Raw genomic sequence first — 56,288 nt, 5'->3', positions numbered from 1 at the left:
TCGACGAGGTGAAGTGCGTGGCCGAGTTCGCCCAGACGACCGCCGATCTCGAAATGGCGTCCTGGACCATCCCCGCAGGATGCGTGGCGGGCGTCTACATCAGCTGGCAGGGCATAGTCGGTGACACCACCCTGATCGACCTGAACGTGCGGTGGCGCAAGGGACAGACGCTCGAACCCGACTGGAAGATCGAACAGGACGGCTGGGTCATCCAGATCGACGGGCAGCCGACGGTGACCACCAAGGTCGGCTTTCTGCCGCCGCCGTACTTCGAGGCGACGACGATCGAGGAGTTCATGGACCTCGGCCACATCATGACCGCGATGCCAGCGATCAACGCGATCCCGGCCGTCGTCGCGGCCGCGCCGGGCATCGTCACCTACACCGATCTTCCGCTGACGCTGCCGCGTGGGAACGCCTATGTCAGCATGGGGCGGTGATTGCGAAGCGCATCGTCGTCGGTGTTGCGATCGCGGTGACCTCGGTGGGATCGGGCGGCGCGCTCAACAGCCCTGGCGCGCATGCTGATCCGTGTCCCGCCGTCGAGGTGGGGTGTCTACCCGGTGAACTACCCCGCGACTGAGGCTTTTGCGGCGAGCGCCCAGAACAGTGCTGATGACCTGGTTGCTCACGTGCAGGACATGATCGGACGCTGCCCCAACACCCGAATGGTGCTCGGGGGATTTTCGCAGGGTGCGGGTGTGATCGATTTGGCCACGCCGGCCATGCCGCCCCAGGCCGCTGATCATGTCGCGGCGGTCGCCGTCTTCGGCAATCCGACGAGCGCACTCGCGAATCATCTGTCGGGCACCGCGTTTCCCCCGATCCGTCCGCCGTACGCCGCGAAGACCATCGACAGGTGCGCCGCCGGTGACCCGGCATGCTCCGACGGCTCCACCATCAAACTCTTCGCGCACGCCTCGTATGTGCAGTCCGGGATGACGGCGCAGGCCGCAACCTTGGTCGCCGCCCGGCTATAGGACCGCCTTGCGCCGCGCGGGCTTGGCGTAGGTGGCGCCGAGCTGCGGTACCCGCAGCGGGCCCTGGTCGCGGGCCGCCAAGATGGCGTTGCGCAACGGACGGGCCAGGCCCGCAAAGGATCCCATGTCGAACAGCAAGGGCGTCAGCAACCGGTTGTGGACGAAGCCGAACGAGCTGCCGGCTTCGGGGTCGGCCCAGCCGAGCGTGCCACCGAGACCGACGTGGCCGAAACCGCGCAGCAAACCGGGCACCGGCGATTCGTGGTAGCCGAGGTGAAATGGCATGGGCACCACCATGTTCGCGTCGGGCCACTTGCGCCGCGCCTGCCCGGCCAGGCCGCGCGCCAGCTCCTCGGACAGGTACTTCTTGCCGTCGATGCGGCCGTCGTTGGCCAGCACGGCATACATCTTCGCCAGCCCGCGGCCGGTCACCACACCGTTGGCAGCGGGGACCTCCCCGTCGAGGAAGGGTGTCTCCCCCTTGATCAGAGAGACGACGCCGGGAAAGTACATCGCGCCCAGCGCGCCGGAGAACGGCAGGCCGGCCATCTTGGGTGCGATGAAGTTGAACACCGGGGCGCGCAGCCTGCCCTGCGGTATCAGGATTTCCGCGGGCTTGGTCGGCGAGCCTCCCGGAGGGCGGCCGAGGTGCAAGCCGTCGGTGTTGAGGGGACGCGCGACCTCCTGGCGGATCAGGTCCCGCATGCCCTTGCCCGTCACCGCCCTGGCCAGCCCGGATAACAGCCATCCGTAGGTAAGGGCGTGATAGGCCTGCACGCCGCGCAAGTGGTCGACCGGCGCGGCGGCGAGACGTTCCTCCATCAGGACGTGGTCCATCAACTGCGCCTTGGTGACGCCGCGCAGGTGCGACAACCCGGAGCGGTGCCGCAAGACGTCGCGGACCGTGATTTCCGCCTTGCCGTTCGCCGCGAACTCGGGCCAGTATTCGGCGACGGGCTCGTCATAGGACAGCAGGCCGCGGTCGGCCAGCCGATGGATCACCGTCGACGCGACACCCTTGGTCGCCGAGAACACCATCGCGCCGGTGTCGGCCGTCCAGAGCTGGGTGCCGGCCCGATCCGACCAGCCCGTCCAGACGTCGACGACGGGCACGCCGTCGATGTAGACGCTCAACGCTCCGCCACCGAACCGGCGCCCGGGAAACAGCTGCGCGAACAGCTTGACGACGTTGCCGAAATGGGGGTCGGCCGCACCGGAGACACCGCGTGGCAGGCCATCGCCGGCGACCAGAAGGGCCGGCGGTTTCACGGTGCCGCGCCGCCCCGCTACCACGAGGTCGAAGCTATCAGCCGCCCCCAGCGAATTCGGGCGATTCGGCTAGCCGGGCGGCTCCGGGGGCTCCGGGGCGGGCGGTGGACCGGTCGGCGAGTCGTTCAGATACCTGCGCAGCCGAAGCAACTGGTTGACCACCATGCCGATGCCCAGCAGCATCAGCCCCACCACTATTGCGACCACGATTGCGGCGCTCACACCCTCCATGATGGCAGGACGGGGTTTCAACATCTCCCATTGCTGGGTAGCCACAGCGGCATGAGTAACGAGGACAAGCTGAAGAACAAGATCGAAGACCTGGGCGGGCGGGCCAAAGAGGCCGTCGGCAAGGCGACCGGGGACCACGACACCAGGGACGAGGGCCGGGCCGACCAGGCGAAGTCCAGCCTCAAGGACGCGGGCGAGAAGGTGAAAGACGCGTTCAAGAAGTGAGCGGGCTTTCCGCGCTGCGCCGGCTGCCGGCGCTCGTTGGACTGGCGGCGCTGGTAGCCGGCGCCCTGGTATCCAGCGCGCCCAGCCCGTCGGCGTCCGCGGAACCGTGTCCCGATGTCGAGGTGGTGTTCGCCCGCGGGTCGGGCGAGCCGCCCGGCATCGGTGGTATCGGCGGGTCGTTCGTGGACGCGCTGCGCTCGCAGATCGGCTCGCGCTCGCTCGGCGTGTACGCGGTGAATTACCCTGCCAGCACGGATTTTTCGGATCCCAGCTTCCCGCAGACGGTGGTCGACGGCATCCGTGATGCCAGTTCGCACGTAGAGGCCACGGCCAAGAACTGCCCTAACACCCGCGAGGTGCTCGGCGGGTATTCGCAGGGCGCGGCCCTGGCCGGTTATGTCACCTCGGCGGCCGTGCCGCCGGGCGTGCCCGCGTCGGCCGTGCCCCCGCCCATGCCGCCCGACGTTGCCAACCATGTCGCCGCGGTCACCCTGTTCGGAACGCCGTCGGGCGACTTCCTGCAGAAGTATCACGCGCCCCCGCTGGCCATCGGCCCGCTGTATCAGCCGAAGACCATCGAGCTGTGCGCCCAGGGCGACCCGGTGTGCGGCAGCGGCAACGGCGGCGACTTCGCCGCGCACGTCTCCTACGGCGTGAACGGCATGACGGGCCAGGCGGCCAACTTCGCCTCCAGTCACCTGTAGCCCGGAAGGCCCTGCAAAGATCGCAGCATGCGCGTTCTGATCACAGGCGGTACGGGATTCGTCGGCGGCTGGACGGCCAAAGCCATCGCAGACGCGGGGCACTCGATCCGATTTCTGGTGCGCAACCCCGGCAAGCTGGAGACTACGGTGGCCAAGCTGGGCGTCGACGTGTCCGACTTCGCCGTCGCCGACATCACCGATCGGATCGCGGTGCGCGAGGCGCTGGACGGCTGCGAAGCCGTCGTGCACAGCGCCGCCCTGGTCGCCACCGACCCGCGCCAGACGACGGAAATGCTTACCACCAACATGCAGGGCGCCCAGAATGTCCTCGGCCAGTCGGTCGAGCTGGGCTTGGACCCGATCGTCCACGTGTCCAGTTTCAGCGCGCTCTTTCATGCCGGCCTGGAAGAGCTGTCGGCGGACCTGCCGGTCGTCGGCGGGGCGGACGGCTACGGGACTTCCAAGGCGCAGGTCGAGATTTATGCCCGCGGTCTGCAGGATGCGGGCGCGCCGGTGAACATCACCTACCCGGGCATGGTCATCGGTCCGCCGGTGGGTGACCAGTTCGGGGAGGCCGGCGAAGGCGTCAAGGCCGCCCTGCAGATGCATGTGATCCCGGGGCGGAGCGGGGCCTGGTTGATCGTCGACGTGCGCGATTTGGCCGCGTTGCATGTGGCGCTGCTGGAGCCCGGCCGCGGCCCGCGCCGGTACATGGCGGGCGGCCATCGCGTTCCGGCGGCGGAGTTGGCAAAGATGCTCGGCGAGGTGTCCGGGTCGGCGATGGTCTCGGTTCCGATTCCCGACACCGCCCTGCGCGTCGCTGGCGCGGTAATGGATCGCGCCAGCCGGTTCGTACCCTTCGATACGCCCTTCACGTGGGCCGGGATGCAGTACTACACGCAGATGCCGGCGGCCGACGATTCGCCCAGCGAGCGCGAACTCGGCATTACCTACCGGGATCCCCAAGAGACTCTGGCTGACACGTTCGAAGCCCTTCGCGCCGTGAGCTGAGCGGTGCGGGGCGCTCAGCTGAAGGACCAACGACTGCCGTAAACGGGGTCCTAATGCCCTCGCCGGCCGTGGTCGGCGGAGAGACCATCGCCGTATCGATTCGAGTCATGCGCGCCCAGGCAGGGTCGGACTTCGGATTGGAGGTACGGCATGACCAAACCCATTCCACCCCTGGATCTTTCATGGCTGTTGATCGAGTCGTCGGCCGGTACGACGCATGTCGGCGCCATGCTGTTGTTCAAGAAGCCGGCCGGCCGCGCGCCCATAGTGCGCGAGATCGTAAAGGCGTATCGGGCGTGCACGCCGGCCCCGCCCTTCAACTACGTTCCGGAGCTGCTCGGTCGGGGGGCGCCCCATTTCCGAGAGGTGACGCACTGGGACCCCAACTACCACGTCGGACACCTGGCCCTCCCCGCTCGCTCCTCCTACGACGATCTGCTGCGGCTCGTGGCGGATCTGCACGAGCCACAACTCGACCGTAACCGGCCGCTGTTTCGGTGCTGGGTGATCGACGGGGTGCCGGACGGTATGTTTGCGATCTACACGAAGACCCATCACTCGATCATCGACGGCGAATCCGGCCTCAAGCTTCTGTACGCCGGGCTGAGCACGACCGGGGAGCGCACCGTCCCGACACCCGCCTTCGCGCAGGGCGCGCCGGAACCCGCGCCGCACCCTCCGACACCCCTCACGTCGCGGATCGCCGACTCGATTCGCGCGACCCTCACGCAGGTCGAGGCGCTCAGCCAGATTTCGGTCGGCGCGCTGCGCAAGCTCTTCGCGACTATCGTCCAATCGCATCTGGAGGGCAGTCTGCCGTTCGGGGCGCAACACGCCCCGACCAACGCCCCGCTGCAGATCGGGCGAAGCTTCGCGACGCTTTCCTTGCCGCTCGAAGAAATGCATGAGGTCGGGCGGCGCCTCGGGGCCACCCTGAACGACGTGGCTGTCACGGTCATCGACGCCGGACTACACGCCTACCTACGCGAGACGGGCCAAGCCTTCGCGCACCCTTTCATTGCGATGTGTCCGGTGTCGCTGCGCGGCGGCCGGGACACGACGATCGGCACGCGAGTGTCGGCGGTGTTTCCGCGACTCGGAGAGCCCGGAGCGAGCATGACGGAACGGATCCATCAGGTGGTGGACTCGGTCGCCGCGTGCAAGAAGGAGCTCAGCCGCATGTCCAGCGAGGCGGCACTCACCTATGCGGCCGGGCTCGTGGCGCTCGCCGGCCTGGGTTCATCCACGCACCTGGACCGCGTCGTGCACCCGGCGTGCAACCTCGTGATCTCCAACGTGGCGGGCGCAGCGGAGATCAAATACCTCAACGGTGCGCGCCTCCTCGGCATCTACCCGGTTTCCGCCCTCGCGGCCTCGATCGGACTCAACGCCACCTTCGCGTCCTACCACGACAGCATGGACTTCGGTTTCGTCGCCAACGCCGCGGCACTCGATGACCTACCGCGCCTCGCCCGGTGCACCCGACGGGCCTATGGAGAGCTGAAAGAGGCGGCAGGACTGCAACCTTCGAGTCCCAAGTCGGCCACCGTGTAGGAGGATCGACTGATGAAGAGCGTAACGTGCACCAACGCGAAGCTGGACGTCGTCGATCTACCCACACCGACGCCGGCCAAAGGCCAGTTGCTGATCGACGTCCTCCGATGTGGCATCTGCGGATCGGACCTGCACGCGCGGCGGCACTGCGACGAACTCGCCGACGTGATGGCCGAGTCGGGATATGACGCGTTCATGCGATCGGATCAGCAGGTGGTGTTCGGCCATGAGTTCTGCGGCGAGGTACTCGATTACGGTCCTGGCACCCGCAAGGCCCCGCGGCCCGGGACCCCTGTCGTCGCCCTGCCGCTACTGCGGCGCGGCAAGGAGGTGCACGGGATCGGGTTGTCGACCATGGCGCCGGGCGCCTACGCCGAGCAGCTTCTGGTCGAGCAGTCGCTGACGTTCGCCGTTCCGAACGGACTGTCCCCCGACGTCGCCGCGTTGACCGAGCCGATGGCCGTCGGGTGGCACGCCGTTCGGCGCGGCGAGGTGGGCAATGGTGACGTCGCCATCGTCATCGGCTGCGGGCCAATCGGTCTCGCGGTTATTTGCATGCTCAAGTCGCATGGGGTGCGCACCGTCGTCGCGAGCGACTTCTCGGCGGGCCGCCGTGCGCTCGCGACGGCCTGCGGCGCCGATATCGTCGTCGACCCCGCACAGGACTCGGCGTACGCAACCCAGGCCGGACGCAAACATCTGCAAGGCATCCTCGAGGCATTCGACCTCGCGGTCGGCACGATCGAGAAGCTACAAAGGCTGCGGCTGCCGTGGTGGCACGTCTGGCGCGCCGCCGAAGCCGCCGGCGCGGCAACGCCCAAGCATCCCGTCATCTTCGAATGCGTCGGCGTCCCGGGCATCATCGACGACATCATCTCCAGCGCGCCGCTGTTCTCGCGGGTCGTCGTCGTCGGCGTCTGCATGGGTGCCGACCGCATTCGACCGGCCATGGCGATCAACAAAGAAATCGACCTGCGGTTCGTGCTCGGCTACACGCCACTTGAGTTCCGTGACACCCTGCATATGCTCGCCGACGGCAAGGTCGACGTCGCGCCGCTGATCACCGGGACGGTCGGGTTGTCCGGCGTCGAAGCCGCTTTCGAGGCACTCGGTGACCCCGAGGCGCACGCGAAAATCCTGATCGATCCGAAGAGCGACGCTAAGCGGCCGGCTTGATCTCCAGCCCCACGTGCACCTTGTCGACGCCGCCGCGCACGATCGAGTGCGCGTAAAACCACCACGCGTGGTACCAGTACCGCTTGAGCACGGCGTTGTACACCCGCCGCGTCTCCGACTTCGGCAGGACCCGCGCGATCGCTTCGACCGGCTCGCTCTTCGGCTTGCCCAGGGCGCCGCTCTTGGCGATCGTCACCCGGGGCGTGTTGTTGATCCGCTTTGTTTTCCACGACCCGTCGTCGGTGATGACCAGGAGCTTCTCCCCGTCGGGCACACCCCAGATCGCCGTCGGTTTCGGGCGGCCGTCCTTGGTGAATGTGGTCAGAAGCAGGTATTTGGATGCGATGACGTCTTCGAAGCTTGGAGCCACGGTTTTTTTCCTTCACTTTTTGAACTGTTCGGAGCAATTCCCCGGTCGTCGATTCCCTAATCATGAACTTGGCCTGCGCTTGTCTCACACGCCGTGTTGATTTTTAGCGATCGCCCAAATTAGGGTCCGTTGATGGCCAGGGACTCCACGACGCGCGACATGCTCATCGACGCGACGATCCAGATCATGGTCGACGAGGGTTACGCCGCGGCGACGTCACGCCGGGTGGCGGCCGAAGCCGGCGTCAAGCCCGCCTTGGTGCACTACTACTTCCCCACCATGGACGAGCTCTACCTGAATGTCTTCCGGCGCGGCGCTGCCGCGTACCTGGAGCGCCAACAGCGGGCGTTGGCATCCGACCGCCCCCTGCACGCCTTCTGGGAAACGCTCATCGAGCCGAAGGACACCCGCCTGCTGCTGGAGTTCATGGGCCTGGCCAACCACCGCAAGGACATCAGGGCCGAGATCGCCGCCTGGTTCGAGCGGTGGCGCGAAATGCAGATTACCGCGCTGAATTTCATTGTCCGCGAAAATGACCTGAACACCGAGGAGTTTCCACCCGCCGGCATCGCGGTCATCATCGCCGCGGTCGGCCGCATGCTGATCCTGGAGCAGGCGCTGGGCGCGACGACCGGCCACCAGGAGGCCATCTCGCTGATGAACCGAATGGTCGACCGATTCGAGATGCCGAGTTAACCCGAATCAGGGCAACACGACTCGCAGCCGCTCCCAGCCCCGCACCGTCGACGTCGAGGCCAATTGCGCCGTGTCGTAGTCGATACCCCATTCGGGCCAGCGGTTCAGGATCTCGTCCAGCGCGATGCGGCCCTCCAGGCGGGCCAGGTTGGCGCCGAGGCAGTAGTGCACACCCTTCCCGAACGTGATGTGCGAGATGTTGTCGCGACGGACGTTGTAGGTGTCGGGATCGGTGTAGCGGCGGTGGTCGCGGTTGGCGGCGCCGAACAGCAGCAGCATGGCGCTGCCGGCCGGAACCGTCGAGCCGTAACACTCGAAATCCCTTGCCATCCAACGCGCGACGTGGGGCCCCGTCGGCTCGAATCGCAGCGTCTCGTCGACGGTACGGGTCAACAGTGACCGATCCTCATCGACGGCGCGCCGCTGGTCGGGATGCTCGGCGAGCACCTTGGCCAGCCAGCCGATCAGCCGGCCGGTCGTTTCGTTGCCCGCCCCGGCCACCACCTGCGTGTAGTGCAGCACCTCCTTGCGCGTCAGTTTTCGGTGCACCCCGTGCTCATCGTCGAACTCGACGTTGAGCAGCGTCGTCATCAGGTCGTCGGAAGGGTTCTTGGCCCGCCATTCCACGTAGTCGGCGTAGATCCGGCCGTCGGCGATCGACTCGGCGTCGGCAACCTTCAGCGGTGCGCCCGGCTTGGTGCGCAGGTTGGCATCATTGGCGTCGCGCACCGAGACTTGTTCGGACTCAGGGATTCCCAACAGCATCCCGATCACCCGCATCGGCATCATCGAGGCAAGCTCCGCGATGATGTCGAAGCCTTGCGAGCCGACGAGCGGGTCCAGGCACCGCACGCAGTATTGCCGAATCTGGTCCTCGAGGGCGGCCATCCGGCGCGGCGTGAACACTCGCGCCATCAGGCCGCGCAGCCTGGTGTGCTCGGGCGGATCTTGGAACATCATGACGCCACCGGGCATGTCGAATTTCGACTGGATGAGCTCGAGGATGTCACTGCGCTTGCTGGAGAACGTCTCCCAGTTGGCCAGCGCCCGCTCGACGTCGGAATGCCGGGACAGCGCCCAGAAGTCATAGCGCTCGTTGTAGTAGATCGGTGCCTCTTCGCGCAGCCGCGCGTACGTCGGATACGGGTCGGCGTTGATGTCGACGTCGTAGGGGTCGTAGTAGACGTCCGTGTCGCTGCTGACGGTCATCGATGCTTCACCTCCACGCCGTTTGGGCGATCGCCCAAATTCGCGGCGCACCCATGTCTAGCAGCAGGTAGACCGGGCAGTCAAGATGCCGGAGAGGGATGATGTCGGCGTGACATTTGACAAGGACACCACCGGGCTGGTGGTGATCGATCCGTACAACGACTTCATCTCCCCCGGCGGCAAGGTGTGGGAGCGCCTGAAGAACGTCATCGAGAGCAACGACTGCGTCACGCACATGAGGCAGGTGCTCGACGCCGCGCGGTCCGCGCATATCCGCGTGTTCTACGCGCTGCATCGCCGATACCGCCCCGGCGATTACGAGACGTGGAAATACATCGCCCCCGTTCAGAAGGCGGCGTGGTCACGCAAGACCTTCGAGTTCGGCACCTGGGGTGGCGAGCTACGCGACGGGTTCGAACCGCAGCCCGGCGACGTCGTCGCCCATGAGCATTGGTGTTCAAGTGGTTTCGCCAATACGGATTTGGACCTGCAGCTCAAACGGCACGGCATTCATCGGCTCATCGTCATGGGGCTGATCGCCCACACCTGCCTCGAGGCCACGGTGCGGTACGGCGCGGAGCTTGGTTACGAGGTCACCGTGGTGCGCGACGCAACGGCGGACTATTCGGACGTGGAGATGCGCGCCGCGCTCGAGGTGAACATCCCGAACTACGCGACCGCGATCCTGCCGGCGAACGAGGTGATCGCCTCGATCGCGGCCAGTGTTCCGGATCTGTGAAGATTTACCGCCCGGGTGTGAAGGCTTCGTTAAGACGGCGGCACGCCCGCGGCCGGACCGGCACCGTGGAGGTATGACGCTCTTCGAGCTGCTTCCGTCGGTGAGGCACGGGTTGAACCCGCACCTCGATCGCGCGGTCTGGCCGCTCAGTGCGTACGTCGACGACCTGGGCCGATTGTGCGTCGGAGACGTCGCCGCCGACGATATCGCCGCCGAGTACGGCACCCCCATCCACGTGGTGGACGAGGAGGATTTTCGCGCCCGCATCCGCTGCTATCGCGCGACGCTCCCCGATGCCGAGCTGATTTACGGCGGCAAGGCGTTGTTCAGCGTGGACGTGGCCCGCTGGGCCGCGGACGAAGGGGCCGGCGTGAAGGTCTGCTCGGCCGCCGAGCTGGCCACCGCGCTGGCTGCCGACGTCCCGCCCTCGCGGATCGTCCTGGCCGGCGCGAAGACCGCGACTGAGCTCGGTGACGCGATCGAGGCCGGGGTCGGGCGGATCGTGATCGACTCACCCAGCGAGATCTCGCTGCTCGCCTGCCGGGTGCGTCACCGGCAGCGCGTCCTGGTGCGGGTCATTCCCGACGTCGGGGCGCCCGACCAAAAATTCGGCTTCGCCCTGTCGGGGGGCCAGGCGGCACTCAGGCGTGTCGTGGACCAGCCGTCGCTCGACTTGGTGGGGCTGCACTGCCAACTCGGGGCGCACCTCACCGACGCCTCGCTCTACGGTGCGGCTATCCGGCAGATGATCGGCGTGATGGCCGAGGTCCGCGAACACCATCAGGTCGTGCTCACTGAGCTCAATCTCGGCGGCGGTCACGCGATCCCATACCGTTCGGGCGACCCGGAACTCAACCTGCGGTCGCTCGGGGCCACCGTCGATGCCGCGTTGGAATCCGCTTGCGCGGAGCGCGGATTCCCGCGGCCGAAGATCGTGATCGAGCCAGGCCGGGCGATCGCCGCACGCGCCGGGGTGACCCTGTGCCGGGTCACAGCTGTCAAGCGGCAGCCGGGCGGGCATACCTTCGTCGCGGTGGACGGCGGACCGGCCGACAACCCGCGGCGTATGGGCGCGAAATACACGGTGGCACTGGCGAACCGCCACCGCCCGACCGCCAGTACACCCGTCACCGTCGTGGGCCGGAATGGACACGGTGACGAGATCGCGCGCGACATCGAGCTGCCCGCGGACATCCACCCCGGAGATCTGCTGGCGGTGGCCTGCACCGGCGCCTATCAGCACTCGACGGTATCGAGCCTCAGCCTGGTGGGTCGGCCGCCGCTGGTCGCGGTCTCCGGCGGCCGCGCTCGAGAACTGGTGCGCCGGGAGACCGTGGCCGACCTGCTGGCCCGCGACCGCGGTTGGAACGGCCAATGACGTCTTCCAGCACGAACGTTCGCGCACGCGCCGACCGCTTGCGTGTCACTGTGGCGTACGCCGTCCTGTTGCTCGCGGTCTCCGTCACCCTGACCGCTATGGGTGCGCGCACCCGCGCCTCGGTCGTCAGCGAAATGAGCACCAACCTGCACAACCTGGCGCACGGCCACCTGGCCGCCCTGGTCGGTAGCGCATTCGTCAGCGACGGGGGCAACGTCTATCTCTGGTTGCCCGGGCTGGTGTGCCTGCTGGCGCTGGGCGAACTCATCTGGCGCGGTAGGGGCTTGCTGATCACCTTTGCCGTCGGCCACATCGGCGCCACCTTGATCCTCGCGGTAGGGCTGGTCGCCGCGGTGGAGACGGGATGGTTGCCGTTCTCGGTCGCGCGGGCCACCGATGTCGGGATCAGCTACGGCGCGGTGTGCGTGCTGGGCGCCCTGACCGCATCGATACCGTTGCGCTGGCGTCCGGCCTGGATCGGTTGGTGGCTTGGCATCGGGTTGGTGGCCACGTCTGACGCGGACTTCACCGCGTTCGGTCACGTTCTGGCGCTGCTCCTTGGCATGGGCTTGTCGTTCCGGTTGCCGTCGATGGCGCGCTGGACGCCCGTGCACGCGACCTTGCTGACCGTCGGCGCCGCGTTCGGGTTCTTCGTGCTGTCGGGATGCTCGTCGTTGATGGCTCCCGTCGGCGGGTTGACGGGCGTCGTGGTGGCCCTGCTCGCCAATCGGGTGGTGCGGTCGGCCGCGGTCTAATCGGTTGAACCGGTCAGCGTCTCGATCTCATAGCGACTGGCCGTCCACGGCGGGGAGTCGGGTACGGGCGTGAGGGTGATCGTCAGCTGCGCTTTGCCCGCGGTTACCGATTGCGGCAAGAGGTACGTGTCGTCGAGCCAGCGATGAAAGCTGTTGTTGCGGGGCTGCAGCCAATTCCCGACGGGGACGCCATCGATGGTGATGTCCGCCGACTGGAAGCCGTCCGCCTGATCCGACGTGCGGCGCAGCAGGATGCCGCGGTTGTCCGGGTTGGTCTCGAGGTGGAACGTGACCGCGGCGTTAGTGGCGCGGACCGATCCGATCACCGGACGGGTGTCGTCGGCGCCTTCATATTCGCTGACCAGCAGCTGATCGGCGCCGTCAGTGTCGGCGTATCCGTGCAGGAGTCGGCTGACCGGGTCGCCCGGGCGAACGTTGTCGCCAGGCGTAAGGGTGTCATTCGGCTGCGTGTAGAGGAAAGCTGTTGAGCTGTAGTCGGGTTGAACCATGTTCCGTTTACCGTGCTCGATGCCGAAGCGGATCGCGGAGTGGTAATCGATGGCGTCGGCGAGCATGAGCCGATAGACGGCGACACAGTAGTCGGCGCAGCCGGCGGTGGCCGTGCGCCGGTCCGGTTGTCCGGTGAGCGGGTCGCTGAAGCGGGTGCCGTCCTTGAAATACCAGCCACCCTCGTAGAGGTCCTCGGTACCGGTGCCATACCACTGGGGCGACCCGGCGCCGTCCGTGTAGACGCGTTCGGCCCCTTCGAGAAAGTAAGGGGCGGCGTCACTGAACGCGGTCCTTATTCGAGAACCGCGGATGGTGTGGCTGACGCCGACGAATTTCCCGTGGCCCTGTTCGTCGGCGAACAACCAGTCTTGGCCGGGGACCGTCGGCCCGGCATGCGAGCGAGCGGTGAAGTAGCCGGCGCGACCGCTGGCCAGTGCGGGCGCCCATTGGGCGTCGGGGACGGTGGTCACGTCGCTGTCGATTCCGGCTACCGGGTCGTCGGTGGTGTTCACAAGCGTGATGCGGGCCGCCTGGGCGAAAGGCATGGGCCACCATGCGGACAGCGACAGCGGTCCTCCGGGCTGCTGGACTACGGCGAACATCAGGGACCGCACGGTATTGGCACCCAGCCCGGCGCCGAAGAACTCCCCGAGCGGGGAGTCGACCATGGTGCGGCCGTCGAAGTCCATTTGCAGCCGCAAGCCGCTCAGCAGTTGGTCCGCCGGTTCGGGCAGTTGCAGCCGTAACGCCGAGATGGTGCCCGGGCCGGTCGATTCCGCGATGGTCGTCTCGGCCCGGGCCGGGACCTCGACAACCCGGTTGTCGTGAACCGCCGCAGCCGCAGATGGTTTGGGGTCAACGGTGCCCGCGGCGCGCATCGTGGCGAGCACGTCGAGCGCGCGGTCGGCGGGCGAGAAAGTGGAGACGCCCACGGCGCTCGAGAATTGGCGATAGTCGACGTGGTAGTACTCGAGATTCGATGCGACGCTGATCCGCATCGACTGTCGGTAGGGCATCGGCACCTTGATGTACACACCGCCGGGCGACTGTGCCGCATTCGCAACGAGCGGCCATTCGAACGGCGCACCCAATGCACCGTCGACCACCGATTGCAGGGGAGCGTCGAGCACGGTTCGTCCGTCCAGTTCGACGCGGATATTCCCGATCCGGGTCACCTTGCCGCCGTCGCGGGTGAGCCAGATCGAATCCACCTCGCCGGCACCGCGGTCCTCCGCGATGACGCAGCCGGCACCGCCGGAGGTCAAGCATCCTCCGGTGCCATTGCGGTTACCGGTGGAGAGGTCGAAATCTCCGCCGCTGCGGTCGAAACTGGAGAGCTGCAGGGCCTGCGTGTCGGTGCGCAGATACGGCAACCGGTCCAGCCGTCGATAGGTGTCCCAGCCGACCAGCCGGTCGCCGGTGTCGTCGCCGATCGGCGCCGCGAGCGCCGCGGCAACACTGGCCGGCACCGAGAGCGCAAAAGCTAACGTTGCGCACCACGCACGAAGAGCCACCGGCATAGCGAATAAGCTTACTTTTCTCGGTCGGGTTGACCGGATTTGGAATCTAACGACGGTCCGGCCCAACAAGGCGCGATGATCCTTCTGGGTGAAATGCATTCATGATGCCGGTAGTTCGGGGAGGAGCGGACCAAAATTGGCACGAGCGGATACGCCGGCGCGGTCAGTGTGGTCGTGCAGATAGCCTACCGAGTTCACCGGCAGGATTGCAATGGGGCACGGCAGATGCCGAGATCGCCGACAATAGTCGGCGGTGCAAAGCCCGTATCTCCGTTCCCCCGAACATGTTTCGCATCGCCCTGCATTGTTGGAAATGTAGGTCGGATCGTGCGCTGCTGCCCATATTATCCCCCCACCCGCCCATGCGGAAGATTTCGAAAATGAATGCAAATCAGGCTCTCGGTCGCCATCAAGGACGCATCCGCCGGCCGTGCTGCCGGCGACTATGCCCTATGTCGCGCTTTCAATCAGTTGAAGTTGACGGCCGCAAATTTAGTGAATCCCATAGCATTCCGCATTGCACTCACGTAATATAACTCCCCTCGGGCGTACATCTCTCCTCTAACGGATGGAGTGGTTCATGTCTCGTATGAAATACAAGGTTGTCCTCGGGCTGATTCTGGCCGCCACCGCGCTGACATCCTCGGGTTGCACGGTGCCGCTAGTCATCGACTGCAGCACTGCAGCCACCGGAGTTACCTGCACGCCATAGGGGGTCGTTCGGCCTTCGAGGGGTTGCGCTGCTGGCACGCTTTCCTTGGTACGACCGCTTTGAAGCTACCGAGTACTTGGGCGTGCCAGTTAGCGCACCGACTCTCGTCGTCCTGCTCGAGATGAGACTGCTTGCAAGTCAAGCACTTATCTGAGCAGCGAGTCGCACGCTTTGCGTGGTGCGCGCACAGGCGATGAAAGTGAATCGCGCTATCCGGGCGCTCACAGTGCGCTTTGGCGCGCATCGGCACAATCGTGTCGAAATCCGTTGCCGCCGAATGCCGGTTCGGGCGCGCTGCCGTCTGTGGCCGCTCCAGTAAACCAGTGCGGACATCACTGTGACCGATCTCCTTGAGTCGCTGCGGCACAGGGAAATCCGGTACGGAATTCTCGGCCGTGGTCGTTACGCCTGCAGACGTTGACGCACCGGATCGTCGCAATTTTGTTTAATCCAATAGCATTTCGGATTGTACTCACGTAATATAACTTGTCTCGGGCGTAACATTTCTCCTCAGATGGATGGAGTGGTTCATGTCTCGTATGAAGTACAGAGTTGTCCTCGGCTTGGTCTTGGCCTTCACCGCGTTGTCGAGTTCCGGATGCACGTTGCCGACTATCTCGTGCACCAGTGGGGCCACCGGGATCACCTGCACGCCATAGGCGGTCTTATCGCCGTCGGGGTTGCGCTACTGGCACGCTCTACTTTGCAGGCTTGCCTTCGGCCGTGGGGCGTGCCAGTCAGTGCACCGACACTTCGTCGGATGATCTTTGAAGCGCCTGTCTACCAAGCGTTTCGCACAGCTAGCGGGTTAGCGCGCCAAGCCGACTAGGCGCAGCGCCAACGTCACTGTGACAAATCTCCGCACGTCCTGTGGCACAACGCAATCGCAGCTGTGCAGTCCCCGGCACCCATGGGCCGAAGCTCTATTACTTCGCCTTTCCGTTCTTCTTCAAGTCCGTATCCCGGCTGGGCTGAACGCGTTTCGGTTCTCCCGGCATTTTCGGGTAGTTCGGCGGATACGGCATATCGCCGAGGCCGCGCTCTTCGTCGGCGTCGGCGATCTCCAGTAGGGGCGCGATCGACTGCGTCACGTCATTCATTGCGGCCCAGGGGTCTTGGCGGCCCTTCACCAGATCGGGAACGGTTGCGATGGTGTAGTCGTCCGGTTCCGCGCCGGCCAGTTGGTCCCATGTCAGCGGCGTCGACACTGTCGCGATCGGGGTGGGGCGTACCGAGTACGCCGATGCCATGGTGCGGTCCCGGGCGTTCTGATTGAAGTCGATGAAGATGCGCTCGCCGCGTTGTTCTTTCCACCACGCAGTGGTGACGGCCTCGGGCGCGCGTCGCTCTACTTCACGGGCCAGCGCGATGCCGGCTCGGCGTACCTCGATGAAATCCCAGTCGGTGGCGATCCGAAGGAAGACGTGGATCCCGCGCCCACCGGATGTCTTCGGATATCCCACCAGACCGAGCTCGTCGAGCAGCGGGCGCAGCACGTCGACCGCGACCTCGCGCGCCTGCTCGAAGGCGACGCCGGGCTGCGGATCCAGGTCGATGCGCAACTCGTCGGGATGGTCGGTATCCGGGCAGCGCACCTGCCACGGGTGCAAGGTGATGGTGCCCATCTGTGCCGCCCACACGATGGCGGAGGGGTGCGTCACCTTCAGCGCGTCGGCGGTGCGTCCGGAGGGGAACGTCACCCGGCACGTCTGCAGATAGTCGGGGTGGTGCTGCGGGACCCGCTTCTGGTAAATCTCCTCACCGTCGATGCCATCCGGGAAGCGCTGAAGATGGGTGGGCCGGTCACGGAGCGCGTCGAGCATCGGACCACCAGCCACGGCGAGGTAGTACTCGACGAGCCGCCGCTTCGTGCCTTTCGAACCCAACTTGGGGAAATAGACCTTGTCCGGACTGGTCAGGCGAACCGCAACACCGTCGACGTCGAGCTCTTCTGCAGCGGCCATACCAAAGATTCCAGCACAATCGGCCTATGGACTTACCCGTCATGCCCCCGGTGTCGCCGATGCTTGCCAAATCGGTGCGGTCGATCCCGCCCAATGCGTCATACGAACCGAAATGGGACGGATTCAGGTCCATCTGCTTCCGTGACCGCGACGAAGTGGAGCTGGGCAGCCGCAACGAGCGGCCCATGACGCGCTATTTCCCCGATTTGGTGGCCGCGGTCCGCGCGGAGCTGCCCGAGCGTTGCGTGATCGACGGGGAGATCGTCATCGCAACCAACCACGGCCTGGACTTCGAGGCGCTACAACAGCGCATCCACCCGGCAGATTCGCGGGTGCGGATGCTCGCCGAGGCGACACCTGCGTCCTTCATCGCATTCGACTTGCTCGCCCTGGGCGACGAAGACTACCTGCGGCGACCATTCAGCGAGCGGCGCGCCGCCCTCGTCGATGCCCTGGCGGACTCGGGGCCTTCGTTCCATGTCACGCCTGCCACCACCGATGTCGAAGTTGCGCGGCGCTGGTTCGACGAATTCGAGGGGGCCGGCCTCGACGGTGTCATCGCCAAGCCGCTGACCGTCACCTATCAGCCCGACAAGCGCGTCATGTTCAAGATCAAGCACGAGCGGACCGCCGATTGCGTGGTCGCCGGCTATCGCGTGCACAAGTCCGGCGGCGACGCCATCGGCTCGCTGCTGCTCGGGCTCTACCAGGACGATGGTCAGCTCGCGTCCGTCGGGGTGATCGGCGCTTTTCCGATGGCCGAACGGCGGCGCCTGTTCGCCGACCTGCAGCAGCTCGTCACCGAGTTCGAGGACCACCCGTGGAATTGGGCTGCCCACGAGGCCGGCGAACGAACGCCGCGAAAGAACGAATTCTCGCGCTGGAACGCCGGAAAGGATCTTTCGTTCGTGCCGCTGCGTCCGGAGCGCGTTGTCGAGGTTCGCTATGACCACATGGAAGGCCGGCGCTTTCGTCACACCGCGCAGTTCAGCCGGTGGCGCCCGGACCGCGAGCCGCGCTCGTGCACATACGACCAACTCGAACAGCCGGTCACCTTCAGCCTCGGTGACATCGTGCCCGGTTTGGGATCGGGTTAGAAGGGTGGCGGCTGGTTGCGTTCGGTGATGTGGGCGGCGTTGACGCGCGTTCGGCATTGATTCGACGGTCTCGATCTTGCTGTTGGGTCCGACGGCGCTTGGGCCTCATGACTCCGCGATCGTCGGAAGGCCGATATTGCGTTGTGGCGAATCGCAATTCGCCCGTCGGAACGCGCATCGCGGGAAACAGCAGCCGGCTGCCCGGACGGGTCGTGTAGGTCCGTCCGGTTGGCGACGTCCACGCCACGGTGCCGTCGACTCGTTGGCGATCAGCCAAGCGGCCTGACTCCGGTAATCTTCGCGTTCCTCGGCTTACACTTCCGCAATGTTCTCGGAGACGCGCTACGCGCTGAACGGAGACTTGCACGTCGCCTATCGCACCTCACCCGAAGGTCCCCGCGACATCGTGTTCGTCCCGAACTGGGCCACCTGTTGCGAGCATCTTCCAGAGCTACCGTCCCTTCAAGGGTGGGTCGAGACGATGACATCGCTCGGTCGACTGATCTTCTTCGACCAGCCGGGCACGGGAGCGTCCGATCCAGTCATGCCGGGGGCGCTACCAACATTGGAGCAATGGGCCGACAGCATCACCGCGGTGTTGGACGATCTCGGGAGTCGCGAAGCGATCCTCGTCGCATTCGACGGGTCGTTCGCGCCAGCGGCGCTGTTCGCGGCGACGCATCCGTCCCGCACCACCGCGCTCGTGGTGCTGGAGTGCTACGCGAATCCGATGGTTGAACGCGCTGATGGCGTCAATCCCGAGGAACTCCTCGCTGCCTTTGCCGCCATATGGGGGACGGGGGAGGTACAGCATGTCTTGAATCCGGACATGCCGTGGAACGAGGAGATCAGGGCAGCTTGGGCTCGAATGGAACGCCAAGCGGCGAGCCCAGGGACCATCGCAGTCGTGCAGCCCCTCGCGGCCGAAGTCGACGTGCGGGCGCTGCTTCCCACGGTCCGCGTGCCAACCCTCGTCGTCCACCACACCGACGACCCGTTGACCCCGCCCGCGTGGGGCAAGTACATCGCTGATCACATACCGGGCGCGAAGTACGTCGAACTCCCTGGGCGCAACATGTACCACTTCGTCGAACCGGAATGGCGCGAATCCTTCCGGGCGATCGCCGAGTTCCTCACCGGTCACCAGGCAGAGGTTGCCGACGACCGGGTTCTTGCCACCGTGTTGTTCACCGACATCGTGGACTCGACGCGCCGTGCTGCGGAGATCGGCGACCGTGATTGGCATGCGCTGCTGGACGCCCACGACGCCATCGTGCGCGTCCAACTCAATCGCTTTCGAGGCAGCGAGGTAAACACCTCTGGTGATGGCTTCCTTGCGATGTTCGACGGCCCGCAACGAGCGATCCGCTGTGCCATGGCAATTCGCGACGCAGTGCAGGCGCTCGGCCTTGAGGTGCGCTCCGGGTTGCACACCGGCGAATGCGAAATGCGTGGCGACGACATCGGCGGGATCGCCGTGCACATTGGCGCGCGGGTGAGCGCACTGGCCGACGCAAACGACGTACTCGTGTCCAGCACGCTGCGTGACCTCGTGATCGGGTCAGGAATCGAGTTCGAGGATCGCGGCACGCATGACCTCAAGGGTGTGCCGGGTGAGTGGCGTTTGTTCGCCGTCGCTTCCTCTTAGCGATGGCCCCGCTGCTGGGGGTGTGTCTTCCAAAAATGCCCGTGCCGTCGAGGCGTTGCTTGTCGTGCCAAGCCGTCCAGGATGTTTGGAGCAGGTGGTAACACCGATTGGCTCTATTACTACATCAGGAGCCAGATCCGAGACACCACCGACGCAAGCGAGCTTGCGTTAGCGCTGGCACACGTCAAGCTTTGCGCCCGCGACCTGCCGCACTACAGACACGGCGGAGGACCTTTGGTGAAGCGCATAATCCGGTCGGGTGTTCTCCACAGGTCGATCGTTTGAACCACCCAGTATGCGGCGAACTCGAGGATCAGCGCCACCTCGGCTAGAAGGCCCCAATGGCCCCCCAACCCTCTTGAGACATGAACCCAGAGAACTGCAATTAACGTCGCCAGCATCAGCCAGGCAATCCCCCAGTAGATGCGCTTATAACCGCGCTGATGCGCTGACTTCGACGGGTCCTCTCGCCCGACGACGTATGCGGTGCAGAACGTGGTGGCGATGAAGGACGAGAGCAGCAGTACCGCGGCTGCGCCGTGTGCATACTGCTTGAACGTGTCCGGAAAGAAGAGCAGCGCAATCAGTCCGAGCACCATAATCAGCCAGAAAACGCACAGCGACACTATTCCGCCCGGCCTTCGTTTCCGCGGGGGGCGGCCGCGCCTCCATTGGTCCAGCATCACCGACCAGATCAGCAAATAGCCCAGACCCAACGCGATGGCGACCGCCCAAACATTGGGCAGCATGGCGGCCTTGGCGGTGTCGTCGAAGTCGAGCGGCAGATTAGCTGGCCCGGGGCACAGGTCCATGGGTCGAGGCTGCGGCACTATCGCGGCGGTTAATGCGCTCACCCCGGCCAGAGTCAACAAGACATCCTCGGTGTCGGTGCTGCCCCTATAGATGATGAATAGCGTGCCGAGCGCCAGGAGCGCGGCGACGACGATGCTGTGCGCGGAGGTGTAATAGTAGGTGCTGATGGCCGATTGCCAGCAGGGTGCCGATATCTTTTCGATGATCACGCCCGCAGCGACCATCACCATTAGTACGACCATGGCGACGCGTAAGTCACGGTATATGGCAAGCGTGATGGGAGTGCGACGCGGGCGTTGGCCGTCCGTACCGCTTGGCTGGCTCACGCTGCCCACACTTCTGGACGACGATCGCTTTCGCCCTTTTGGTTCGCTTCAGGCATGTTCGGTACCTGTTTGTGACGATGTCCGGTGATATGGCTGACTTCACACGATTTTACGGATATTCGTCTAACGGGTGTGCAGCAATGCGGCTTCTGATTTGAAGTCGCGCGGCATCGGCCTGCCGAAGGCGGACGTAGACCGCGTCAAGAGCCACCTGGCGAAGTACTACAAGAAGAGGGGCGAGAGCCCTCCGTGGGAGCGCGGGTGATCTAGACCGCGACGGAAAGCTGCGACAGTCCGCGCAGCGTGACGTTGGCCTTGTACTGCGGCTCGCCGTCCAGCCGCGCGTGCGGGAACCGCGCCGTCACCGCCGACAGCGCCACGCCTGCTTCCAGCCGGGCCAGCGGCGCGCCCAGGCAGTAGTGCGCTCCCCGACCAAAACCCAGGTGTCGCAATCCTTTCCGATCCGGGTCGAAGAGATCGGGCCGGTCGAATTCGGCAGGATCACGGTGGGCGGCGGCGAGCACCAACATCATGACATCGCCCGCGGGTACCTCGGCTCCACCAATCGTCATGTCGGCGAGAGCAATTCGCCCGACAAGTTGCACGGGTGGGTCGAAGCGCAGGGTCTCTTCCACGATGGCCGACGCTCGACCCGAGTCGGTGCCCAAGCGGCTCCACTGGCCGCGATCGCGCAACATCGCCAACATGGCGTTCCCGATCAGGTTCACCGTGGTCTCATGTCCGGCGATCAAGAGCAGGTTGCAGGTGGAGACAATCTCCTCCTCGGTCAGTTGATCTCCGGACTCCTCCACCGCGATCAGCCCCGACAGCAGGTCGTCACCGGGTGTCGAACGGCGGCGGTCGATCAGGCCGTGAAAGTACTCGCGCAGCCACGTTCCGGCCTGTTGTCGCTGATTCGCGACCTCGGGCGGCACTCCGGTGATCGTCGAGAACGGATCCAGCGCCTGGGCGAGCAGTGCGGACGCACGGCTGAATTGCGGCTCGTCGTCGAGCGGCACGCCGAGCAACCGGCAGATCACCGCGACCGGCAGCGGATAGGCGAAATCCTCGACGACGTCGAAGTGACCCTTTTCGGCGACCCGATCGAGCATTCCGTCGACCAGCGAACGAATGTCGGGTTCCAGCGCGTTCACCACCTTGGGCGCAAATGCCTTGCTGACCAGCCTGCGCAGCCTGGTGTGATCGGGTGGATCGAGAAACAAGAAGCCCGGCGGGCCCTGCCTGCGCGGCGCTGTGCCGGCCTCGGCCTGCCGCTTGGCGACCGTCGAGTTGACGTTGTCGCTGCTTGACGATGGGTGCCGCAATACCTCGTCGCAGTCTCGGTAGCTCGAGAAGACGGCCAGGTTGGCGCCGGGCAACTGCAGCGCTCCGCCGTCGCGAAACTGCGCACAAAGTGGATATGGGTCGGCCCGGTTGGCCGGGTCCAGCAGCTGCAGCAGCAACCCCTGGGAATCGGTCGGCGCGGTCGTCATGCGGCCATTCTGCCCCTAGGCGGACCGCAGGCAGTTTCAGCGACGGAGGAACTCGACGATGTGGCCCGCGAGCTCCTCGCCCGCATCCTCTTGCAGGAAGTGTCCGGCGCCGCGGATCAGGGGGTGATCGATTCCCTGCGCGCCGCGCATCTCGCGTTGGAAAATCGGGCCCATCGGGCCGGTGATCGGGTCGCTGTCGCTAAAGGCGACCAGCATGGGGGTGGGGCTCGCGGAGAGTTTGGCCCACGCCGCTTTGTTGGCCGCCGCCGCGGGATCGTCCGCCGAGGTCGGCACCAAGCCCGGCATGGCGCGCGGGCCCGCGCAGTACTCATCGCCGGGGAACGGCGCGTCATAGCCCGCGCGCACGTCGTCGCTCATCGGTTGGCGACAGCCACCCTGCACGAACGCGCCGACGTGTAGCTCCGGTGCGGTGGTGATCGCCTCGCGAAAGCGCCACCAGACGTCGGGCATCGGCTGCTCCCCGGTCGGCAGGCCGGTGTTGGCCACGACCAGCCGGGCGAATCGATCGGGGTGTTCGGCGGCGAGGCGCAAACCGATCAGCCCGCCCCAGTCCTGGCCGACCAGGGTCACGTTTCGAAGGTCGAGGACGTCGAAGGCCACCGCGCGCATCCATTCGACGTGGCGCGCGTAGCTGTGATCCTCGCGGCGGGTCGGTTTGTCCGAGCGACCGAACCCGACCAGGTCGGGGCAGATGACCCGGTGTCCGGCGCCGACAAGTATCGGAATCATCTTGCGGTACAGGAAGGACCACGACGGCTCGCCGTGCAGCATGAGGATCGGGTCGGCCCGCTCGGGGCCTTCTTGCACCATGCAATCCGCAGCGTCCCGCCCTCGCCGTCCGATATTTCGCAATACCTGGGCGCATACGGAAAGTCGGGCACGCGGTCGAACGACTCGTCGGGTGTGCGTAACGTCTGCATGTCAGGTCCCTTCGTGTAACCCCGCCAGATCGGGATGCGCCATCAACCGGTCTAAAAACCCGAGTTGCCCGTTCAGAAGCTTGACGCGGGCCTGCGCCACCGAAAACCAGCCCACCCGATCGACTTCCGGGAACTCGCGGAACTTGCCCGAACCCTTCGGCCATTCCAATTCGAAGGTGTTGCTGCGCGCGTCGCTCACGTCCAAGTCGCCGCAAACGGCGAAGGCGGTGACCAGCTTGCCGCCGGACTGCTTCAGTTGGCCTAGTCCCAGCCGGGCCCCGGCCGGCGCCGAAAGCCCGAGTTCTTCGAAGAACTCGCGTCGGGCGGCGGTCCACGGGTCTTCACCCTCGGCGTACTCCCCTTTGGGAATCGACCAGGCCCCGTTGTCTTTTCGCGCCCAGAACGGGCCTCCCGGGTGGGCGATCAGGACTTCGACGACGCCGTCGCGGGACCGGTACAACAGCACACCCGCACTGAGTTTCGGCATTCGCTCAGGACCCGACCGACCGTTCCAGGTCCTTGAGCGAGGACTCCAGGTGCACGAGCAGCCGCTGCAGGTGCGGCACGCTGCGCCGGCATCCCACCAGACCGAAGTCCAGGTTTCCGGCGTTGTTGGCCAGCGTGATGTTCAGCGCCTGCCCATCCAGCGCGATGGACAGCGGATAGTTGCCGTCGAGCCGAGCGCCACCGTAGTAGATCGGCTGGGTGGGCCCCGGCACGTTGGAGATGATGATGTTGAACGGCGGCGACGTCGACGCCACCCAGCCCGGAACCGCCGCCAACGCCAGTGCTGACGTGTTGGCGGCGGACAGCGCCAACGCCTGGAATCGAGGCAACTGCGAGAACACCTTCTTGTTGCTGCGCATCGAATCGCTGATGGTCTGCAATCGCTGTGCGGGGTCGTCGGTATCGGTGGCGAGGTTGCACAGGATGGCGCCGACGAGGTTGCCCCCGGCGTCGGCCTCGTCTTCGGTGCGCAGGCTGACGGGGACCATTGCGATCAGCGGCGTGTCCGGTAGCGCGTTCTGCTCGAGCAGGTAGTAGCGCAGGGCGCCCGAGCACATCGCCAGGACGACATCGTTGAGCGTCACCCCGGCGGCTTTCTTGACGCTCTTGATGCGGTCCAACGACCAGGACTGCGCGGCGCAGCGGCGGGCGCCGCCTATCTTGACGTTCAGCATGGTGCGCGGCGCCCCGAACGGCAGCGTCAGCTGCTGCTCGAAGAGCGCCGCCCGGGCCAGCGAAAGCGTAGATGGGGCAAGCGCCGCAAGGGATCCCGCCGCATGCAGCGCCGACGTCAGCGGGCTTACCCGGTTGCTCTTGCGCTTGCTCTTGGGCAGGCTCCACGGCGCGCGAATCTCGGGGTCATCGGGGTCGGTCGACAACGCGCGCTGCATCAGCTTCTGCGCGGAGACGCCGTCGATCAGTGCGTGGTGGATCTTCGTGTAGATGGCGAACCGGCCATCCTTGAGACCCTCGATGATGTGGGTCTCCCACAGTGGACGATGACGATCCAGCAGGCTGCTGTGCCACCGCGAGGTCAGCTCGAGCAGTTCACGGATCCGACCGGGCGACGGCACAGCCGAGCGCCGGACGTGATAGTCGACGTCGACGTCTTTGTCGTAGGACCAGCCCAGGTTCGCGATTCCGCCGACGAACGCCGCCGGATGCTTGCGGAAAGTGGGCTGGAAATCATCCTGCGCGACCAAGCGGTCGTAGAGGTCACGAACGAAGCCGCGGCCGGCGCCCTTGGGCAGCTCGAACAACTGCAGACCGCCGACATGCATGGGGTGTTCCCGCGACTCTCCCAGCAGAAATATCGCGTCGGTGGGCATCATCAGTTCCATGCACCAATTAGACCTCGACGGACGCCGGGGCGAAGGCGCTCTTTAGAACATCGCGGTCTTTCGGCCCCTCATAAAGGACAAAAGCCTGTAGCCGTGGGGCCGCGGCCGCGTGGCAGCATGGGTTCGTGGCGACACCATCGTTGAGCTGGGACGTGGTGGCCGTTGACAAGCCAGAGGATGTCAACGTGATCATCGGCCAGGCGCATTTCATCAAAACGGTCGAAGACCTGCACGAGGCCCTGGTCGGCGTGAGCCCGTCGCTGCGGTTCGGCGTGGCCTTCTGCGAGGCGTCCGGACCGCGGTTGGTTCGCCGCAGCGGCAACGACGCGGACTTGGTCGACCTGGCAACTCGCGCCGCGCTGGCCATCGCGGCCGGACATAGCTTCGTGATCTTCCTGCGGGAGGGCTTTCCGGTCAATGTCCTCAACCCTGTGAAAGCGGTGCCCGAAGTCTGCGGGATCTACTGCGCCACAGCGAATTCAGTTGAAGTCATTGTCGCGGAGTCCCCGCGCGGTCGCGGCATCGTGGGTGTGATCGACGGTCAGACTCCCGTCGGAGTGGAAGGCGACCGCGACGCGGCCGAGCGCCACGACTTGCTGCGCGCTATCGGTTACAAGCTCTGACTGTCAGTCGCCCGCGAGGGACCATACCGACGTGGCGATCAGATCACCCCGATCGAGCCCGGCGGCGCGGTGTTGGTGCACCTCGGCGTACTCGGCAGTGGTCACCATGGCGATGAACGCCTGCGGCGTCGGGTATTCAACGATGAGAATGGCGTCCCACCAAGGCCTTTCGCCGTCACCGATGACGAACGTCGGCGCAGTTCCCGCGTAGCGGACGGTGGCACCCACACGCTGCAGGTGCGGTGCGACCTCCTGCCCGTAACGCCGGTAGGACTCCAGGCCATCCGGGGACTTGAACTTCAACAGGTTGACCATCACCACCGGTGCGTCGGCGGGCCGCGCGGCCAGGGCCGTGAACTGTTCGGCGTTGGGCTCCAAGTTGCTCATGGTGACGATTAGAGCAGATCGGTGATGGTCTTCAGGCCCGCTTCGTACAGCACGCCGGGCAGCATGCCACCGTCGTGCTCGATGGTGGTGCCGTTGACGAAGTCGGCCTCCCCGCCGGCCAGGAACACGCAGACCCTGCCCACCTCCGCGGGGTCGCCCGCACGCCGCAGCGGAACCGCGGCGAAATACTTTGCGCCCGTTGGGTCGTCCTTCGGCAAAACGAACGACCGGAAGTTCTCGGTCATCGTTGGCCCCAGCGCGATGCAGTTGACCCGCACCTTGGGGCCCCACTCCTCGGCCAGCGAGCGGGTGAGATGGTTGAGCCCGCTCTTGGCCGCGCCGTAGGAAACCAACGTCGGTGATCCGGCCGGATGGCCGGCGCCGCTGGAGATGTTGATGATGCAGCCCACACCGTCTTGGGTGCGCATCTGCCGGTAGACGCGGATGGCGAACCAGAGCGGGCTGATGAGGTTCATCTGCACCGCGTACGCGTGGAACAGCGCGGTGCGCTCGTATTCGTCGTCGCTGGCGGGCGCCCCCTGAATGCGTTGCACCAGCTCGGGAATGCTCTCGGCGTGCGGCGCCGGAACGGTCCCGCCGGCGTTGTTCACCAGGATGTCGATCCGGCCGTGCTCGGCGACGACCTCGGCGACGAAGGAATCGATCGCGCGGTAGTCCCCTTGGTCACAAACCTTCTGGGAGGCCCGGGCGGCCCAGTCGGTTTCGCAACCGGGGATGGCGTCCAGCGGTGAACGCGAACAGCCGACGACGGTGGCGCCGGCGCGGAGCAGTTCGTGGGCGATGCCGACGCCCACGCCGCGGCTGGTTCCGGTGACGATCGCGACCTTGCCGTCGAGGATGCTCATGACAGGCCTTCCCACTCGCAGTCGATGTTGACAGTCACTGTCAGCGGGTCATACTGTGCCAGTCCGGTCGTGGGCGTGTAAAGGCATGCAATTCGGAGGTCAGCAGATGAGTAGTCCGTCCAAGCTTCGTGTCATCCAGTGGGCGACCGGAGGCGTCGGCAAGGCGGCCGTCGCGTGCGTCCTGAACCATCCGCAGTTGGAGCTGGCGGGCTGCTGGGTGCACAGCGCCGACAAGAACGGCGTCGACGTCGGGCGGATCCTCGGAATTGAGGACCTCGGTGTCACCGCCACTTCCAGCATCGACGAGATCCTGGCGCTGGACGCCGACTGCGTCATGTACAGCCCCCTGGTGCCCAACGACGACGAGGTGATCGCGATCCTGCGATCCGGCAAGAACGTTGTCACGCCCGTCGGCTGGGTGTATCCCGATCCGGGTAACCGCCGGCACCAGGCCGTCGCCGACGCGGCGGTGGAAGGCGGGGTGACCCTGCACGGTTCGGGGATCCACCCCGGGGGCATCACCGAACGATTCCCGCTGATGCTGTCGTCGCTGTCGTCGGCAGTCACTCACATCCGCGCCGAGGAATTCTCCGACATCCGCACCTACAACGCCCCGGACGTCGTGCGCCACATCATGGGCTTCGGCGGTACCCCCGAGGAAGCCATGCAAGGGCCCATGGCCGGCCTGCTCGAGGCGGGCTTCAAGCAGTCGGTGCGAATGATCGCTGACCACATGGGATTTCGCATCGAGCCGAACATCAGGACCATTCAGGACGTCGCCGTCGCGACCGCCGACATCGACTACGCACCGTTCCCGATCACCACCGGAACGGTGGCCGCGCGCCGGTTCCGCTGGCAGGCCCTGGTAGACGGCGAGCCGGTCATCACGGCCGCGGTCAACTGGCTGATGGGTGAGGAAAACCTGGAGCCGGCCTGGAATTTCGGCGGCCGGGGCGAACGCTTCGAGGTGGAGATCACCGGTGACCCCACCGTGAGCCTCACCTTCAAGGGTCTGCAGCCCGAGACGATCGCCGAGGGGCTGGTGAAGAATCCGGGCGTGGTGGCCACGGCCAATCACTGCGTCAACGCCGTCCCCGACGTCTGCGCAGCCGAACCCGGCATCAAGACTTACCTCGACCTGCCCATGTTCGCGGGCCGCCCGACACCCGGGCTCGCCTCGTCATGACCGGCGCCCCCGGCGACGTATCGTTCTGTCACCTCGTCGTCGGTGTGACCGACATGGACCGTGCCCTGACGTTCTACCGCGACCTGCTCGGCATGGAGGTCGTGTTCGAAACCCTCATCTCCGGTGAGCCTTTCGACGTGGTGCTGCACGCCACCCGCAAGCAGGAGGGCCGGGTGGTGGGCGGCCTGCTCGGCGGACTGATGGTTGAGCTGCTGTCACTGGGTGCGAGTCCTGCCGATCAGAAGCCCGCGCGTCGCGGCATCACCGGGATCCACAACGTCTCCCTGTCGGTGACCGATCTCGACGACACCCACCGCCGTGTTACCGCGGCCGGCTACACGCCCGACCAGGAGCCCTTCGAAATCGGTGGGGTGCGAATGTTTTTCGTCAAGGATCCGGACGGAACCCCAGTCGAGTTCATCGAGCTGCCCGACGGTGTGCGCAGCACCTACGAGATGCATCGTGGGACCCCGCTGCGGATGGGACCGGTCACATGACCTACAGCCATCCTTCCTCGATGCGCGACCACGTCGCGATCGTTACCGGCGCCGCCCAAGGCGTGGGCAAGGGCACCGCCGCCGCGCTGCTGGAACGCGGGGCGGCGGTGCTGCTGGTCGACATCCAGGACGAGTTGCTTGGCAAGACAGCCGCCGAGCTGTCGTCGTTGGGACGCGTCGAGAAGCTGACGGCCGACCTGCGCGACCCGGACAGCGCCCAGCGGATTGTGACGGCCGCGGTCGACGCCTTCGGCACGGTGCACGGCCTGGTCAACAATGCGATCGCCACCAACGAGCCCAAGGCGTTTGTCGATATCACCACCGAGGACTTCGCGCTCGGTCACGACGTCGGCCCGCGGGCGACCTTCCTGCTCATGCAGGCCGTGCACCCCGTAATGGTCGAGGCAGGCGGCGGCTCGATCGTCAATCTCGGCTCCGGGACGGGCACCGGCGGCGAACCGAAATGGGGCGGATACGCCGCCGCCAAGGAGGCCATCCGGGGCCTGTCGAAGGTCGCCGCTTTGGAGTGGGGGCGCGACAACATCCGGGTCAACGTGATCTGCCCGTTCGCCGAATCGGACGGTGTGAAGTTCTGGAAGTCGTTCGCCCCCAAAGAGTACGAGAAGGCCGTGCGACGCGTGCCGATGAAGCGGATCGGGGATGTCCGCACCGACGTGGGCGCGCTGGTGGCCTTCCTACTGGGCAGCGACGGGACGTTCATCACCGGGCAGACCATTCACGTCGACGGTGGAATCGGCTGCTTCCGGTGACCTTTCCCGCCAGAGGAGAATCGCTGCGCGACCGGCAGCGCGCCCAGATCCGGGCCGACATCAGGCGCGCGGCGTTTCGGCTCTTTGTCGAGCGCGGATACGACGCCGTGACGACGGAAGAAATCGCGGCTGCCGCAGGCGTTTCGCCGCGGACCTTCTTCCGGCACGTGCCGACGAAGGAAGAGTTGCTGCTCGCACCCGTTCGCCATGGCGGCGCAGCGATCGTCAACCTGCTCGAGCAGCGGCCCGCCAGTGAGTCACCCGATGTCGCGCTGATCAACGCCATCATCACGCGGACCCGATCGTTTGAGCAGGCGGACACCGACGAGTGGCGAGAAGCGCTGCTGGTGGCCCCCGATCTGCTGCGTAAGGTGACCGTTCACACGCCCGCCGACAAGGAGCGGGCGGCCAAGCTGATCGCCGAGCGCATGGGCGTGAACTCCGACGTCGACCTCCGTCCCGGCTTGCTGGTGCAACTCGCTTTCGCGGCAGCCGATTTCGGTTTCCAGCAATGGGTACGTCAGTCGGGTCGCCCGTGGCCGCTGGATCGCTACGTCACCGAAGCACTCGAAGCGGTCAAGAGCCCACACTGGAAACGTAAGCGCACCTGATCAACCCGGCAACGCCTCAGGGTTCGCGATCCGAATCGGGGCCCCGTCCAGCCAAGCGGCCACCGCCTCCACGGTGTCGGAATAGAAGGCGGCGAGCATTTCACGGGTGACGTACCCCAGGTGCGGAGACAGCGTCACATTCGGGAGCAGCCTTAACCGGTGATCGGACGGCAGCGGTTCGACGTCATAGACGTCCAGCCCCGCGCCGGCAATGCGCCCGGTTTCGAGAGCGGCGATCATCGCGGCCTCATCGACGATCGGGCCCCGCGACGTGTTGATCAAGTATGCCTGCGGCTTCATCAGAGCCAGCTCGCGTTCACCCACCAGACCGCGGGTGCGTTCAGACAGGACGACGTGGATGGAGACCACGTCGGACTCCTCGAACAGCGTCGCCTTCTCGACCCGGCGCGCGCCGGCCGCCGCGGCGGCGTCCGCGGTGAGGTTCTGGCTCCACGCGATGACGTCCATGCCAAAGGCTTTTGCGTAATCGGCCATCCGCTTGCCCACCCGGCCTAGGCCGAGCAACCCGAGCGTCTTGCCGGACAGCGTGAGACCCGTCGTCACCTGCCAGCCGCCGCCTCGCATGCGCCGGTGTTCTTCCGCCAGGTTGCGTACCGTGGCGATCAGCAAGCCCCAGGCGAATTCGGGGGTGGCGTCGTGCACGGATCGGAATCGCGGATGGGCGAAGTCGGTATGGGCGACGATGATGCCGCGCTCGGTTGCCGCACCCAGGTCCAGGTTGGGCAGGCTTCTTCCGACGATCGTGATCAGTTTCAAGTTCGGCAGCTGCGCAAGCAGCGTTCGTGGTAGCGCCATCCGCTCGCGCAGGGTGCAGATCACATCGAATGGCCGCAGCTCGTCCGCCGCTTCATCCTCAGAGAGGTGGCGTCCGAAAACGGTGACGCGGGATCGGTTTTGCACCGATGACCAGTCGGCAAGCCGCAGGGCCGCTCCGGCGTAGTCGTCCAAAATCGCCACTTGGGGCGTGGGGTAACCCATCTCACCATTCAAGCACCGACCGCATACTGGTCTGGTGATGCGTCGGCTCGCTCTCGTTCTGGTGGCGGCGGGTCCGGTGCTGAAGTGGCTGTCGAGTAGGGCTCGGCGCTAGACCGCGACTCGCGCTCAACCGCCCCCACCGGCGCCGCCGCCGAAGGCGACCGCCAAGCCGAGTGCGGCTGCGCCGCCGACGAGCGCCGATGTCTTTGCTCGAGATTCCATGGCAGGCGCATACTCGCATATTCGTGGCGCAATCTGGGGTTGGCCCGTTAGTTCAACGCGGGCAGGACCTTGTCGGTGAGCAATTGGACCGACTTCCACGCTTCGTCGACGGGCATGCCGCCGACCAGTGGGTGCATCACGAGCGGGCCGTAGTTGTCGGCGTCGCGCACCTCCGCGATCAGCTCGTCGGGCGCCAGGAAGCGATACCGGCCCGACGCCTTGACCTCGTCCAGCGTTTGCACGCCGGGCAAATGCATCAGGGATCTTTGATCGGTTGACCATCCGCCGTAAGTGACTGCCTCCCAAAGGATATGGTCGCCGAGCTCCGCCCATGCCCGGTCCGGGTCCTCGTGCAGGAAGATCATTCCGCGGTTAACCGGCCCCGGCATGAGAATGAGCGGCGTCATGCCGGCGTCGGCACACAGCTCGCGGTAGTAGGCGGCGATGTCGGGCAGGTGGTCGGCCAGGCTGAGGGGCAGCCGGAATCGTGCCGCGCGTCGCGCCGTGGCGCGGGTGCCACCGCCGACGTACAGCGGTGGATGCGGCCGGGTCCAGGTGCCGGTGCAAATGCCGGCGTCGGCATCCGCGCCGGACCATACCGACAGCATCCGCTCGAGCAGGCTGTCCATCAGAGCGCCCCGGCGCGCGAAATCGACGCCTATGGCGCCATATTCGATGGTGCGGTACCCGAGGCCGACCGTGGTGTGCAACCGGCCGCGGCTCATGTTGTCGACGAGAGCGATGTCCTCGGCGAGCCGCACCGGATTCCAGAGCGGGCCGAGCGCACAATCCACGCTGGCGATCAGCGTCGACGTACGGGCCAGGAACATCGCCGCCGCCATGATGGGATTGCAGCTCCAGCCGTGTCCGGTCGCGTGGTGCTCGTCGACACTGATGGAGGTGATGCCGTGCGACTCGCCCCACTGCGCCAGTTCGAGGGCGGCCGACAACAACCCACTCTGCGTGTGTGGTTCGCCGTGCGGCGAGGCGAAGTTGAAGCGCAGCACAGTCAGCAACACGTCATGCCTCCTCGGGCCCCGCCATCGACCGCAGGAACGCGGGAAAGTCGGGAAACAGCGCGCGGTCGACGATCTCGATTCGGGCGCCGAATGCGTCCGTATAGTAGGCGAATAGTGCGATATCGGAGCCGGGGACGTCCGCCGTCATCTCGAGCGTGAAGCCGTTGGCCTCCAGCCCACGCGCACTCTGGGCCAGGTCGTCGCTGAAGTAGCCGAGGTGGTGGACCGCGTTGCCCGGCGCGGCCGTCCACGGGGTTCCTGGCACCTCTTGCACGAGTTCGAGGTGCGGACTCTGCAAGGAGTAGACGATCGTCGAGGTCAATTCGCGGACGCCGGCCGGGGTGCGGAACGGCAGGGTGTAGCTCATCGGGGTGATCCACCGGTAGCCGGCCAGCGCGCTCAGCCGGCCCATGGCCGCATCGAGGTCGGGCACGATGATGCCGGTGTGGTAGAAGTCCTCGGGCCGCAGCGCAATTGACATGTCTTTCCTCGTGTCTCAGACGCAGTCCGACGCGGCGTCGACGACGAACACGGCACCGCTGGTGTAGCTACTCTGCTCGGTGCACAGGAAGGCGATGGTCGGGGCGATCTCCCCGACGGAACCGAAACGACGCAGCGGGATGTGCGCCAGCTCCGACTCCACCAATTCGGCCGAGCCGTGCATGGGCGCGGTCATCGGGGTGTCGATCGCGCCCGGCGCCACCGCGTTGACCCGGATACCCTTACCGGCCCATTTGACGGCGAGGTTCCTTGTGATGCAGACGATCCCCGCCTTCGCCGCACCGTATCCGGGCACCAGGGGAACGGCCCGCAGCGCAGACATCGAGGCCAGGTTCACCACGCTGGCGCCGCCCTCGGCGGTCGACGCCTTGAGGGCGCGGTAGAGCCCGACCGTCAATCGGTACGGCCCGGTGAGGTTCAGCGCGACCGAGGCCTCGAACCCGTCGGGTTTCGATTCATCAAGGCCGCCAGGGAAATTGGCGCCGGCGTTGTTGACCAGTACGTCGAGCCGATTGAACTTGTCCGCCAGCGCGTCCACCGAATCCGGGTCGCTGATCTGGAGCTGGTGATAATCCATGCCGGACAGGTCAACGCCGTAGACCTCCGGCGCCGGTTTGGTCCCGGTGACGGCGACCCGGGCGCCGGCGTCGCGGAACAACACGGCGGTCGCGTGCCCGATCCCGCTCGTGGCGCCGGTGATGAGGACCGTGGTCCCGGTGAAGTCGAAGCTGACGCGCGCCGTCATGAGTTCCTCGCTATCTGGTTTCTCAGCCAGGCGGTTTCCCAGAAGTTCGTGCTGCCGGCGAGAAGCTTTTCGTGGGCGTCCCGAAGCACGTCCCGCGCCCCGGCGTGGTCCGACGGAAGAAGCTCGGCGAGGTGGATGGCCTGCAGCGGGCGGCCGTCGGCGAGGTGTGCCCGCGCCCGGCTCACCAATGCGTCGGCCCCGGCCAGTTCGACCACGTCGGCCGCGACGGTGTCGAACCCGACCGGATAGAGCTCGGTGGTTGACTCGTGGTGAAACCAGCCGGAGTAGTTCTCCCAGATGGCCCGCACGTCCCAGGCGACCTTTCCATAGCCTTGTCCCACTTCGTATTCCGCGGGCAAAGTGATCTCACGCATCAGGGTCCGGATGTCCTTGCCGGCGTTCATCCCCTCGACGGTTTGATCGTGGACGTACCGGATCGCGTCGCGCAGCCGGGTCAGTTCGGCGTAAATAAGCTCGGCCCCGGCTATCGGTTCGAAATGACCGGTCACCAGGAGGTCGGGCCGCAGGTCGCGCACCCGGTCCACGGACGCGATGGCTGTCAGCGCGTCGCGGTACCGGTCGCCACGCACGGTGACCAGGTTGGGAATGTGGCCTAACAGTGGGCCGAAGACGTTTCCGCACAGGCAAATACGCTCGTCCGGCAGCCACACCACCAGTGAGTCGGTGGTTTCGCCGCCGGGCACGGAGATCAGCTCCATCCGCCGCTCACCGACCTCCAGGGTGAGGGTGTCTTCGAAATCGAGGTCGACGACGGGAACGCTCTGGCCGGCCAGCCGGCTGCTCCCCAGGCGCCGCTGAATGGCTTGGACGCCGGTCGCCAGGGTGTCCTTGAACGCGAAGGCGCTGCGGCTGGCGCGATACGGGATGAGGCGTTCGTTATCGTCGCGCCACAGCGTCCAGTTGGCCTGCGCGACGACGGTTGTCTCGGGGTCGCGCACGCTGTCCAAACCACCGACGTGGTCGACATGGCCCTGCGTGAAGATGATGTAGCGCACGGGCGAGGGGTCGACGGCGTCGAAGTTCGCGCGATGCACCGGGCCCTCGAAACCCATGCCGGTGTTGACGATCACCCGGCCCTCACGCGTGGTGAGCAGGTAGGAATTCGACAGCCCCGGTGAGACCCACAGCCCGGGCGCGATCTCCTCGGCCCGTTCGGCGGCCGCGGGACGCATGGCGTCGGCGCCGGGCCTGCTGCGGTAGACCGGTTCGAAACTCATCAGTGCGTTGCCTTCCGGCTAGCTCTCGGCGTGGACGTCGAACCTGTCGAAGTAGAAGTCGAATCGTCCGCGCACCTCGTCGGGCGTGACGCCGAAGTGCTTTTGCAGGTCGTAGTGGATGCGGCCGTGTTTGCCGCGCGGATTGCCGTCCAGATATTTCTGGAATCGCGCCCGTACCTTCGGTGTCAGTTCGGCGTCGCCGCATTCGTAAAGCCGCTCGAGCACCGGCATTTCGTTGCCGTTCAGCTGGTGGAAGCTGACGTCGATGCTGCGTTCGGCCGGGACGAGATCACGGTCGCGCACGCACGCGGTGAGCAGCCGGTGCACCCGGTCGCTCCAATAGTCCAGCAGCCAGTCGGGCTCGATGCTTGTGCGCCGCAGCCGATCGGAGTAGGCCATCATCGTGATCGCCGACTGAATAACCGCGACGGGATCACGGTGTGTGAAAGCCACTGTCGCGTCGGGAAACGTCGCCATGAGCGGGCCGAGCTGCTCACAGTGCTGCGGGCTTTTCAGGACCCAGGTCCGCGGACCGCGCAGGAAGGTCAACGCCTGCAGCACCTTTCTCAAGTATGCGTAGTGCCGGGTTTGGTCCAGGCTCAGGTAGTAGTCGCGCCAATCCGGCACGCGTGCATGCCATTCGAGGACGTAGCCGGCCACATCCAGGTCGAGCAGTTCGACTTCTTCCTCGATCGCCTCGGGGAATCGGTCGTGCATGGCGGCGACCACCGGAGCGCTGGCCATCAATGCATCGTGCTCGGATTTGGCTCGTGCGTAGCGGGGGTCGACCCCGAAGATGTCCGGTCCCTGACCGCGGGCCGGAATCGGCTCCTGGCTCTCCCAATACGGCAAGGCCCTCCGGCGCGGGTCGGCGGCAATGAGATTCACCAGATGGGTGGTACCCGAGCGCGGCATCCCGACGACGATGAACGGGCGCTCGATCGGGATAGCTTCGATCTCCGGATATCGCTTGAGGAGCTCGGTCAGGGACAACCGGTTGCGCAGCAACCGGACGACGCGTTGCCGCAACGACGAGCGCGTGAGCTGGCGCAAACCCTCGTCGGCTTCGATCGCGGCGACGTGCGCGGCGAGCCGATCACCGAAGCCGTCGACATCGTCAAGGTCGTCGACTCCGGCCTGCTCGACCGCCTCTGCGAGCATCTGGTCGATGTCGAAGTCGACGTGTTTGGCCTCGGTGAAGTCCAGGATCTGCCGTTGCACGTCGGTCAGCTTGGGCGCGGTCAGGTCGTCGAAGTCGATGTCATCAACGGCAGAGCCCACCGGATCCTCTTTTCGACGTGTCGTCGAAGAGAAATATGACACAGACGTTAGGCGTCGATCTGCTGTGGTCCTACAGGTTCGCCAAGTCGTCGGGCACGTCGACCTTGTGTTCCTGCAGCGCCTCGAGGGGCACCACCTCGAGGGTGCGCTCGTGCGTGGAGGCCAGCACCACGGGTGCCGCGCAGCCATCCTGGTGCGCACGCAGCCAGTTCAGCGCCGTTACGCACCAGCGATCGCCGGGCAACAGGCCCGGGAACCGGTATTCGGGAACCGGTGTCAGAAGGTCATTGCCGATGGAACGCTGGTGCTCCAGGAACTCAGCGGTCATGACCGCACAGATCGTGTGGCGGCCGAGGTCCTCGGGGCCGGTGGAGCAACAGCCGTCGCGGTAGTAACCGGTCACGGGTTCGGTGCCGCACGGTTCCAGCGGGCCGCCTAACACGTTTCGATCGGGCACGGGTTCAGTATTGCGCTCCCGGGGGTGAAGTTTGAAGTAACTTTGCCGTCTCCGCCGGGGCAAATTTGGCCGGCTCTGGCGCGGGTGGGGCGGCGTGCGCGCGGGCGCCAGTGACGAAGCGATAACAATTCGCACGTCAAGCTGGCGCGACGCGCTGAGCAAATCCCGGGGAAATCGCCGGGAAAATTTATCGTCACATCGTGCAACGAAGAACGGCCCTCAAGCTGCCACTTCTGCTGGCAGCAGGCACCGCGCTGGCGCGAGCGCCACGCGCCTCCGCGGAGGAACCGGGCCGGTGGCCCGCGGACCGCGCCAACCGCTGGTATCAGGCGCAAGGTTTCCTTGTCGGATCGAATTACATCACCTCCAACGCCATCAATCAGCTTGAGATGTTTCAGGCCGACACCTATGACCCGCGACGCATCGACAACGAGCTCGGCTGGGCCAGGTTCTACGGGCACAACACCGCCCGGGTCTTCCTCCACGATCAGCTGTGGGCGCAGGACCAGCGCGGCTTCCAGACGCGGCTTGCGCAGTTCGTCGACATCGCCGCGCGCCATCGCATCAAACCGCTGTTCGTCTTCTTCGACTCATGCTGGGATCCGGCACCCAGGGCGGGCCGACAACGCGCGCCGAGGCCGGGTGTGCACAACTCCGGCTGGGTGCAGAGCCCGGGCGCCGAACGGCTCGGCGACCCCCGCTACGCCGGCGTCATGCGCGACTACGTCACCGCGGTGTTGACCCAATTTCGCAGCGACGACCGCATTCTGGGCTGGGACCTGTGGAACGAGCCGGACAACCCCGCGCGCCAGTACAAGAGCGCCGAGCGCAGCGACAAGGATCAGCTGGTCGCCAACCTGCTTCCCCAGGTGTTCCGCTGGGCGCGCGCGGTCGATCCCAGTCAGCCACTCACGAGCGGCGTGTGGCGCGGCGATTGGGGACAACCCCAGGGCCGCAGCGCAATCAGCGACATTCAGCTCGCCAACGCCGACGTCGTCACGTTCCATTCCTACGCCGACCCGGCGGGCTTCGAGTCCCGGATCGGCGAGCTTGCTCCGCTGGGGAGGCCGATGCTCTGCACGGAGTACATGGCGCGGCCCCGAGGCAGCACCGTGGAGGGAATCCTCCCGGTGGCCAAGCGCCACAACGTCGGTGCCATCAACTGGGGTCTGGTCGCCGGAAAGACCCAGACCTACTTTCCCTGGGAATCGTGGGATCACCCGTACACCGCGATCCCGAAAGTCTGGTTCCACGACCTGCTCCGGCCCGATGGCCGGCCGTTCCAGGACACCGAAGCTCTGACGACCCGGAAGATGGCCGGGAGCCAAGCTTAGCAACTGTGGCCATGGACCACAAGTCAGCTACCGATGACATAGCCTCCGAGAACTCAGCCAGTCAAAGAAGGCGACGGGTTAGCTGACGTCTCTGAGCAGGAGACGTCGTAGGAGAAGCCGCGGACTGTAACGTTTTTCGCGCCAATAAGGTTTGGCCGCCGTGCCACACGGAATGTGCCGCTCGGTGGCGACGGCAGCCTAATCAGTGCCGAAAGACATAGCTCTGGCTAATTCGACGACCTTGATAACGCGATCGCCCCCAAGTGGAAGTCAGCCGGTAATTACCGTGCCCTGGCATCCGCGGTACGGTGCGCGGATCGGAAAAACGTCATTCCAGTGGATGCGATCAGAACCGCACGGTACCCATGTCTTGGTATGCTCCACGGATGGCCCTCCGAGGCGAAGAGCGTAGTATTCGTCGCCTGCTCCTCGGCAAGGCCAATGAGAAGTATTCGCAATTAATGCGCGATTACATCTACCAGAAGTTTCTGTATCGCTACTTGACCCGCCGGCTTGCCGCGGACGATGTCTTGTTCCTCAACTATGGGTACGAAGAGGATCCACCGATGGGCGTACCCCTTTCGCCCAGCGACGAGCCCAACCGGTATTTCATTCAGCTTTATCACCGCACGGCGACCCAGGTGAACCTCAACGGTAAGCAGGTGCTGGAGGTCGGATGCGGCCATGGCGGTGGGGCCTCATACCTCATGCGCACCCTGCACCCGGCCTCATACACCGGACTGGATTTGAACCCGGCCGGCATCGCCTTTTGTCGGGAAAGGCACAAGCTAGCGGGTCTCGAGTTCATGCAAGGCGACGCCGAGGATCTGCCTTTCCCCGACCAATCCTTCGACGCGGTGATCAATATCGAATCCTCGCACCTCTACGGTCAGTTTTCCCGTTTCCTCGCCGAGGTGACGCGCGTGCTGCGCCCGCAAGGGCATTTTCTATATGCTGATTTCCGATTCACTGACACTATTGCCGGCTGGGAGGCGGAGTTAGCTAATGCGCCGATGCGGACGCTTTCACAGGCCGTGATCAATTCAGAGGTTGTGCGGGGGATGGAGAAAAACTCACAGTGGTGGGTGTCGATGATCGATAAAGTTGTGCCACCACTCGCGCACAGATTTGTCGCACCCCCCGCCCGCCAGCTCGTTTGGAAAACGCAGCAGAGCCTGCAAGTGGGGGGCCCAGCGGAATACCGGATATACAGCTTCGCCAAGACTTGAGGCGGCCTGCCGTCTCCAGGCGATCGGCTCGCTGCGGTGGTCGATCTGCGCCGGTCAGCAGAACTGTAGGTCCACGTTCCATTGGCCGTAGGCCCGGCCAGCGGGACCGTCTGACACGTGAGTTGGCCCGATAAACCTTGAATGGGCCGCTCAGGCTGTAGTTGGCGTCATGGATGCGACCGCTGCCCCAACCTGCCGGTTAGGACGTGTCCCCCGCTGAAACGTTTGCCATCTCCAAGAGCCCGCCGGCTGCGTTCTGGTGGCGCTCAGTGCGCCGCCGGTGTTTGAGACGGGCCCGGTCGCCAGCCGCGGATCATGACCGTCGATTCCCAAGCTTGAGCCGGCGCTCTGGCTCAAGATACCGGTCGAATTGCGTCGTGACCGGCCCATATGCGGGAGTAGGCTTGCTCCGCAGAAGGGGGCGGCGATGTTCCTGGTGTCAAGTAACCGCTGACGGTGCGATGACGCTGGCAAACCTGAGCGAAGCAGAGCTGATTGGCGCGGCAGGCGGTGATCCCTGGGCGATCAACCAGAGCCTGCAGGCCGGCAGCCCGTTCCAAATCTCTCGTCTGGCAGAGGCCTTTCACAACGCGGGCCGACACACCGCCGAAGCCGACCATGCATTCGAGCAAGCCCGGAAACGCTTCGAGGCGTCGTGGAACCACCAAAACGGCGACAACCCGATCAACGACTCCGCCGAAGTGCAGCGGCTGACGAAATCCCTTGGCGCCCAATCGGAGCAACTGCCCAGGATCGGCGCAGACTTGGAAAACATCGCGGCCGGTTTGGCCGACGCGCAGAAGCAAGGCACCGCGGAGATCGCCGCCCTCGACCATCAGTTGCAGTGGCTCGACAAACTGATCGGAGCGGCGAAGAAGGACCTAGCGAGTGGCTCACTCTCCGCGAAGGACGTCGGCACACTGCATACGATCATCAACGCTGCGCACGCCGACGCAGTGGATGACGTCCGCGATGCCATCAAGCAGATGGATTCGATTCGCGACGCCTATTCCGACACGCTGCACAAGGCAATGGGCTCGTTACACACCGAAGGCTACGACCCGTCGCCGGCCGTCGACGACACGATGGAGCGTCCGTTGCGGGGCGAAGTGCGAGATCTGGGTCCGATTGCCGGTACCGGGGGCAATCCCGGCATTCCGGGTATCGGGGCGGCAGACTTGGGGGAGGTCGTCGAGATCCCCGGGCAGCCCGGCAAATTCCTTGCGATCTTCGGGGATTCGTTCTCCGGCAACAAGGTTGGCGAGGGTCAACACTATCGATCCGTGGCCGTACCGGTTACCTTCGATGCCGACGGCCGTCCGCATTTCGGAGCGCCTCTGACCGGAGCGAAAGATAGCGGTCACGAGCTATTCACCATGCCAGCGGAGGCGGTCAAGGCAGGAATCGACGACACGCTGCCCGCCGGGACGATCACGCTGGGGAACAAGACGTACATGATGGTTACGGGCACCAAGGGGGACCTTCAGCCAGCGGGTTCGTGGCTGGTTGAAGTCAACGGCGACCCCGGCAAGGGGTGGGCGATGGTGCCAGGTTCATACCGCCCCGCGGGGGAGGCGCCCACCCAAGTCAGCGGTTATAAGGGCTCGGACGGCAAGGTCTACATCGCCGCAGACTCGTTCGACCGCAGCCGAGGCGTCACCATGTACCGCGCAGATCCCGACAAAGTTTTCGATCGCGGCAGTTGGCAGCCCTGGACCGGGAAGGATTGGGGCCAGGCGGGGCAACAGGCCGCGCCGGTGACTACGGACCGCTACGGCGAACTCAGCTTCCGGGAAATCGGTGGGAAGCCCGTCTTGTCGGGTTTCAATGTCGACGCCCAAGGCGGACGGATGGAGGTACGGGTCGGCCCCAATCCGACCGGTATATTCGGCAACGTGCCGACCACCATTGTCGCGCAGAATGGCGACCAAGGTGCTCCAAAGTTTCTACCCCAGCCGTACGGTGGATACATCATGCCTGGCTCAACATTGGATGACTTGAATATACTTGTCAGTCAATGGAATACGGCAAACGACAGCAACGGGGTGCCGATCGGTACGCCCTACCAAACTCGAGAATTTCAAGTCAACCCGTTCCGTTGAGCGCCTAAAATGTAGTGTCGCCAGCGTCGATAGGAACGAAATGATCGTAAGAACACTCACCAGCATCAGCGCATTTGTGGGCGCCGCGTTGGTGGGGGCAGGCACGGCGCAGGCCGACGCGCTCAGCTTTCCCGACCTGAGCGGATACGCGCCTGCCAATGTCAAAGACTACGAGGTCTTGGTGCCCAACCCAGGACGGCAACCCGAACCGACTGTGTATTTCCTGACGCCCGACGGCATCGTGTGCAAATTCACGGTCGATCAGGCGTCGTGCAGTGGAAACAACCTGCCGGCTATACCTCCCGCAGCATCAAATCCTGACGCTGGAATTAGCGGCGTCAACTGGATAGGAACCACGAGCGGGCTGAATCAGACCAGCGGCGGCGAACCATCACACGTAATTCTCGGACAGCCCATCAAGACGCTTCCACCGGCTCACTCTCTTACGGTGAATGGCTTCGTTTGCGGGGTCGATAATTCAAGCACGACGGCATGTAAAGACCCGCAGGGGCGTGGCTTCGTGCTGTCACCGCATGGCTCCGGTTGGCTGCCACATGTGTGAACGATCCTCACGCGGCCTTGATTCTGCGTACGGTCTCGGCGAGAAGCTCGTCGAGAGTACTCAGCGGGAGGGGCGGCGTGTCCCCCTTAAGGAGCCATCCGCCGTCGCTTGAGCTGCTGATGACGATCAGTCCCCGCACCTGGGTGATCCTCAACGCCTCGACGCCTTCACCACACATGCCGTGACCGCGGACTTCAATCTCCCGCATCCACCGATGTGTTAGGCGCACCGTGTCCTCGCCTTCGGCGACGGCCGAATCCGTCTGGAGGGACTGGCGATTTTCGCGGTCCCCGCATACTGCGGGCTTCTCGGCCATATGCGCGGCGCAAGTGTCGGCCTCACGCCGGACATCGGCCAAGAAATCATCGCCGGTATGTGCCCGGCTGATTATCACTTTGGGCCTTGGCGGTTTCCCGGGCTTGTCCCACTTCGACTGATCGAAGTCCTGCCAGCTCGCCAGGGGGTCGTAGCGCGGGGCGGCGACGTGGCCACCGGACGGGCAGAGCGACCACGAGGCGCTGCCCGGCTCGCCAGCGAGGATGCTGTTGTCACCAGAAGCGGTCTCAATGCCCGTGTCCACCGACAGCGCCGGAAGCAGCGTCGAGATCTGAGCCTGGCTCCAGTCGGCGAGCATTGGCGGCAGCGCCGAGCGTGGCCGTGGTCGTCCTGCTGCACCGATCAATTGCGACAGAAGTTGGTTACGCGAGGCCGCCGATGGATCGGGTGTGCGATACCAGGCCTGCACCGTCACCCTGTTAGGCAGCACCGTCGCCGCCATATTGACGACGGAGGGCCAATTCCGGCCGGTGTCGCCCGATTGATACTGCGTCAGCGCTTCGCCGGATTCGCCGACCAGCCAACCTTGGATGCCGTTGTTGTCCATAGAGTGGGCGACGCTCCACGTAGGACACCGACGAGACCACGCGGCCATCGCACTGGTGACGTCATCGCCGTCGCTCGCGACGGTGAACCGGATCCGGACAGAATCGGCGCCGTTTGCGGCGAATCGATTGCTGAGGGAACCCCCGCTGGCGTCGGTGGCGGGGCTGTATTCCACGTCCAGTTCCGGTTTGTCAGTCGCTCCGAACCTCGGCAGACGTTGGCAGTCTTCGAGCGTCGACCCTCGACCCGGAAACGGAGGCTCGGCCCCGAAGCCTGACTGGGGCTCGTATGCACTGACGCGGTTGAACAGGTTGTCCTCGACGTCATTCAGCCCGGGTACGCAGCGCGCCAACCGATCTGGCGCGCAACCCCCCAGTTCGGTCGGCGCGACCGTGAGCGTCGCCGGCCTCGAGGTCGATTCGTGCTTGTGGGTTGTGCAGGCCCCGCCGGTCATCACGAGCCCCGCGACAACGCTAAGCCGCGCGACCGCACGAACGAAACCGCGACCAACCGACGCCACCAGCCGACTCTATGTCACTGCTCCAGTCGAAACGGCGTTCTGTGCACCCGCATGGTCGTTGCTGGTGGCAGCAATGAGCGCCGAAAGAGCCTTTGTCAGCAAGGACTTAGGGAGCCGCGAAGTCACCCACCGCGGTCATTTTGTAGCCGTCCGAGGCGGTGGCGAAGCCGCTCGCGGTGAAAGCGCAGTTCCCGATGAGCCCTCGGTGGGGAGGGCTCTGCATCCACGAGTCGAGGGCCTGGGCAGGATTCGCGGCTGATCCGGTGCCCCAGTAAACGATCTCACCGGTGGCATGGGTTTTGACATAGCCGGCTTCTGCGATGCGCGTCTGAGGCGAAGAGCCGTCCGAACCGATATGGCCGCTCAAGCCGGTGTGCAGCAAATCGTCGGCGTGCCGCTGCGCTGCCAGCCGCAGAAGCGGGTCGTCTGTGAGTGGCCCGCATGCCTGACGAAGCCCGTTGACGCCGTTGTACAGCACTGTACCGAGATCGTCTGCGCGCGCGACAGATTCGGCAACGATGCCCGTAGCGGCCATGAGGACACAACAGAACGCGAAGATGGCGACGATCCCGACTTTCTTCGTCATGTGGCCTCTTGCTGCGCGCATTGCGTTTGTCCGTGAATAAATGCTATCCACCCTCGACCGAGATTGGCCGAAAATCGTCTTTGCTAAACCCACATGCGAACTTCGCGCGAGAACTCAAGAAGGGACCCCACCCGCGATAGCGGACGAAGGCCTTTGGCGGTGGCGGAGGGATTTGAACCCTCGGACGGTGTTAGCCGTCACACGCTTTCGAGGCGTGCTCCTTAGGCCGCTCGGACACGCCACCGCGGAGCAGCTTACCGAACGGTGGGCCCCTCACCCCAATCGCTGGCGGGCGAAGAACTCCTCCAGCGGTGCGGCGCACTCGTCAGCGAGCACCCCGCCCCGCACTTCCGGGCGATGGTTGAGCCGCCGGTCGCGGACCACGTCCCACAGTGATCCGACCGCTCCCGTCTTGGGTTCCCACGCGCCGAACACCAGCCGGCCGACGCGGGCCAGGACCAGCGCGCCGGCGCACATGGTGCACGGTTCGACGGTGACGGCCAGCGTGGCGCCCTCCAGCCGCCAGCCGTCGCCGAGCACCGCGGCCGCCGCCCGCAGCGCCAGGATCTCCGCGTGCGCGGTGGGATCGCCCAGGGCTTCGCGGGCATTGACCGCGCGGGCCAGTTCGGTCCCGTCGGCCCCGATGACGACCGCGCCGATGGGCACGTCGCGGGGACCCGCCGTCGCGGCGACCGACAACGCGGTACGGATCAGGTCCTCGTCAGCGGTCACCGACCGATGCGGTCGATCACGGCCGACAGCTGGTCGGCGAAACCCATCTCCCGGGCGATGCGGCCGAGCTGCTCGTCCGCGTACAGGTCGGCCTCGTCGAGGATGACGCCCAGCACCGCCTCGGGCAGCCCGATATCGGAGAGCAATCCCAGGTCGCCCTCTTCGAACGGGTCGGAATCCTCCAGGTCCTCGGGGTCGATGTCGGCGTCCAGCTTGTCCAGCACTTCGGCGGCGATGTCGTAGTCCAGCGCGGCGGTGGCGTCCGAGAGCAGCAGCCGGGTCCCCGACGGTGCGGGGCGCACGATCACGAAGAACTCGTCATCCACGTCGAGCAGCCCAAACACGGCGCCGGCGCTGCGCAATTCCCGCAGCTCCGTCTCGGCGGCCTTGAGGCTCAGCAGCGATTTGCGGGCCATCGGGGAACACCGCCACTGGCCCTCTTCGCGCACGACCGCTACGCCGAAACCGTCCGGCGTATCGGCGGACAGGCCTTGGGCTGGGGCCCGTTGTGCTCCCATGGCCGCTTACGGTAGTCGCAGACCAGGCCCCCTGACCAGATGGAGCGAAACCGCGCCGGCATCTTGACGCACCGCCGCAGCCGGATTGTGCCAACCTTAGGTCTGTGGCTAGCCCTGTTTCTCAAACACCGGTGTGTGTGCTCGGGCTGGGGCTGATCGGTGGTTCGATAATGCGGGCCGCCACGGCGGCAGGCCGCGAAGTGTTCGGCTACAACCGGTCGGTGGAGGGCGCAAAAGAAGCCGCCGCCGACGGCTTCGATGCGACCACCGATCTGACGGCGACGCTCACCCGCGCCGCCGACACCGGCGCGCTGATCGTCCTGGCCATACCCATGCCGGCGCTGGCCGGCATGCTCGCCCACATCGCCGAACTGGCCCCGACCTGCCCGTTGACCGATGTCACCAGCGTCAAACGGGCCGTGCTCGACGAGGTTGTCGCGGCCGGCCTGCAGGAACGGTTCGTCGGCGGCCACCCGATGGCGGGCACCGCCCATTCGGGCTGGGCCGCCGGCCACCCGGGCCTGTTCACCAGGGCGCCGTGGGTAATCAGCGTGGACGACCACGTCGATCCCGTGGTGTGGTCGATGGTGATGACGCTGGCCCTGGACTGCGGTGCCGTGCTGGTCCCGGCCAAGTCCGACGACCACGACGCTGCGGCGGCCGCGATCTCGCACCTGCCGCACCTGCTCGCCGAGGCGCTGGCGGTCATCGCCGGGGACGTGCCGCTGGCGTTCGCGCTGGCTGCCGGGTCGTTCCGCGACGGGACGCGGGTCGCCGGCACCGCCCCGGACCTGGTGCGGGCTATGTGTGAGGGCAACTCCGACCAGCTGGTGCCGACCATCGACCGAATGATCGAGTTGCTGAGGCGGGCCCGCGAGTCGCTGGTCGCGAATAATTCGGTGGGCGAACTCGTCGAGGCCGGCCATGCCGCCCGCACGCGTTACGACAGCTTTCCGCGTTCCGACGTCTTCCACGTCATCATCGGCGGCGAGAACTGGCGCGAGGAGTTGGCCGCCGCGGGCCGGGCGGGCGGCGTGATCAGATCCGCTCTGCCAAGCCTGGATAGTCGACGATGAAGCCCTCGTCGTCGACACTCACGACGGTGTCGGCGACCGGGGAGTGCAGCTTGATGCCGTCGTGGCCGCCCGTGCTGGTGTAGCTCACGAGATCCGCGGTGATCGCCATGTCGGGCAGGTTGACGTAGACGACCGGCAAGGTGACCGACTCCGCCCGCTCGTGCAGGCCGAGCCGCCGGATGGGCAACGCGTTGAAGAACGGACTGAAGACCACGTCGCAGTCGAGCGCGCCGTTGTACGCCGCTCGGCGCTCGCCCTGATGGTCGGTGACCAGCCACATGTTCTCTTCGTCACGGGCGATGGACAGCACGCGCTCCCGTTCGGCGAGGGTGACCGTCATCCCCAGCCGCTTGGTGGCGCCGGTCTCGTCGGTCTGCAGGTCGTAGTACGCACCGAATGCCGGGTTGGTGGCGGTGGCGGCGGCGACGATGCGACCGTTCGCCTTGATCCTCTTGCCGGACACCTGGATTCGTACCGATTCCATCCGGGAGACGTCCTGGGCGCGCCAGGTCAACATTGCCTGCCACACGCGCCGAGGGGCATCAGAGGGGTCTGCGTTCACTCACCTACCGTAAAACGTGCGGGCGAACCGCGGCAGGCCTGTCGGGTAAGTGTGGCGAAGTCGTCCGGTGCCCGGCACCGACGCCCACACCACCAAGGCCAGCAGCCCGTCCAGCGCCAGCGCCAAAGCGGCCACCATCAAGGCACCGACCAGGGCAAGGTGGAACTCTCGCTCCTTGATTCCGTCGATCAGGTATCGGCCCAGCCCACCGAGGCTGCCATAGGCCGCCACCGTGGCGGTGGCGACCACCTGAAGCGTCGCGCTGCGCAACCCGCCCAGGATCAACGGCAGCGCGTTGCGCGCCTCCACCCACAGCACCTGCGCCTCGGTCATGCCCATTGCCCTGGCCGCGTCGACCACGGTCGGCTCCACGTTGGCGATTCCCGCGTAAGTGCCGGCCAGCAGCGCCGGGACGCCCAGCAGCATCAGGGCGACCAGCGGCGGCCCCATCCCCAGCCCGAACAGCAGCGTCCCGAGCAACAGCACGCCCAGAGTCGGCAGGGCGCGCAACCCGTTGACCGTGCCCACCACCAGCACCGTTCCGCGGCCGGTGTGCCCGATGATGAGCCCCACCGGGACGGCGATCAGGGCCGAGGCGCCCACCGCGACCGCCGTGTACTCGAGATGCTCCAGGACGCGCGCCGCGAGCCCGACCGGGCCGGTCCAGTTGCCGGCGGTCAATAGGTAGGAGATGGCCCCCTGCACGAAGTTCATCGCGCGCCACCCACTATCGGGGCCACCACGGACCGCCGACGCGGTGAGCGCCCGGCGCGCTCCCACGGCGTGGCCAGGCGGCCGACCACCACGATCAACGCGTCGATGACGACAGCCAGCACGAAGAGAGCGATGATGCCGGCAAGGATCTGATCGCTCTTGTTCGTCTGGTACCCCTCGGTAAACCAGGTGCCCAGGCCGCCGATGCCGATCACCGAACCGACCGAGACCATCGCGATATTGGTGACGACCACCACCCGCAACCCGGCGACCAGGACCGGAATAGATAGCGGCAGTTCGACTTTCAGCATGCGGGTGATCGGCGGGTAGCCGACGGCGGTGGCGGCGTCGCGCACCTGGGCCGGCACCGCGTCCAGCGCCTCGAGCACCGCCCGCACCAGTAGCGCCGCGGTGTAGGCCGTCAGCGCGACCATGACGTTGGCCTCGTCGAGGATGCGGGTCCCGATGACCATCGGCAAGACCACGAACAGCGCCAGCGACGGAATGGTGAACACGACACTCGCGGTCGCCGTCGTCAGCCGGCGGGCAACCGGTGCGCGTTGCACCGCCGCGCCCAGTGGGACGGCGAGGGCCAACCCGATCAGCACCGGCACCAACGACAACCGCAAATGGACGATGGTCAGCGCCCAGGCGTCGTCGAGGTGGGTGAGCAGGTAGTGCATATCTGTTCCCCGGTCACGTCTTTCTTCGGGTTTCCACCGCGGCCAGCACGTCGTCGGCCAGCACACCGCCGATGACTTTGCCGCCTTCGTCGACGGCGAGGCCCACCCCCGACGGCGACGACAGCGCCGCGTCCAGCGCATGGCTGAGGTTCCCGCGGGGACGAAACAACGAGCCGACGCCACTCATGCTGTCCGACAACGACGCACCCGCGCGATGCCGGCGCAGGCCTTCGGAATCGATCCAACCCATCGGCGCGCCCGCGCCGTCCACCACCACCGCCCAGCCGTCCGCCTGGCCGGTGTCGGCGAGGTCGTCCGCCGGAATCCGTTGCACGTCATGCACCGGCAAGCCGGCCGCGTCGATGAGTTGCAACCATCGATAGCCGCGGCCGAGGCCGATGAACCTCGAGACGAAATCGTTGGCAGGGCGCGACAGCAGCCGCGTGGGTTCGTCATACTGTTGCAACGTGCCGGCCCGAAAGACCGCGACTTTGTCCGCGAGTTTGAGCGCCTCGTCGATGTCGTGGGTGACGAAGACGACGGTCTTGTGCAATTCGCTTTGCAGACGCAGGATTTCGTTCTGCAGGTCAAGCCGGACCACCGGGTCCACGGCCGAGAACGGCTCGTCCATCAACAAGACGGGCGGGTCGGCGGCCAGTGCACGCGCCACCCCGACACGTTGTTGCTCACCGCCGGACAGCTGCGCCGGGTAGCGGGTGGCCAGCTTGGTGTCCAGCCCGACGCGTTCGAGCACCTCGTAGGCGGCGGCGCGAGCCGCCCGGCGGGACTGCCCCTTCAGCACCGGAACCGTTGCGACGTTGTCGATCACCCGCAGGTGCGGCATCAGGCCGGCATGCTGGATGACGTAGCCGATCCCGAGGCGCAGCCGCACCGGGTCCAGGGTGGACACGTCCACACCGTCGACGGTGATGGCGCCGGACGTGGGCTCGATCATGCGGTTGACCATGCGCAGCGCCGTGGTCTTGCCGCTGCCCGACGAACCGACGAAGACGGTCAACTTCCCGTTCGGGATCACCAGGCCCAACTGGTCCACCGCGGTGGTCCCGTCGGCGAAGGACTTGCTGACTTTGTCGAAGACGATCATGAGCCGACCGGATGATTTAAGCCGTTGTCCCGCAACCAGTCCCGGGCGGCCTGGTCGGGATCAACACCGGAGTTTCCCGCTACCGCGGCGTTGAGTCCGGCCACGCCGGGAGTGGTCAGCTTCGCCGACACGGCGTCCAGCACCTCCTTGAGCCGGTCCGACTTCTTCTGCGAATTGACCAGCGGCACAATGTTGCCGGCCAGGAAGTTGTGCTCCGGGTCTTCGAGCACCACCAAACGGTTCTGCGGGATTTCGGGCGAAGTGGTGAAAACGTTGGCGGCGTTGACCCTTCCCTCCACCAGGGCGCGTACGGTCACCGCGCCGCCGCCGTCGTTGATGGCGACGAAGTTGCCCGGCCTGATGTCGAGTCCGTACTTCTGCCGCAACCCGGGCAGGCCGGACGGCCGGCTCGCGAAGGCCGAGGGCGCCCCGAACCTCACGTCCGGCGAATGCGCCGCCAGGTCCGCGATTGTCTTCAGGTTCCACGAATTAGCGGTCCCGCCTGTCACCGTCACGGTGTCGGTGTCGGTCGCCGGCGAAGGCGTCAGGACCGCCAGATCCCCGGGCAGCCTGCGGTCGAGCTCCAATTCGACGGCGTCGAGCATGGTCGCCGTCGACTCGGGCGCGAAATAAAGCAGCAGGTTGCCGATGTACTCCGGCACCAGGTCGATGGAATGGTCCTTCAACGCCGGGATATAGGTCTCCCGACTGCCGATTCCCATCCGCCGACCGACCTCGAATCCGTTGGCCTGCAACGCTTGTGCATATATCTCGGCGATGATCTGCGATTCCGGGAAGTCGCCGGACCCCACGACGATGGATTTGGGGCTGCGGACCTGGGCGCCCAGCGGGTCGGAGCTGCTGCACGCCGCGAAAACGCAGATCGCCGTGAGCCACACGGCCGCTTGGATGATCGCGCGATGCGCGCGCGACGGCATCCCCATACCGCCGACACTAACCTCAGAGTCGCCCGCGCGCCGGGACCCAGCGGGCCGGTTGCCCGGTTTGGTTTCATTCTGTGCCGGATGGGACAAAGATGACCCTATGAGCAGCCATCCCCCTGCCTCGCCCAGCCAGCCGCCCCCCAAGCCCGCCGCGACGCCCAAGCCAAGCGCGGCGCCCAAGGAGCCGGCGATCGGGTTCACCCGCGCCGGCGCGCTGTGGTCGTCCCTGATCGGCGGCTTCCTGATTCTGATTCTGCTGCTGATCTTCATCACCCAGAACACGGCGGAGACGCCCTTTACGTTCTTGGGCTGGCACTGGCGCCTGCCACTGGGCGTGGCCATCCTGCTCGCGGCGGTGGTCGGCGGCCTAATCACGGTGGCCGTCGGCACCGCCCGAATCCTGCAACTGCGCCGCGCGGCCAAGAAGCATCACGCAGCGGCGCGCTAGGGCCTAACGGGGGAGCTTGGCCAGCTCCGCCAGCCCGCGGGAGATCAGCGGGGCCACGACCTCCGGCATGTGGTCGGAGTCCATCCCGCGAGCCTGGTCCGACATCCGCCGGCGGAAGTCGATGCCGGCCGCGATGATGGCCAGCTTGAAGTAAGCCAGGCCCATGTAGAACTCCCAATGCGCCAACGTCAACCCGGCGACCAGCGAGTACCGGTCGGCCAACTCGTCGGCCGTCGGCAACAGCGGTGACGTCCAGGCCGCCTGCGCGTTGACGATCAAATCCAGGGCCGGGTCGCGGTACACGCACATCAGGGCCGCATCGGACAGCGGGTCCCCCAGGGTGGACAGCTCCCAGTCGACGACGGCGCGCACCTTCGTCGGGTCGTCGGTGTCCAGGATGGTGTTGTCGATCCGGTAGTCGCCGTGCACGATCGACGTGCGGCTTTGCTGGGGAATGGCCTCTTGCAGACCGGAGTGCAGGCGCTCGACGTCGGCGTCGCGGCGGTCGTCGGGCAGCCGCACCAACGCCCACTGCGAACCCCACCGCCGCACCTGCCGCTCCAGGTAGCCGCTGGGCTTGCCGAAATCGGCCAACCCCACGGCCTCGGGGTCGACGGAGTGGAGGTCGACGAGGACCCGGATCAGCGAGTCGACGCAGCCCTCGATGACGGTGTGGCTGAAGGCTTCCAGCTGGGCGCGACGGCGCACCACCTGGCCGGCGACGAATTCGACGATCTGGAACGGCGCGCCCAGCACCGAGTCGTCCTCGCACAGCGCGATCGCGCGCGCGACCGGAACGGGTGTGTCGCGCAGCGCGGCGACGACCCGGTACTCACGGGCCATGTCGTGCGCCGACGGGGTCAGGCCGTGCAGCGGCGGGCGCCGCACCAGCCAACTGGTCGCGTCGTCGTAGACGCGGAAGGTCAGGTTGGAACGGCCACCGGAAATGAAGTCCGCGCGCAACTCACCGTCGCGCCCGATGCCAAGCGAACGCAGGTACCGATCCAGCGAGGCCAGGTCGAGGCCCTCGAGTTGGTCAGCTGAAGTCACCGGACTTGTTTACCACCTCTGATTTCGCGGCAGCAGGTCCCACACGTGCTCGACTCCGTTGACCCCCGCCACGGTCGCCTGACCGGATCGCGAGAACAGCAGCCGGGTGACCGACGCGTAGTCGACGGGGAACGACAACAGCCGGGACGTCCCCAGAATCTGGTGCAGCAGGACGTTGATCACACCGCCGTGGCTGAACACCGCGACCGTGTCGTCGGGATCGACGGAGGCGACGAGCTCGTCGACCGCCGCGCGGACCCGGGCGAGAAACGCGTCCTCGTCGACCGCGCTGGGCAGGTGGCCCTGGGCCAGGCGCGCCCACTCCTCGGGCATTTCCTCGCGGATCTGCTCGACCGGGATGTACAGCGGAAGGTCCCGGTCGTATTCCGCGAATCGGTCGTCGATCTCGACGGTGAGATCCCGCGCCGCCGCGACCGGTTCGGCGGTCTGAATGGCGCGCCGCTGGGGGCTGCTCACCACCCGGGAGATGGGAAACCGGTCCAGCGCCTTGGGAAGTCGCTCGATCTGTGCCAACCCCTCGCCCGACAGGTCCGGGTCGGAGCCCTCGCCGTGTTCGCTGCGCAGCGGCAGCGCGTGCCGGACCAGAAGCAATTGCATGGGTGTTTCCTGTCTGTGGTTGAGCGCGACGTGTTCATTCAAAGCATGCGGACCGGCCCGCGCAAAATAGGGCTCAGCAGAAGGCCGACCGCGAGGAGGACGAATGACCGAACCGGGCAGGGATTGGGACGTGGCGTACCGGCAGGAGACGCGGCCACCGCGGAGCATCGGCCGGCCGCAGCCCGAGCTGGCCGTGCTGATCGACGAGGGCAACATCCGAAGCGATGTGCTGGACGCCGGTTGCGGCCATGCCGCGCTGTCGCTGGCCCTCGCCGCGCGGGGACACACCGTGGTGGGCCTGGACAGCAGCGCGACCGCGATCCAGGCCGCCACCATGGCGGCCGCGGAACAAGGACTGACCACGGCGACTTTCGCGCAGGCCGACGTCACAAACTTCCGCGGCTATGACGGCCGCTTCTCCACGATCATGGACAGCGGGCTGTTTCATGCGCTGCCGCCGGAGAAGCGCCAGGACTATCTGCAATCGATCCTCCGGGCGGCCGCCCCGGGAGCGGCGCTGTACATCTTGGCCTTCGCCACCGGCGCGCTGGGCGACGCCGATCACGGTGGGCCGCGCGGCTTCACCGAAACCGAGTTGCGCGAGGCGGTCTCGACGCTCTGGCGGGTCGACGATCTACGCCCGGCCAAGGTCTACGGCAACGCGGGCCCGCCTTCCGACGAGCCGTTGGCGCATCTGGAACGCGACGGCGAAGGCCATTTCATGGCGCCCGGGTTTCTGCTCATCGCGCACAAGCCGGACTGAGCCGCAAAGCCGGAGGCCAGCGTGGAGAATGCTATTCTCCGCATAGAGAGCGGGGTGTGCGGATGACGACGGTAGGTCAGGACCGACTGGACGCGGGTGTCCTTGCCCGCTGGCTGGATGCGAACGGTGCGCCAGGCGACGGTGAGGAACCGCGGCTGGAGCAGCTGAAGGGCGGTTCGCAGAACACGCTGTATCTGCTCGACCGCGGCGCCGAGCGGATGGTGCTGCGGATGCCCGGCCCGCGCGCCGATGCGGCGCGCATCGACGGCTTGCTGCGCGAGATCCGGCTGGTGCGTGCCCTGTCCGGCACCGACGTCCCGCACGCGGCGCTGATCGCCGCCGACGACACCGGCACCGTGCTCGGCATGCCGTTCTACGTCATGCAGGCCATCGACGGGTGGAGCCCGATGGACGGCGGGTGGCAGCCGCCGTTCGACACCGACCTGGACGCCCGCCGCGGGCTGGCCTTTCAGCTCGTCGAAGGCGCGGCGAAGCTGGGGCGGGTGGACTGGCGGGCTCAAGGTCTCGACGGCTTCGGCCGCCCGGACGGATTTCACGAGCGGCAGGTCGACCGCTGGCTGACCTTCCTTGACGCCTACAAGGTGCGCGACCTACCGGGCCTTCACGAGGCCTCGGAGTGGCTGCGTAACAACCGGCCCGCGCATTACCAACCGGGCATCATGCACGGCGATTACCAATTCGCCAACGTGATGTTCGCCCATGGGGAGCCGGCGCGGCTGGCCGCGATCGTGGACTGGGAGATGACGACGGTCGGCGACCCGCTGCTGGACCTGGCGTGGTGCCTGCTGGGCTACGACGGCGAAGAGCCGCGCGCCGACGGGTTCTATCTGGACATGACCGGCATGCCCACCCGAAGCGAACTGCTGCGGCACTACGAGGCGGTCAGCGGGCTTTCCACCGAAAACATCGACTACTACCTGGTGCTGGCGAATTGGAAACTCGGCATCGTGCTGGAAAAGACTTACGCTGCGGGGGTGCGCACCGGCAAGGTCGACCCCAAGGTCCAGGACGCCTTCGGGACGATGATCCCGCAGCTGATCGCGACGGCGGCCGGGCTCGCGCGCTCCTTGCCCCCCGGGAGCCGGTGAAATGGGTTACGCGGACCGGCTTTTCGATCTCACCGACCGGGTCGTGCTGATCACCGGCGGCAGCCGCGGGCTGGGCCGCGAGATGGCGTTCGCCGCCGCACGCTGCGGCGCCGACGTCGTGATCGCCAGCCGCAACATGGACAACTGCGTGACCACGGCCAAGGAGATCGAGGCCGAAACGGGGCGCTCCGCCATGCCGTATCAGGTGCACGTCGGGCGCTGGGATCAGCTCGACGGCTTGGTCGAAGCCACCTATGACCGATTCGGCAAGGTGGACACGCTGATCAACAACGCCGGCATGTCCCCCCTGTACGACAAGCTGACCGACGTCACCGAGAAACTGTTCGACGCGGTTCTCAACCTCAACCTCAAAGGGCCGTTCCGGTTGTCGGCATTGGTGGGTGAGCGAATGGTCCCGGCCGGCCGCGGGTCCATCATCAACGTGAGCACCGCCGGGTCGTTGCGCCCCACTCCCGACATCGTTCCCTACGCCGCCGCCAAGGCCGGCCTCAACGCCATGACCGAGGCGCTGGCGAAGGCATTCGGTCCTTCGGTGCGGGTCAACACGCTGATGGCCGGCCCCTTCCTGACCGACGTGAGCAAGGCGTGGAATCTCGAGGCGGCCCACGGCAAGCCGTTCGGACACCTGGCACTGCAGCGCGCCGGAGACCCGGGCGAAATCGTCGGGGCCGCACTGTTTTTGGCGTCGGACGCCTCAAGTTTCACCACCGGTTCGATCCTGCGCGCCGACGGTGGAATCCCCTAACGCGGCGATCGCAAGCGGGGTGCCGGGCGCTGGTTGCACCTCCCGCTTGCGGGGGCCGGGCCGCCGCCAATGAACGAGTAGGAGCATTCGAATGTCTTGGGACTTCTCCACCGAACCGGAATTTCAGCAGAAAATCGACTGGGTCCGCGACTTCGTCCGCGAAGAGGTCGAACCCCTCGAGGTGCTGTTCCCGGGCTGCGAGTTCCTGCCACTGAACGACGAGCGCCGCCGCATCGTCGATCCGCTCAAGCAACAGGTTCGCGACCAAGGCTTGTGGGCACCGCATCTGGGCCCCGAACTGGGCGGCCAGGGCTTCGGCGCGGTCAAGCTGACACTGATCAACGAGATTCTGGGGCGCAGCCCGTGGGCGCCGATCGTGTTCGGCACGCAGGCGCCCGACACCGGCAACGCCGAGATAATCGCCCGCTTCGGAACGCAGGAGCAAAAGGACCGCTACCTTGCCGGCCTGCTGTCCGGGGAGATCTTCTCCTGCTTTTCGATGACGGAGCCACAGGGCGGCGCCGACCCGCGGGTGTTCCGGACGCGCGCCTTCCGCGACGGCGACGACTGGGTGATCACCGGGCGAAAGTACTTCTCCTCCAACGCCTCCGTCGCCTCGTTCTTCATCGTCGTCGCGATCACCGACCCGGACGTGCCCGTCCACCGCGGCGCCTCGACGTTCCTGGTGCCGGCAGGTACCGACGGGTTGACCATCGAGGCCACCCACCACCTGGTCGGCGCGCTGCCGCACGAACCCGGGCATTCCCTGGTGCATTACGAGGGCGTCCGGGTGCCGGCGGACGCGCTGTTGGGCGAACCCGGCCAAGGCTTCATGATCCTGCAGACCCGGCTGGCCGGCGGGCGGCTGCATCATGCGATGCGGTCGATCGGGGTGGCCCAGCGCGCGGTGGAGATGATGGCGCGCCGCGCGAAAAGCCGTTTCACACAGGGCAGCTCGCTGGCCGACAAGCAGTTGGTGCAGGCATTCATCGCCGACTCCTACACCGAGCTGATGCCGTTCCGGTTGGCGGTGCTGCACGCGGCGTGGCTGATCGACACCGCCGGGGAGCATGCCGCCCGCGCCGAGATCGGCGCCTGCAAGATTCTGGCGTCACAGGTGCTGAAATCGATTGGGCTGCGGGCGATCCAGGTACACGGTGCGCTGGGCACCACCGACCAGCTGCCGCTGGTCAACGTGCTTCTCGGCGGGGTGGCACTCGGCCTGGCCGACGGGCCGACCGAGGCTCACAAGGTCAACCTGGCCCGGCTGCTGCTCAAACACTACGAGGCCGAAGACGCCGAGTGGCCGAGCGAACTGCTGGACATCCGCCGGGAGGCCGCACGCACCAAGTACGGCGGCCTCGTCAACCATGTTCCGGCGCTGCCCGATTCGCCATGAGCAGCAGGGTGACCGC

The 56,288-nt window shown here is 66.0% G+C and carries 57 protein-coding genes, 1 tRNA gene and 3 pseudogenes (2 of these 61 running past the window's edge); 29 read left to right on the top strand and 32 right to left on the bottom strand.

All coding sequences use genetic code 11. The annotated features are described in order from the left end of the window. Window positions 1–440: the end of a dihydrodipicolinate reductase gene (locus tag A5758_RS17315; protein ID WP_067742366.1), read on the top strand. 628 nt of this gene lie to the left of the window's left edge; only the last 440 of its 1,068 coding nucleotides appear in the window; the start codon falls outside the window, past its left edge; it ends in the stop codon at window positions 438–440. Window positions 441–521: 81 nt separating this feature from the next. Beyond that, a complete protein-coding gene (locus A5758_RS17310) occupies window positions 522–980 on the top strand; it encodes a cutinase family protein (RefSeq protein WP_304441259.1) in 459 nt (152 codons plus the stop codon). On the opposite strand, the gene A5758_RS17305 is transcribed toward A5758_RS17310, so the two are convergent. Continuing rightward, the gene (locus A5758_RS17305; protein WP_067742363.1) at window positions 975–2,249 is read right to left on the bottom strand and encodes a serine hydrolase domain-containing protein; all 1,275 of its coding nucleotides are present in this window, start codon (window positions 2,247–2,249) and stop codon (window positions 975–977) included. The genes A5758_RS17310 and A5758_RS17305 overlap by 6 nt on opposite strands. A gap of 69 nt (window positions 2,250–2,318) precedes the next feature. Beyond that, window positions 2,319–2,471, bottom strand: coding sequence for a hypothetical protein (locus A5758_RS25840; protein WP_197503972.1), 153 nt, complete (start codon window positions 2,469–2,471; stop codon window positions 2,319–2,321). Window positions 2,472–2,531: 60 nt separating this feature from the next. Here A5758_RS25840 and A5758_RS17300 point away from each other — a divergent pair, with 60 nt between their 5' ends. The 5 genes from A5758_RS17300 (at window position 2,532) to A5758_RS17280 (ending at window position 7,150) form a co-directional block, all read left to right on the top strand. Next, complete coding sequence (locus A5758_RS17300) at window positions 2,532–2,705, top strand: CsbD family protein (protein WP_066954818.1); 174 nt, start codon at window positions 2,532–2,534, stop codon at window positions 2,703–2,705. Then, window positions 2,702–3,409 carry a cutinase family protein gene (locus A5758_RS17295; protein WP_369816453.1) on the top strand — a complete coding sequence of 236 codons (708 nt, stop codon included), beginning with the start codon at window positions 2,702–2,704 and terminating at the stop codon, window positions 3,407–3,409. Before A5758_RS17300 ends, A5758_RS17295 begins: the two co-directional genes overlap by 4 nt. A 27-nt stretch (window positions 3,410–3,436) precedes the next feature. Beyond that, window positions 3,437–4,420, top strand: a complete 984-nt coding sequence (locus tag A5758_RS17290) for an NAD-dependent epimerase/dehydratase family protein (protein ID WP_067742360.1) — start codon at window positions 3,437–3,439, stop codon at window positions 4,418–4,420. Between the two features lie 150 nt (window positions 4,421–4,570). After that, the gene (locus A5758_RS17285; protein WP_067742358.1) at window positions 4,571–5,974 is read left to right on the top strand and encodes a wax ester/triacylglycerol synthase family O-acyltransferase; all 1,404 of its coding nucleotides are present in this window, start codon (window positions 4,571–4,573) and stop codon (window positions 5,972–5,974) included. A gap of 12 nt (window positions 5,975–5,986) precedes the next feature. After that, window positions 5,987–7,150, top strand: coding sequence for a zinc-binding dehydrogenase (locus A5758_RS17280; protein WP_067742355.1), 1,164 nt, complete (start codon window positions 5,987–5,989; stop codon window positions 7,148–7,150). Here the strand turns inward: A5758_RS17280 and A5758_RS17275 are convergent. Continuing rightward, entirely contained in the window at window positions 7,134–7,520 is a 387-nt protein-coding gene (locus tag A5758_RS17275) for a PPOX class F420-dependent oxidoreductase (RefSeq protein WP_067742353.1), read from the bottom strand. The genes A5758_RS17280 and A5758_RS17275 overlap by 17 nt on opposite strands. Window positions 7,521–7,679: 159 nt before the next feature. Between A5758_RS17275 and A5758_RS17270 the strand changes: the two genes are divergently transcribed. Then, complete coding sequence (locus A5758_RS17270; protein WP_067742427.1) at window positions 7,680–8,216, top strand: TetR/AcrR family transcriptional regulator; 537 nt, start codon at window positions 7,680–7,682, stop codon at window positions 8,214–8,216. Window positions 8,217–8,222: 6 nt separating this feature from the next. Here A5758_RS17270 and A5758_RS17265 read toward each other — a convergent pair whose 3' ends face one another. Beyond that, window positions 8,223–9,425 carry a cytochrome P450 gene (locus A5758_RS17265; RefSeq protein ID WP_067742350.1) on the bottom strand — a complete coding sequence of 401 codons (1,203 nt, stop codon included), beginning with the start codon at window positions 9,423–9,425 and terminating at the stop codon, window positions 8,223–8,225. A 109-nt stretch (window positions 9,426–9,534) separates the two neighbouring features. Here A5758_RS17265 and A5758_RS17260 point away from each other — a divergent pair, with 109 nt between their 5' ends. From A5758_RS17260 to A5758_RS17250, 3 genes are all read left to right on the top strand, one after another. After that, window positions 9,535–10,164: a cysteine hydrolase family protein gene (locus tag A5758_RS17260; protein ID WP_231987343.1), complete on the top strand. Its 630-nt coding sequence runs from the start codon at window positions 9,535–9,537 to the stop codon at window positions 10,162–10,164. Between the two features lie 73 nt (window positions 10,165–10,237). Continuing rightward, window positions 10,238–11,542, top strand: a complete 1,305-nt coding sequence (locus A5758_RS17255; RefSeq protein ID WP_067742344.1) for a diaminopimelate decarboxylase — start codon at window positions 10,238–10,240, stop codon at window positions 11,540–11,542. Then, window positions 11,539–12,297: a rhomboid-like protein gene (locus A5758_RS17250; protein ID WP_067742341.1), complete on the top strand. Its 759-nt coding sequence runs from the start codon at window positions 11,539–11,541 to the stop codon at window positions 12,295–12,297. The genes A5758_RS17255 and A5758_RS17250 overlap by 4 nt, the downstream gene beginning before the upstream one ends. Here A5758_RS17250 and A5758_RS17245 read toward each other — a convergent pair. Beyond that, entirely contained in the window at window positions 12,294–14,327 is a 2,034-nt protein-coding gene (locus tag A5758_RS17245) for a glycoside hydrolase family 172 protein (protein WP_082939739.1), read from the bottom strand. The two genes, A5758_RS17250 and A5758_RS17245, sit on opposite strands and share 4 nt — an antisense overlap. A 1,638-nt stretch (window positions 14,328–15,965) precedes the next feature. Then, entirely contained in the window at window positions 15,966–17,003 is a 1,038-nt protein-coding gene (ligD, locus tag A5758_RS17240) for a non-homologous end-joining DNA ligase (RefSeq protein ID WP_067742333.1), read from the bottom strand. 26 nt (window positions 17,004–17,029) lie between these two features. On the opposite strand from ligD, the gene A5758_RS17235 reads away from it, so the two are divergent. Together A5758_RS17235 and A5758_RS17230 are read left to right on the top strand one after the other, a co-directional pair. Beyond that, complete coding sequence (locus tag A5758_RS17235) at window positions 17,030–18,100, top strand: ATP-dependent DNA ligase (RefSeq protein ID WP_067742330.1); 1,071 nt, start codon at window positions 17,030–17,032, stop codon at window positions 18,098–18,100. A 325-nt stretch (window positions 18,101–18,425) separates the two neighbouring features. Next, window positions 18,426–19,748, top strand: a complete 1,323-nt coding sequence (locus A5758_RS17230; protein ID WP_067202466.1) for an adenylate/guanylate cyclase domain-containing protein — start codon at window positions 18,426–18,428, stop codon at window positions 19,746–19,748. 212 nt (window positions 19,749–19,960) lie between these two features. Here A5758_RS17230 and A5758_RS17225 read toward each other — a convergent pair whose 3' ends face one another. The 5 genes and pseudogenes from A5758_RS17225 to A5758_RS17205 form a co-directional block, all read right to left on the bottom strand. Continuing rightward, window positions 19,961–20,791 (bottom strand): hypothetical protein, encoded by an 831-nt coding sequence (locus A5758_RS17225; protein WP_156622673.1) that lies wholly within the window; start codon window positions 20,789–20,791, stop codon window positions 19,961–19,963. Between the two features lie 362 nt (window positions 20,792–21,153). Further along, window positions 21,154–22,380, bottom strand: coding sequence for a cytochrome P450 (locus A5758_RS17220; protein ID WP_067742321.1), 1,227 nt, complete (start codon window positions 22,378–22,380; stop codon window positions 21,154–21,156). A 36-nt stretch (window positions 22,381–22,416) separates the two neighbouring features. Continuing rightward, window positions 22,417–23,321: pseudogene (locus A5758_RS17215) on the bottom strand (haloalkane dehalogenase). Between the two features lies 1 nt (window position 23,322). Then, window positions 23,323–23,808 (bottom strand): NUDIX domain-containing protein, encoded by a 486-nt coding sequence (locus tag A5758_RS17210; protein ID WP_067742320.1) that lies wholly within the window; start codon window positions 23,806–23,808, stop codon window positions 23,323–23,325. Between the two features lie 4 nt (window positions 23,809–23,812). Beyond that, the gene (locus tag A5758_RS17205) at window positions 23,813–25,168 is read right to left on the bottom strand and encodes a wax ester/triacylglycerol synthase family O-acyltransferase (protein WP_067742318.1); all 1,356 of its coding nucleotides are present in this window, start codon (window positions 25,166–25,168) and stop codon (window positions 23,813–23,815) included. Window positions 25,169–25,293: 125 nt separating this feature from the next. Here A5758_RS17205 and A5758_RS17200 point away from each other — a divergent pair, with 125 nt between their 5' ends. Next, window positions 25,294–25,791 (top strand): adenosine-specific kinase, encoded by a 498-nt coding sequence (locus A5758_RS17200; RefSeq protein ID WP_067742317.1) that lies wholly within the window; start codon window positions 25,294–25,296, stop codon window positions 25,789–25,791. Between the two features lie 3 nt (window positions 25,792–25,794). On the opposite strand, the gene A5758_RS17195 is transcribed toward A5758_RS17200, so the two are convergent. After that, window positions 25,795–26,178: a DUF1330 domain-containing protein gene (locus A5758_RS17195; RefSeq protein ID WP_067742316.1), complete on the bottom strand. Its 384-nt coding sequence runs from the start codon at window positions 26,176–26,178 to the stop codon at window positions 25,795–25,797. Window positions 26,179–26,186: 8 nt separating this feature from the next. Next, window positions 26,187–27,044, bottom strand: a complete 858-nt coding sequence (locus A5758_RS17190; protein ID WP_067202488.1) for an SDR family NAD(P)-dependent oxidoreductase — start codon at window positions 27,042–27,044, stop codon at window positions 26,187–26,189. Window positions 27,045–27,150: 106 nt separating this feature from the next. Here A5758_RS17190 and A5758_RS17185 point away from each other — a divergent pair, with 106 nt between their 5' ends. Genes A5758_RS17185 through A5758_RS17170 form a run of 4 tightly spaced genes read left to right on the top strand, consistent with a single transcriptional unit; the run spans window position 27,151 to window position 30,108 of the window. Next, window positions 27,151–28,230 carry a dihydrodipicolinate reductase gene (locus tag A5758_RS17185; protein ID WP_067742425.1) on the top strand — a complete coding sequence of 360 codons (1,080 nt, stop codon included), beginning with the start codon at window positions 27,151–27,153 and terminating at the stop codon, window positions 28,228–28,230. Beyond that, window positions 28,227–28,727: a VOC family protein gene (locus tag A5758_RS17180; RefSeq protein WP_067742314.1), complete on the top strand. Its 501-nt coding sequence runs from the start codon at window positions 28,227–28,229 to the stop codon at window positions 28,725–28,727. The genes A5758_RS17185 and A5758_RS17180 overlap by 4 nt, the downstream gene beginning before the upstream one ends. Beyond that, window positions 28,724–29,497 (top strand): SDR family NAD(P)-dependent oxidoreductase, encoded by a 774-nt coding sequence (locus A5758_RS17175; RefSeq protein ID WP_067742313.1) that lies wholly within the window; start codon window positions 28,724–28,726, stop codon window positions 29,495–29,497. Before A5758_RS17180 ends, A5758_RS17175 begins: the two co-directional genes overlap by 4 nt. Continuing rightward, window positions 29,494–30,108 (top strand): TetR/AcrR family transcriptional regulator, encoded by a 615-nt coding sequence (locus tag A5758_RS17170; protein ID WP_067202496.1) that lies wholly within the window; start codon window positions 29,494–29,496, stop codon window positions 30,106–30,108. The genes A5758_RS17175 and A5758_RS17170 overlap by 4 nt, the downstream gene beginning before the upstream one ends. On the opposite strand, the gene A5758_RS17165 is transcribed toward A5758_RS17170, so the two are convergent. The 7 genes from A5758_RS17165 to A5758_RS17135 form a co-directional block, all read right to left on the bottom strand. Continuing rightward, the gene (locus A5758_RS17165) at window positions 30,109–31,107 is read right to left on the bottom strand and encodes a D-2-hydroxyacid dehydrogenase family protein (RefSeq protein WP_067742311.1); all 999 of its coding nucleotides are present in this window, start codon (window positions 31,105–31,107) and stop codon (window positions 30,109–30,111) included. A 269-nt stretch (window positions 31,108–31,376) separates the two neighbouring features. After that, complete coding sequence (locus A5758_RS17160; RefSeq protein WP_067742310.1) at window positions 31,377–32,348, bottom strand: LLM class flavin-dependent oxidoreductase; 972 nt, start codon at window positions 32,346–32,348, stop codon at window positions 31,377–31,379. Window position 32,349: 1 nt separating this feature from the next. After that, on the bottom strand, window positions 32,350–32,829 hold the full coding sequence (locus A5758_RS17155; protein ID WP_067742308.1) for a VOC family protein: 480 nt from the start codon (window positions 32,827–32,829) through the stop codon (window positions 32,350–32,352). A gap of 15 nt (window positions 32,830–32,844) precedes the next feature. Then, on the bottom strand, window positions 32,845–33,594 hold the full coding sequence (locus A5758_RS17150) for an SDR family NAD(P)-dependent oxidoreductase (RefSeq protein WP_067742305.1): 750 nt from the start codon (window positions 33,592–33,594) through the stop codon (window positions 32,845–32,847). Further along, window positions 33,591–34,832, bottom strand: a complete 1,242-nt coding sequence (locus A5758_RS17145; RefSeq protein ID WP_067742302.1) for an MBL fold metallo-hydrolase — start codon at window positions 34,830–34,832, stop codon at window positions 33,591–33,593. Before A5758_RS17145 ends, A5758_RS17150 begins: the two co-directional genes overlap by 4 nt. 18 nt (window positions 34,833–34,850) lie before the next feature. Continuing rightward, window positions 34,851–36,113, bottom strand: coding sequence for a sulfotransferase (locus tag A5758_RS17140; protein WP_067742298.1), 1,263 nt, complete (start codon window positions 36,111–36,113; stop codon window positions 34,851–34,853). 70 nt (window positions 36,114–36,183) lie between these two features. After that, on the bottom strand, window positions 36,184–36,570 hold the full coding sequence (locus A5758_RS17135; protein WP_067202515.1) for a DUF2237 family protein: 387 nt from the start codon (window positions 36,568–36,570) through the stop codon (window positions 36,184–36,186). Window positions 36,571–36,770: 200 nt separating this feature from the next. Here A5758_RS17135 and A5758_RS17130 point away from each other — a divergent pair, with 200 nt between their 5' ends. The 4 genes from A5758_RS17130 (at window position 36,771) to A5758_RS25325 (ending at window position 41,797) form a co-directional block, all read left to right on the top strand. Next, a complete protein-coding gene (locus tag A5758_RS17130) occupies window positions 36,771–37,904 on the top strand; it encodes a 1,4-beta-xylanase (RefSeq protein WP_067742294.1) in 1,134 nt (377 codons plus the stop codon). A 461-nt stretch (window positions 37,905–38,365) separates the two neighbouring features. Next, the gene (mtf2, locus tag A5758_RS17125; protein ID WP_231987346.1) at window positions 38,366–39,133 is read left to right on the top strand and encodes a fatty-acid O-methyltransferase Mtf2; all 768 of its coding nucleotides are present in this window, start codon (window positions 38,366–38,368) and stop codon (window positions 39,131–39,133) included. Window positions 39,134–39,594: 461 nt separating this feature from the next. Beyond that, entirely contained in the window at window positions 39,595–41,235 is a 1,641-nt protein-coding gene (locus tag A5758_RS17120) for a DUF4185 domain-containing protein (RefSeq protein ID WP_067742288.1), read from the top strand. Window positions 41,236–41,371: 136 nt separating this feature from the next. Continuing rightward, on the top strand, window positions 41,372–41,797 hold the full coding sequence (locus A5758_RS25325; RefSeq protein ID WP_369816455.1) for a hypothetical protein: 426 nt from the start codon (window positions 41,372–41,374) through the stop codon (window positions 41,795–41,797). A gap of 7 nt (window positions 41,798–41,804) precedes the next feature. Here the strand turns inward: A5758_RS25325 and A5758_RS26305 are convergent, their stop codons facing one another. From A5758_RS26305 to A5758_RS17095, 5 genes are all read right to left on the bottom strand, one after another. Next, a complete protein-coding gene (locus A5758_RS26305; RefSeq protein ID WP_231987342.1) occupies window positions 41,805–43,199 on the bottom strand; it encodes a hypothetical protein in 1,395 nt (464 codons plus the stop codon). A gap of 106 nt (window positions 43,200–43,305) precedes the next feature. Further along, window positions 43,306–43,785: a CAP domain-containing protein gene (locus A5758_RS17110; protein WP_197503969.1), complete on the bottom strand. Its 480-nt coding sequence runs from the start codon at window positions 43,783–43,785 to the stop codon at window positions 43,306–43,308. A gap of 154 nt (window positions 43,786–43,939) precedes the next feature. Next, window positions 43,940–44,029, bottom strand: a tRNA-Ser gene (locus A5758_RS17105). Between the two features lie 29 nt (window positions 44,030–44,058). Further along, on the bottom strand, window positions 44,059–44,517 hold the full coding sequence (locus A5758_RS17100; protein WP_067742285.1) for a nucleoside deaminase: 459 nt from the start codon (window positions 44,515–44,517) through the stop codon (window positions 44,059–44,061). Then, complete coding sequence (locus tag A5758_RS17095; protein ID WP_066954912.1) at window positions 44,514–45,035, bottom strand: tRNA adenosine deaminase-associated protein; 522 nt, start codon at window positions 45,033–45,035, stop codon at window positions 44,514–44,516. The genes A5758_RS17100 and A5758_RS17095 overlap by 4 nt, the downstream gene beginning before the upstream one ends. A gap of 131 nt (window positions 45,036–45,166) precedes the next feature. Between A5758_RS17095 and A5758_RS17090 the strand changes: the two genes are divergently transcribed. After that, complete coding sequence (locus A5758_RS17090) at window positions 45,167–46,111, top strand: prephenate dehydrogenase (RefSeq protein WP_082939737.1); 945 nt, start codon at window positions 45,167–45,169, stop codon at window positions 46,109–46,111. On the opposite strand, the gene A5758_RS17085 is transcribed toward A5758_RS17090, so the two are convergent. The 5 genes and pseudogenes from A5758_RS17085 to A5758_RS17065 all read right to left on the bottom strand — a co-directional run bounded on the left by A5758_RS17085 (window position 46,074) and on the right by A5758_RS17065 (window position 50,119). Continuing rightward, window positions 46,074–46,673 carry a putative glycolipid-binding domain-containing protein gene (locus tag A5758_RS17085; protein ID WP_156622672.1) on the bottom strand — a complete coding sequence of 200 codons (600 nt, stop codon included), beginning with the start codon at window positions 46,671–46,673 and terminating at the stop codon, window positions 46,074–46,076. The two genes, A5758_RS17090 and A5758_RS17085, sit on opposite strands and share 38 nt — an antisense overlap. A 4-nt stretch (window positions 46,674–46,677) precedes the next feature. After that, window positions 46,678–47,387, bottom strand: a pseudogene (locus tag A5758_RS17080) (ABC transporter permease). Further along, window positions 47,384–48,070 carry an ABC transporter permease gene (locus A5758_RS17075; RefSeq protein WP_067742279.1) on the bottom strand — a complete coding sequence of 229 codons (687 nt, stop codon included), beginning with the start codon at window positions 48,068–48,070 and terminating at the stop codon, window positions 47,384–47,386. The pseudogene A5758_RS17080 and the gene A5758_RS17075 overlap by 4 nt, the downstream one beginning before the upstream one ends. Next, a pseudogene (locus A5758_RS17070) lies at window positions 48,028–49,175 on the bottom strand (ABC transporter ATP-binding protein). Before A5758_RS17070 ends, A5758_RS17075 begins: the two are co-directional and overlap by 43 nt. Then, window positions 49,172–50,119 carry an ABC transporter substrate-binding protein gene (locus A5758_RS17065; RefSeq protein ID WP_067742271.1) on the bottom strand — a complete coding sequence of 316 codons (948 nt, stop codon included), beginning with the start codon at window positions 50,117–50,119 and terminating at the stop codon, window positions 49,172–49,174. Before A5758_RS17065 ends, A5758_RS17070 begins: the two are co-directional and overlap by 4 nt. A 100-nt stretch (window positions 50,120–50,219) precedes the next feature. Between A5758_RS17065 and A5758_RS17060 the strand changes: the two genes are divergently transcribed. Continuing rightward, window positions 50,220–50,567: a lipopolysaccharide assembly LapA domain-containing protein gene (locus A5758_RS17060; protein WP_067742264.1), complete on the top strand. Its 348-nt coding sequence runs from the start codon at window positions 50,220–50,222 to the stop codon at window positions 50,565–50,567. Window positions 50,568–50,570: 3 nt separating this feature from the next. On the opposite strand, the gene A5758_RS17055 is transcribed toward A5758_RS17060, so the two are convergent. Then, window positions 50,571–51,617: a phosphotransferase family protein gene (locus A5758_RS17055; protein WP_067742259.1), complete on the bottom strand. Its 1,047-nt coding sequence runs from the start codon at window positions 51,615–51,617 to the stop codon at window positions 50,571–50,573. Between the two features lie 9 nt (window positions 51,618–51,626). Then, complete coding sequence (locus tag A5758_RS17050) at window positions 51,627–52,235, bottom strand: histidine phosphatase family protein (protein ID WP_067742254.1); 609 nt, start codon at window positions 52,233–52,235, stop codon at window positions 51,627–51,629. 103 nt (window positions 52,236–52,338) lie between these two features. Between A5758_RS17050 and A5758_RS17045 the strand changes: the two genes are divergently transcribed. From A5758_RS17045 to A5758_RS17025, 5 genes are all read left to right on the top strand, one after another. After that, complete coding sequence (locus A5758_RS17045) at window positions 52,339–52,998, top strand: class I SAM-dependent methyltransferase (protein ID WP_067742252.1); 660 nt, start codon at window positions 52,339–52,341, stop codon at window positions 52,996–52,998. Window positions 52,999–53,060: 62 nt separating this feature from the next. Next, entirely contained in the window at window positions 53,061–54,107 is a 1,047-nt protein-coding gene (locus A5758_RS17040) for a phosphotransferase family protein (protein ID WP_067742248.1), read from the top strand. A gap of 1 nt (window position 54,108) precedes the next feature. Continuing rightward, window positions 54,109–54,873 (top strand): SDR family NAD(P)-dependent oxidoreductase, encoded by a 765-nt coding sequence (locus A5758_RS17035; protein WP_067742246.1) that lies wholly within the window; start codon window positions 54,109–54,111, stop codon window positions 54,871–54,873. 91 nt (window positions 54,874–54,964) lie between these two features. Then, window positions 54,965–56,272, top strand: a complete 1,308-nt coding sequence (locus A5758_RS17030) for an acyl-CoA dehydrogenase family protein (RefSeq protein WP_067202562.1) — start codon at window positions 54,965–54,967, stop codon at window positions 56,270–56,272. Further along, window positions 56,269–56,288: the beginning of a TetR/AcrR family transcriptional regulator gene (locus A5758_RS17025; RefSeq protein WP_067742240.1), read on the top strand. The gene runs 592 nt beyond the window's last position; 20 of the gene's 612 nt are visible here — the first part of the coding sequence; it begins with the start codon at window positions 56,269–56,271; its stop codon lies off the right edge, out of view. Before A5758_RS17030 ends, A5758_RS17025 begins: the two co-directional genes overlap by 4 nt.

Origin of the sequence: Mycobacterium sp. 852014-50255_SCH5639931 (assembly GCF_001665605.1) — a bacterium.
Classification (GTDB): Bacteria; Actinomycetota; Actinomycetes; order Mycobacteriales; family Mycobacteriaceae; genus Mycobacterium; species Mycobacterium paraffinicum.
The sequence above is the reverse complement of the archived record's forward strand: the minus strand, read 5'-3'. Positions and strand labels throughout refer to the sequence as shown.

Bases quoted from the DNA above. Each gene is read 5' to 3' on its own strand.
- A5758_RS17310 (WP_304441259.1), top strand. From the start codon at position 522: ATGCTGATCCGTGTCCCGCCGTCGAGGTGGGGTGTCTACCCGGTGAAC.
- A5758_RS17300 (WP_066954818.1), top strand. From the start codon at position 2,532: ATGAGTAACGAGGACAAGCTGAAGAACAAGATCGAAGACCTGGGCGGG.
- A5758_RS17290 (WP_067742360.1), top strand. From the start codon at position 3,437: ATGCGCGTTCTGATCACAGGCGGTACGGGATTCGTCGGCGGCTGGACG.
- A5758_RS17285 (WP_067742358.1), top strand. From the start codon at position 4,571: ATGACCAAACCCATTCCACCCCTGGATCTTTCATGGCTGTTGATCGAG.
- A5758_RS17280 (WP_067742355.1), top strand. From the start codon at position 5,987: ATGAAGAGCGTAACGTGCACCAACGCGAAGCTGGACGTCGTCGATCTA.
- A5758_RS17270 (WP_067742427.1), top strand. From the start codon at position 7,680: ATGCTCATCGACGCGACGATCCAGATCATGGTCGACGAGGGTTACGCC.
- A5758_RS17265 (WP_067742350.1), bottom strand. From the start codon at position 9,425: ATGACCGTCAGCAGCGACACGGACGTCTACTACGACCCCTACGACGTC.
- A5758_RS17255 (WP_067742344.1), top strand. From the start codon at position 10,238: ATGACGCTCTTCGAGCTGCTTCCGTCGGTGAGGCACGGGTTGAACCCG.
- A5758_RS17250 (WP_067742341.1), top strand. From the start codon at position 11,539: ATGACGTCTTCCAGCACGAACGTTCGCGCACGCGCCGACCGCTTGCGT.
- A5758_RS17245 (WP_082939739.1), bottom strand. From the start codon at position 14,327: ATGCCGGTGGCTCTTCGTGCGTGGTGCGCAACGTTAGCTTTTGCGCTC.
- ligD (WP_067742333.1), bottom strand. From the start codon at position 17,003: ATGGCCGCTGCAGAAGAGCTCGACGTCGACGGTGTTGCGGTTCGCCTG.
- A5758_RS17235 (WP_067742330.1), top strand. From the start codon at position 17,030: ATGGACTTACCCGTCATGCCCCCGGTGTCGCCGATGCTTGCCAAATCG.
- A5758_RS17230 (WP_067202466.1), top strand. From the start codon at position 18,426: ATGTTCTCGGAGACGCGCTACGCGCTGAACGGAGACTTGCACGTCGCC.
- A5758_RS17225 (WP_156622673.1), bottom strand. From the start codon at position 20,791: ATGGTGATGGTCGCTGCGGGCGTGATCATCGAAAAGATATCGGCACCC.
- A5758_RS17220 (WP_067742321.1), bottom strand. From the start codon at position 22,380: ATGACGACCGCGCCGACCGATTCCCAGGGGTTGCTGCTGCAGCTGCTG.
- A5758_RS17210 (WP_067742320.1), bottom strand. From the start codon at position 23,808: ATGCCGAAACTCAGTGCGGGTGTGCTGTTGTACCGGTCCCGCGACGGC.
- A5758_RS17205 (WP_067742318.1), bottom strand. From the start codon at position 25,168: ATGGAACTGATGATGCCCACCGACGCGATATTTCTGCTGGGAGAGTCG.
- A5758_RS17195 (WP_067742316.1), bottom strand. From the start codon at position 26,178: ATGAGCAACTTGGAGCCCAACGCCGAACAGTTCACGGCCCTGGCCGCG.
- A5758_RS17190 (WP_067202488.1), bottom strand. From the start codon at position 27,044: ATGAGCATCCTCGACGGCAAGGTCGCGATCGTCACCGGAACCAGCCGC.
- A5758_RS17185 (WP_067742425.1), top strand. From the start codon at position 27,151: ATGAGTAGTCCGTCCAAGCTTCGTGTCATCCAGTGGGCGACCGGAGGC.
- A5758_RS17180 (WP_067742314.1), top strand. From the start codon at position 28,227: ATGACCGGCGCCCCCGGCGACGTATCGTTCTGTCACCTCGTCGTCGGT.
- A5758_RS17175 (WP_067742313.1), top strand. From the start codon at position 28,724: ATGACCTACAGCCATCCTTCCTCGATGCGCGACCACGTCGCGATCGTT.
- A5758_RS17165 (WP_067742311.1), bottom strand. From the start codon at position 31,107: ATGGGTTACCCCACGCCCCAAGTGGCGATTTTGGACGACTACGCCGGA.
- A5758_RS17155 (WP_067742308.1), bottom strand. From the start codon at position 32,829: ATGTCAATTGCGCTGCGGCCCGAGGACTTCTACCACACCGGCATCATC.
- A5758_RS17150 (WP_067742305.1), bottom strand. From the start codon at position 33,594: ATGACGGCGCGCGTCAGCTTCGACTTCACCGGGACCACGGTCCTCATC.
- A5758_RS17145 (WP_067742302.1), bottom strand. From the start codon at position 34,832: ATGAGTTTCGAACCGGTCTACCGCAGCAGGCCCGGCGCCGACGCCATG.
- mtf2 (WP_231987346.1), top strand. From the start codon at position 38,366: ATGCGCGATTACATCTACCAGAAGTTTCTGTATCGCTACTTGACCCGC.
- A5758_RS17120 (WP_067742288.1), top strand. From the start codon at position 39,595: ATGACGCTGGCAAACCTGAGCGAAGCAGAGCTGATTGGCGCGGCAGGC.
- A5758_RS17110 (WP_197503969.1), bottom strand. From the start codon at position 43,785: ATGACGAAGAAAGTCGGGATCGTCGCCATCTTCGCGTTCTGTTGTGTC.
- A5758_RS17095 (WP_066954912.1), bottom strand. From the start codon at position 45,035: ATGGGAGCACAACGGGCCCCAGCCCAAGGCCTGTCCGCCGATACGCCG.
- A5758_RS17075 (WP_067742279.1), bottom strand. From the start codon at position 48,070: ATGCACTACCTGCTCACCCACCTCGACGACGCCTGGGCGCTGACCATC.
- A5758_RS17065 (WP_067742271.1), bottom strand. From the start codon at position 50,119: ATGGGGATGCCGTCGCGCGCGCATCGCGCGATCATCCAAGCGGCCGTG.
- A5758_RS17060 (WP_067742264.1), top strand. From the start codon at position 50,220: ATGAGCAGCCATCCCCCTGCCTCGCCCAGCCAGCCGCCCCCCAAGCCC.
- A5758_RS17050 (WP_067742254.1), bottom strand. From the start codon at position 52,235: ATGCAATTGCTTCTGGTCCGGCACGCGCTGCCGCTGCGCAGCGAACAC.
- A5758_RS17045 (WP_067742252.1), top strand. From the start codon at position 52,339: ATGACCGAACCGGGCAGGGATTGGGACGTGGCGTACCGGCAGGAGACG.
- A5758_RS17040 (WP_067742248.1), top strand. From the start codon at position 53,061: ATGACGACGGTAGGTCAGGACCGACTGGACGCGGGTGTCCTTGCCCGC.
- A5758_RS17035 (WP_067742246.1), top strand. From the start codon at position 54,109: ATGGGTTACGCGGACCGGCTTTTCGATCTCACCGACCGGGTCGTGCTG.
- A5758_RS17030 (WP_067202562.1), top strand. From the start codon at position 54,965: ATGTCTTGGGACTTCTCCACCGAACCGGAATTTCAGCAGAAAATCGAC.